This is a genomic window from Arthrobacter sp. UYNi723, assembly GCF_054057635.1.
The window spans coordinates 1-55,381 of record NZ_JBSRZM010000020.1; the positions used below are offsets into that span (position 1 = coordinate 1).

Here is a 55,381-nt window from a genome sequence, read left to right on the forward strand (position 1 = left end):
ACGCCGCCGACGGCACTAAATCAAGACGCCACGGCAAAAACCTGCCTCGTCACCGGCAACGACGCCCCTACCGTCAACCACTGCGACGCCTAACAGGTCTATGACGTCGTGCGGGTCCAGGATCTCGTCTTTGTTGATGTGCCCTGAGAAACGAAGTTCCGGGCCCATCTCCCCAAGCCTGCGGGCGGAGTAGATGAGGATTGCCTTTTTCGACATTCCTAGGGGCCGCTGCTGGTGATATTCGGCGTAGCTGGGGGCTGCGTCCGCGATGTCCAGTTCGCGTTCCACCATGGCAACCATGCCGGCGCATTCGATCCGGGAACCGACTTCGGCGGGCTTATGGTAGCCGGCGTCCTTCACGGTCGCGTCAAAGGGGTGCGCGTCTGAGTCCCACATGTGACATCCGAACGCGCCGCCATCCTGGGAAACGTTGCGCCAGAGTTTGGCGAATTCGCCGTCTGTGTACTGGATCCCTAGCGGGTGTTCCCGGTGCCGGTTGGTCTTCCGGAACGGGCATTCTTGGCAGTTCTGGAGCCGTGCGGGTTCCATGGGGCGCTCTGTCCCGTGCGTTGTGTTGCAAGCGTTTTCGGTCATTGGGCTACCCCTGTTCAGACTTTGCTGGTAATGCGTTTGATGGACCGCTTCAGTGCGTCGATGTCGCGTTGCTGCTGCTGGACTGTCAGCCGGAGGGCGGCGAGTTCGTCGGCGGTGGTCTGGCCCGACGCGGGCTCGGTGCTGCTCATGGGGCGGGAACCGTTGTAGGCGTGACGGCCTCTGGTGTCAGGCTGGCATCGTTGGCGAGGTCTTCGGCCTGCGGCGTGCCCTTCTGCGCGGCGAACACGGCTCCATCGATAGGACGGACGAAGACGGCGGCGTCAGAGGCTAGGCGGGGCTCCGGCTGGCTTGTGGGGGTCATGGGGTTGTCTCCTTACTTGAGGAACAGGACAAGGGCGTTGACACTGGCCGTATTTCCGGTCGCGGCTGCCCATACGCCGGAGCCGGTGCGGATCTTGCACTCGACCGTGATCGACCCGCCGGTTAGGCCGGTCAGAGTTCGGATGGCAAACGCGGAGCCGCTGCCGTAAGCGCCGGCTAGGGTCTGTGCGGGCTGTTCACCGCCGGACGTACCGTTGATCGATGCGGCGATGTAGATAAAGTCTGACGCCGTGCCGCTATTCGTGGCCCCTGCGGAGACGCCGTTCATAACGAGTGCCTGCGTGTAGCCCGCGGGGACCGTAATGGATGCCTGGGCGTAAGTCGCTCCGGCCGTGGTGGTGGCGAAGTTCTGCTGGGTCAGGCCAGCCGATCCTGGGCTCACTGGGGCGGCGAGGGCGGCGTTACCGATGATGCCGGGGGGAAGATCCATAGTCCCGGTAACGGCAAAGCCACCGGGCTTGGCGCTGATCCCTGCCGTTGCCAGCGGGTTGGCTGCCATGACCTGCTGAAGTAGCCGTTCAAGGTCGCGGACCTTGCGCACTAAATAGTCGTCACCTTTGAACATATCGCTTGGGAGTGGCGCCATGTCTTTTACTCGCTTTCGGGGTGGGTTGTGGGGAGCGCTGTCGCGGGGTTTCCGGCGGCGTCGGTGAGGTGGTGAATGGTGCGGCGGGGAGGCTCATATGCGGCCCTGAGGACTGCTATAGAAGATTCGGCGAGTAGTGCCCGGTTCATCCATGCGCGGGTGTCTACGTCTGGTTCGTTCCCTGGCTCGTAGATGGCGAGGCGGCTCTCTGCCTCTAACGCCCGGTTGCGCCATTTCTTGAATAGCTTGTGCTCTTCCAGTGCTTTGGCCTTGAAGATTTCGCAAAGGTTCACGAGGTCTGCTTTGCTGAGGTTCACGCTGCAACCTCAGACGGTTCCGTGTTACCGAGTAACACGTCAGGAGCGGGAACGGTGAGTGTTCCTGTTCCCGTACCCTGTGTCTCAGGAACAGGGGAACACTGTTGGCGGTAGACCCTTAGGGCGGCGGTGGCCCTTGTGTTTCCCCAGCCAAGACGGCTTGCAAGGTCGCGGACTGATACTGGCTGCGGGTCCAACGCTTTGATGTCTGCGAGGTCAGCAGCCGGCACGGCCTCGGGGAGACGTTCTCCGCTGGCTGGCGCCCATAGTGACCATGGCCATTCGTGCCCCTCCGGATTGAGCTTGAACGTCCCTGCAAGCGGCTCTTTATCCCCGGCGGGGGAGGTTGCCCTCAGGCCGCCGTGCCGATCCTTTCGGATGGCCAGGTAGCAGGATCCACCGTTGCCGGGTGCGAAGGCTTCCTTGATGGTCACCCGGACAGATGCCCCGCCCACAGCGCGTGTCTTGGCGCCCGTCCCGGTGGGCCCCTGAGCCTTGGAATCGGGATTCTTGGCTACGTGGTCAATGACGATCACACAAGCACCAGCGCGGGCAAGAGGCTTGATGACGTGGGTATGGGCAATGGTGAAGTCATCCGGACTGTTGGAGTTCAGCCCGTAGAGCGGGAGCAGCTCCCCGATGCTGTCGATGACGATCACGCCCGGTTCCCACTTGGCTAGGTCTTTCACAGCGTCAGACAGTTCCTGCTTGTCTTCGGGCTCGATATACCGGAAGTGGTTCAGGTCAGAGAGTGTTTCCGTCGAGACTCCAAGGCCGATCAGCCGGGTTACTGTCGAAAGCATGCCGTTATGGTCGAGGTCCACAATCGCGGCCCTTCCACCGTTATCCAGGGATTCGGCTACGGCGGCGAGTGCAACCCATGTCTTGCCCGATTCAGGTTCACCGAACAGCATGTTGACCTGGCTTGCGTAGAACACGCTGTTCCCGTCGCTGCGGTGTAGTACGGACGGTGCCGGCGGGTCCGGGAGTTCCCCGGCCAGGAGTGCCGCAACGTCTCCGTAAACCACGTTCCGGGAGCGTTCCTGCGTTCCTGACATAGGGGGTACAGGAACAGGAACGGGCGCAGGAGCGGATTCGTCAAAGGCCGCGGCGGCGAAGTAATCAGGGATGGTCACGCGGCGGCCTCCAATTCCTTTATATACAGCGGGTCGGCAGTGGCGAGATAGCGAATAATCTCCCAGTGTTGATACTCAGCAACGGTGATGAGCCCTGGGGCGAAGGCGGCGATCCGCCGCTTGTCCCATGCATTCATTTGTGCGGCCTACTCGCCTTCAGCTACGCCGGCGGCTTGTGCGGCCTGGATTAGCGCCATACCGAGTTCAAGCGCTTCCTTGGGTGAGAGGTCCCTGCCGTCGACTGTCCAGACGTTGATGCAATGGCCGGTGTCGAACTTCCATCCCGGCGTCATGATCCAGCCGCGATTCATGGTTTCGGCGGCGATCCAGAGGTCACCGGTTCCCGGCGCCAGGGTGTAACCGGCCGGCGGGAGCGGGAGGGGCCCGACTTCCCTTTCGAGCTCGTCCCACATCTCGACAAGGCCGAGGCCCTGATTTTCGGCCATCACGCCGAGCTCCCGCACTGTTGCGGGCCAGTTGGTACCATTAGTCATTGGAATCATCCTTTTTGTAGGTGTTTTCGGTGGCGGCGCTGGTGTTCTTCTTGGCGGGAGAACCGGCGTCGCTTTCTTTTTTGGTGTACGGGTTCTTGCCTCTCACGGCCACGTCATTCAGCGGGCCGGTGTGGGACGTACCGTGCCAGTAGCCGGACTCCCATGCCGCCGCTAAATCGGCCTCGGTGTAGGTGCGGCCGCTCATGCCGTGGCCCGTTCACTGGTGCACTGCATGGTGTTAGCCAACAGCCAGGCGTTCACATCGGACATGCTGTACCGCACGGCCTTGGCTCCGAGTTTGATGAATCTGGGGCCCATGCCCCGGTAACGCATTTGGGCAAGCGCGCCGGTAGTTGTGCCGAGATATTCAGCCAATGCCACCGGGGAGACGAGTTCTTCTGCCATTCCATCCTCCATCCTTCAAAGCTAGACCTCCATGTTTTGTAGGTCTGGAATCATACTAAGCACGTTGTGAGCCTGTGTCAACTAAAGAAGGTGCACCTTCATCTTTTGTATGTCACTATGGGATGCATGGCAGGTAAGAAGATGGACATAGGCCCTAGCGGCGAGACCGTCGCGGACAACATCAAGAGGGTTCGTGAGGCTCAAAGATTGACCTATACGGAACTTTCAAAGCGGCTTTCGGAATGCGGCCGTTCCGTGTCACCGTTGGCCGTCCGGCGCATTGAGGAAAAGGAACGCCGAGTGGATGTTGACGACTTGGTAGCCTTCGCTGTATCCCTCGGTGTAACGCCGAAAACACTGCTCATGCCGTACAGCGAAAGCATGGACGACCTCGTGCAAGTCACGGGAGGAGTTGAAGAACGCGCAGGAAACATCAACGCTTGGATGACTGGTGAAGCGCAACTCCCGCAGCAGTCAGACACTAAGTGGATCGAGTTCATGGCCCTCGCCGCTCCTGCATGGAGATATGCCGAGATAGCCTCTATCGTCCAAGGGGTGCGTGTGGTGAATTCCCTTGATGACCTTCACGCCAGAAAGACCGGAAAGATGCCTGGGCCGCCCGAAGGTGGGAAGTAGCCATGGCAACGATTGAGCCCTACGACACGACGGCGGGCCGGCGTTACCGGGTCCGCTATCGGAAGCCTGACCGTACCCAGACTGACAAGCGCGGGTTCAGGACTAAGCGTGATGCTGAGCTGTTCCTGGCATCGGTGGAGGTGTCTAAGGCCCGTGGCGAATTCGTGGACGCTACCGCCGCCCGTGCGCTGGTTGGGCCGCTGGGAGGGGCGTGGTTGGCTCGGCAGACTCATCTCAAGCCGTCGTCATATCGGCCGGTTGAGTCGGCGTGGAGGAATCATGTGTTGCCGGCATGGGGTCACGTCGCTGTGGCCGACATCCGTAAGACGGCGGTTCAGCAGTGGGTGTCTGAAATGACGCTCGGGGATCCCGACGTCATGCCGCCGCGGAAGCCTAAAGGGGCCACTCTGGTGATCCGTGCCTATGGTGTGCTGGCTGCCGTCTTGGATGACGCCGTGAGCGATCGGCGGATGCTGAGCAATCCAGCGCGGGGGGTGTCCCTTCCGCGAAAGGTCAAGAAAACTCACGTGTACCTCAGTCACGATCAGGTGCATGAGCTGGCGGCCGCGAGCAAGTACCCCACGCTCATTCTCGTGCTGGCCTACTGCGGCCTGCGGTGGGGCGAAGCGACAGGGTTACGGGTAAAGCACCTGGACATGCTGCGGCGGCGCTTCATGATCGAAGAGAACGCCGTCCAGGTCGGTTCCGTGATCGAGGTCGGCACTCCCAAGAACCACAAGAAGCGGACGGTGCCCTTCCCGCGGTTCCTGGGGGAGCAGTTGGCGCGGCAATGTGAAGGCAAGGGCCGCGAGGATCTAGTGTTCCCTGGCGAGAGCGGGCACCACCTCCGGCTTGCGCGGGTGCATGAGGACAACATGAGCTGGTTTGCTGGGGCGGTGAAGCGGGCCGGTATCCCACGGATCACGCCGCATGACCTCCGGCACTCGGCCGCGAGCTTCGCGGTATCTGCCGGCGCTAACGTCAAGGCGGTGCAAAAGATGCTCGGCCATAGCTCGGCGGCCATGACGCTGGACGTCTACGCGGATCTGTTTGACGGGGACCTGGACTCAGTCTCAGACGCTCTGGATAACGCTGTATCTCTGGCGAGTGTGGGCAAAATGTGGGCAAATCCCTGATCCCAGACAAAGCAAAAGGCCCTGGTTCCCTTTGTTTACTAGGGAACCAGGGCCTTTCTCATTCGCGGTGACGGTGGGATTTGAACCCACGTTGGCTTTGACACCAAACAACATTTCGAGTGTTGCACCTTCGGCCGCTCGGACACGTCACCAACCTGAATAGGTTACCGGAGCATGCCGCTCATCCACAAAACGGCAGGCGTTCGGCCCCCGGATGGTGCGAGGGGAGAGTTAAGCCCAGTCCAGCGCGAAGGGACATTTAGGCCCCTTGCAGCGACACTGCTGGAGGCACTGATCGTTGGTTCGCAGAGTTATGCACATAGCCGTTCAGCCTCGCCGTTATTGTCAGACCCTCGCGGGATGATTTGAGTATGGATAGCAGAGCAGCTGTGGCGACGGCGGAGGCACTCGCGGTGTCCTTCGCTGAGCTGGCGGTTGTGATCGGTGAAGCTGGTGAGGCCTCGGGTCCGCGTGCTGATCCGTTGGATCGGCGGGCCGAGATTGCTTTGCGGACGCTGTCTGCCGTGGCCCGTGGGGAGGCGAAGTTGGCGGCCCTGAAGGTTCACGCGGCCGCCGTGTATGCCGACACCGCCAAGGCCCTGGCGGGCCCGGCAGTGTCGCCGCAGGACCATACCGGGCAGGAAATGGCCGTGGTTGCTGAGGTCGCCTGTGTGCTGACGGTCAGCGAACGCGCCGCGGGTGCCCTGCTCGGGGAGGCCCACGCCCTGGCCACGGCGCTGCCGTTGACGTTGTCGGCGTTGCAGGCCGGGCAGATTTCGTGGCAGCACGCCCGGATCATGGTCGACGAAACCGTGAACCTCGACCCTGCCGGCGCGCAGGCGTTGGAGGCGCATTTCCTGGACCCTCACGCGGTGAATCCGGCACGTGGCCCGGCCGGTGGGCTCATCCCCGGGCGGTTCCGGCACAAGGCCCGGACCTGGCGGGAACGCCATCACCCGGTCAGCATCGAAAAACGCCACGCACGCAGCGCCGCCGATCGGCGGTTGGAGTATGCCCCGGACCGGGACGGCATGGCCTGGCTCTCCGCCTACCTCCCCGCCGACCAGGCCGCGGGGATCTGGGACCGCACCACCACTGCAGCCCGCGCCCTCCAAGGACCGGACGAAGGGCGAACCCTCAGCCAACTCCGCGCCGACATCACCGCTACCTGGCTCCTCGGCGGAACCGGTGACGCGGTTAGGGAAATGAGCGGCGGCGCGACCGGAGGCAGCGGCGAAACGGGCATGGCAGTGGGCGGCGGTGTTCCGTCGCCGCGGGCGCAGGTCCTGGTCCCGGTCATGTCCCTGCTGGGCCTCAGCGGCGAGCCCGCCATGTTAGACGGGTACGGCCCGATCCCGCCGTCCATGGCCCGCCACCTGATTGCCGACGGAGCCGAGTCCTTCCATCGGGTCCTGATCGACGCCGGCGACGGAGCTCCGTTGGAGATCGGGCGGACCAGCTACCGCGTGACGAAAGCCCAGCGTCAATGGCTACGGCTGCGGGACGGGAAGTGTCCGTTCCCGGGCTGCAGCAACCAGTCCTTGGACAACGAGGCCGACCACCTCCTCGCCTGGGCCCGCGGCGGCACCACCGGCATCTCAAATCTCGGCCAGCCATGCCCCAAGCACCACAGGCTGAAACACGCCAGCGGCTGGACACCCAAAGCAGCCACCAAGAATGAACCACCCGGCTGGATATCACCGTCCGGGCGCCACTACCAAAGCGAACACCCCGACTGGGAACCACCGACGTGGCCAGAACCCTGGCCACAACAACAGCCGGGCCAAAAGTCAGAGCTGGTGCTCCATGCTGCTCCGCGCGGACTCAGAGATCCAGGTGCACCAGAAGGCGAAATTCCCGCTGGCGCCCTTGAGCACTATCCCGTTCCAGGGCTTCACCATGCCAACCATCCTCTGCCCGCCGAGGGTCTGCCCGGCTTCGTTCCATTCCGGGACTCATCACTAGCGGACACTCCGCTGCCCGAAGACCCGTCCGCCGCTGGGGGCGTCCGAAATCCGAGTTAGGGCTGAGGCAGAGTTGGAGCAGGCAGAGCAGGGCAAGCTTCCACCAGCAGCCCGAACGGATAGCTGCGGCCAAGATTCAGGGACCCCAAGTGTCCTCTGGCGGAGGGCCGTGACTTCTCAACCAGGGCCGCAAGTGTCTGTGAGGATTTTGGTGGCTGGTCTGGGACTGGCTGGCAGAGTGGTATTGGCCGTTCAGCCCCGTGGATGTGACTCGGCAAGTGTTTGGCCCTGCAAGGGGTGTCTTTGAATGGATCTGTCCATCCGCGGGGTGGCGGCCGGTACCACCCGGCCCACCTCGGTAACTTGATCAGAAGGTTGTCCGCCTCTTTGGGGGGCGTGGCTCGTCACAGTGTTGTTCCGAAGTGACCTCTACCCGGACTGGTACCGGCCGTGTACGGCCCTGACCATGTCCGCGAATAGAGGAAGGTGCCAGAACCGCTATGACTATCGTTGCGCATTCCCGCCCTTTTGTCGTCGGCGTCGATACGCACGCCAAGAACCATGTCTACGCCATCATCACCGGCACCACCGGTGAGCTGATCGCCACCCGGGACTTCCCCACCACCGGGGCCGGCATTAACCGCGCGATCGCTTGGGTCGCGCGCCACACCGGCGCTGACCTGGCGACCTTGTGGGTGATCGAGGGCGCTGCTTCCTACGGCGCACTGCTGGCCGGCGCCGCCGGCTACACGGTCGCCGAAGCCGCGCGCATGGATGCCCATCATGGGGTCGGCAAATCCGATCCGCTCGACGCGCACCGGATCGCCGCAGCCGTCCTGCCCCTGGACGAGCAGCAGCTGCGCCAGCCACGGCTGAACGAAGGAGTCCGAGCGGCCCTGCGGATCCTGGTCACCGCACGGGAATCCATGACCACCGAGCGTACCCGGAGCGTGAACGCGTTGACCGCCCTGCTCCGGGTCAACGACCTTGGCCTGGATGCGCGTAAACCCCTGACCGGAACCCAGATCACCGAAGTCTCCCGCTGGCGGTCCCGGGAAGAACCGCTGGCCAAGTCCGTTGCCCGCTCCGAGGCAGTCCGGCTGGCCAAACACATCACCGAACTCGACACGGACATCAAAACCAACAACGACCAAATCACCGGACTGGTCGAAATCAGCGAAGCCGCGCCCCTACTGAAAGAGACCGGGATCGGTCCCGTCACGGCCGCCATCTGCCTGACCGTCTGGTCCCATCGGGGACGCGTCCATTCCGAGGCCGCCTTCGCGTCCCTGGCCGGAGCCAGCCCTATCCAGGCCTCGTCAGGGAACACCGTCCGGCACAGACTCAATCGCGGCGGTGACAGAACCCTGAACAAAGCACTGCACATCATCGCCCTGAGCCGGATGACCTTCGACGCCGCCACTATCGACTACGTCCAGAAACGCCAAGCCGAAGGACGAACAAAAAAGGAGATCCGCCGGTGCGTGAAACGCTATCTCGCCCGACGGATCTACCGAATACTCAACGCCGCCAACCCAGGCCCCTGCCACGCTTGACAACCATAGAAGGATTCGTTCGCGCCGGGTGGCTGTTGCGGAGAGCCCCCGCCGACTAGATTCGTAAGCAAGATGACTAAGTCAGGCAAAGAGGCACAGGCGACCGCGTACTGGACTACGGGCCCGGAACACGGTGAGCTCCGCAACGAGGCACTGCCAGCCCCCGGGCCCGGCGAAGCCTTGGTCCGCACGCTGTATTCAGGCATCAGCAAGGGCACGGAAATCGTGGTGCACAAAGGCTCCGTCCCGCCCCGCGTGGCCGAGGAAATGCGCGCGCCGCACCAGGAAGGCCACTTCCCGTCGCCCGTGAAGTTCGGATATCTCTCCGTGGGCGTCGTGGAGGAGGGGCCCGAAGGATGGGCAGGCCAGAAGGTCTTCTGCCTCAATCCACACCAGGACCGCTACGTCATTTCCACCGACGCCCTCACCAGGATTCCCGACGGCGTCCCGGCCCGCCGCGCCGTCCTCACCGGCACCGTGGAAACCGCTGTGAATGCCCTCTGGGAGGCCGGACCGAGGCTGGGCGACCGGATCGCCGTCGTCGGTGCCGGTCTGGTGGGTGGCATGGTGGCGACCCTGTTGCGGACTTTCCCGCTGGCCCGCCTGCAACTCGTGGACGTGGACCCGGAACGCAAGCAGTTGGCGGACAGGCTCGGCGTGGAGTTCACCCGCCCGGATGATGCCAAAGCCGACTGCGACATCGTGTTCCACTGCTCCGCTTCCCAGGAAGGCCTCGAACGCAGCCTGCAGCTGGCCGGCGATGAGGGGGAGATCATCGAGATGTCCTGGTACGCCAACCGCAAGGTCACGCTGCCGCTGGGTGAGGACTTTCACGCACGCCGGCTCTCCATCCGGGCCAGCCAAGTGGGCGTGGTTGCCCGGGCACGGCGGCACCGCCGGACCACGGCTGAGCGCCTGGAATTGGCTGTTGAGCTCCTCAAGGACCCGGTCTTCGATGCCTTCCTTACCGGCGCCTCTCCGTTCACGGACCTGCCGGCAGTAGTGCAGGACCTCGCCGATGGCACGCTCGAAGCCCTGTGCCATGTGATCGAATACCCCAACGCAGACAGCCCCGCAGAAGCCGACCCCAAAGGCAGGAAGTAGCCAGTGTTCAGCCTGACGGTCCGACGCCACTTTATGATCGCCCACAGCCTCCCGCGGGAGGCATTTGGCCCGGCCCAGGCCCTCCACGGGGCGACGTTCGTGGCGGAGGTGACGTTCCGCCGTCGTGCGCTGAACCCGGACGCGATCGTCCTGGACATCGGGGCCGCCGGCGGCATTATCGAGGACGTGCTGTCCGGCCTCAACTACAAAAACCTGGACGAGCATCCGGACTTCGAAGGCAAGCTCAGCACCACCGAGGCGCTCGCGGAATACATCGCCCAGGCTGTCGCAGCCAAGCTCAGGGATGACGACGACGGCCGCGAGCTCGCGGGGATCGACGTCACCCTGCGCGAAAATCCGGATGCTTGGGCCGCCTACAACCTTGATCTGTCCGCCTGATCCCATGCTGGTCAGGTTCCTGGTCCCCGCCAATATCCGCCACAACTCCGGCGGCAATGTCTACAACGCACTGCTCACCCAAGGCCTGAGATCGTTGGGGGTTACCGTCGAGATACTGGCGGTGGAAGGTTCGTGGCCTGACGCCAGCGCTGGAGAACGACGGCGGCTGGGCGGCCTGCTGGGCGCCTGGGACCCTTGGGCGGACTCACCGCAGGCGGACGTCACCCCAGAAACGATCACCCTCGTGGACGGGCTGATTGCGTGCGGTGCGCCTAGCGAACTGGAGTACGCCGCGGCCGCCGGACAACACACGTGGGTCCTGCAGCATATGCCGTCGCCCAGCCACCCCGACGGCGAAGGGCGGGCATTGCGGGCGGCCGCCGGTGTGATCTGCACGAGTTCGTCCGCTGCGGCCTCGGCGGAAGAAAAGCACGGGCTCCCCGCCAGCCGGATTGCCCTGCCCGGGACGGACCCTGCCCCGGTGGCGTCAGGTTCGGCGCCGCCCCACATCATTGCGGTGGCCGCGCTGTTGCCCAACAAGGACCAGTTGCTGATTGTGGCCGCGCTGGCCAGGCTCCAGGACCTCGCCTGGACAGCGTCCCTGGTAGGAACGGACGACGCCGATCCCGCCTATGCGGCACAGGTCCGGGCAGCCATTGCCTCCTCTGGAATGGAGGACAGGGTGCGCGTGACCGGCCAGCTCGCCGGGACCGCACTGGCGGACGAATGGAACCGGACAGACCTGAGCATTCTTGTGTCCCGGGCCGAAGCCTTTGGGCTTGTGGTGACGGAATCGCTGGCCCACGGCATTCCCGTCATTGTGCGGGAGGGAACCGGTGCCGTGGACGCGTTGGGACTGGCCTCGAGACTTGGCGGCAGGCTCGCGGGAAGACTGGACGGCGAGCGTGGTGGTGAGCGTGATGCCGGGACATGGGCGGTGCCAGGTGCCGCCGTCGGACTCGCCGGACCCGAAGGCGACGCACCTCGTGGCAACGGACCTGAAGACCACCACGCGGACGTGCTCGCTGCCGTGATCCGGCAGTGGCTGGTGGACGGATCCCTCCGAGCCGGCTGGCGTGCCGCTGCCCTGGCGGCACGGGAACAGCTGCCCGGCTGGGACTCCACCGCCCGGAACGTCCTGGAAATCCTCGGCGTGCCTGCCAAAACGCCTGCTGAAGAATCGCCTGCTGAAGAAACCCCAGCCGAGGGAATGCCTACCGCTGCGGGGACGGCCGGTGGACAATAAGCCATGACCACGCTCCCGACCTCCGCCACCGTCGTGATCCCACAAGCCGTGATCGCACAAGCCCTGAGCCAAGATGCCCCGGATCCGCAGGTGCTAACTCCAGAGCTCCTCAGGGCATGGGCCTGGCACAAGCAGGGCCTCGACGGCACACTGCAGGGCGCGGACGCCGCCGACGTGTTTAGCAGGGCGGGCTGGGCCCGTTCCGTCGGCGGCGCCAACCCGTACCTCACGCTCTTTGCCCGCGCCGGCACTAGCCGCGCGCAGGCGGATGCCGACGCCCTGTCGCTGAAAATCCATGAGCTGCCCACCGCCCGCGGCTGCACCTATGTGCTGGGACAGGATGACTTTGCGTGGGGCCTCCAGATCGGCCGGGACGCCGCCGTGGCGCCGTTCCGTGTGCTGGCAAGAATGGGCGTCGAGCGCGGCGAGATCACGCTGCTGGAGGAGGAGATCCTCCACGCCCTGGCCGAGTCCCGCAGCCCGCTGGACCCCAAACAGCTCAAGGACCTGCTGGGTGATTCGGTCCGGAACCTCGGCGAGGAGGGCAAAAAGAAGGGCGCCGCCACCACGTTGCCCACGGCCTTGGGCCTCCTCCAGGCGGACGGCCGGATCCGGCGCGTGCCCGCCAACGGCCGGCTGGATCAGCAGCGCTACGCCTACACACTGTGGGGTTTGCCGCCCACCGCCATGGACGACGACGCCGCCCGCAGCCTCCTGCTGCAGCGCTATCTCGGCTGGACTGGCGGTGCCACGGTCAAGCAGTCGCAATGGTTCACCGGGTTCACCCTGGCCCACACGAAGGCAGCGTTGGCCGCCACTGGGTCAGTGGAGGTTCCCACCGCCAACGGTGAGGTGCTGTGGATGATGCCCGACGACGTCGGGCGGCTTGCGTTGTTCGAGGCGCCGGCGGAGGAACAGATTCAGCTGCTGGCCGGCACGGATTCGTTGGTCCTGCTCCGCAGGAACTCGGGGGAGCTGTTTGCCGAGGAGGACAAGGGAAAGCAGGTCCTGGGGTCCACGTTGGCGTTGCAGGCTGACCTGCCGGACCATCCCATCTTCGACCGCGGCCGGATCGTCGGGCTGTGGCAATACGATCCCGGGAAATCACGGATTGCCTATTGGCTCTTTGCCGGGGCCACACCCGCAGTATCCCGGCGCATCGCCGAGGTAGAGGCCTGGATCCGGGACGAGCTGGGGGACTTCCGCTCGTTCAGCCTGGACTCGCCGGCCTCGCGCCAGGACAGGATCGACGCCCTGGATGCCGCAGGCTGAGAGTCGTGCAGACAGGTGAGAGCGCTACAGCAGGCCCGAGACGAATTGCAGCCCGCCTACGACCCGTTACAGCCGGCTGCGGTGCGCTGCGAAGAAGTCCCTGAGGACCGCACCGCACTCCTCTTCCCTGACCCCGCCATAGACCTCAACCCAGTGGTTGAGCCGGCGCTCGCGGAGGACGTCGAACACCGAGCCCGCCGCTCCGGCTTTCTCATCCCAGGCACCGAAGACCACGCGGGGAATCCTGGCCAGGACCACCGCGCCGGCGCACATGGCGCACGGCTCCAGAGTCACCACGAGCGTGCAGTCGGCCAGCCGCCAGCCGTCCCCGGTGCCGCCGTCGAGTTTGGACAAGGCACGCAACCGGTCCGCCGCCTGGCGGATGGCCACTATCTCCGCGTGGGCAGTGGGGTCTCCCAGCTCTTCCCGCTGGTTCCGTCCGGAACCCAGCACGGCGCCGTCGGGCCCAATCACCACGGCGCCGATCGGCACGTCCTCGGTGGCCAGCGCGCGCCGGGCTTCGTCCAGAGCAAGACTCATCCATTCGCTGTGTTTCTTTTCACCAGGGACCATGGCTCAATGATAGTTTCGAAGGATATCCATCCTTGCTACGCCCCGACGCCAGGAGGAACTTGTGGACACCTTCACCGGACGGTTGAGGACTTGGTTCAAGCCGTACGCGGCGCTGACCATCACCATCCTGATCGGCGGCGTGATCATCGTTGCGCTGGCCCTCCTCGGTGCCGAGGTGTACGACAACGTGGTGGACGAGGCCGGCCTGGCGAACCTGGACAAGCCTGCGCTCCGGTATGCAGAAGACCTGCGGAATCCAGTGCTGGACTCGGTGGTGACCGGGTTTACGAATATCGGCGGAGGCATCGGAATGCCCATCCTCGCCAGCATCCTGACCGCCTGGCTGACGTTTGCCGGACGGACCTGGCGCCCCATCGTTCTGATTGGCGGCGCCGCAGCCTTTTCCGTCACGGCCACCACCCTCGGGAAAACGTTGGTGGGCCGTACCCGGCCGGATCACGCAGACGCCGTGCCGCCGTTTGAGACGTCGCCGTCCTTTCCCAGCGGTCATACCTTGAACACCACTGTGGTGATTGGACTGGTGGTCTATCTGGCCTGCCTGCAGTACCAGAAGACCCTGGTCCGGGTGTTCCTGATCGCAGCCGGCACACTGTTTATCATCGCCATGGGGCTCAGCAGGGTGTTCCTGGGGCACCATTGGCTCACCGACGTCATTGTCGCCTGGCTGCTTGGCCTGGCCTGGCTGGGTATCGTGATCCTGGCGCATCGGCTCTTCCATTTCGTCAGGCGGCGCGACCAAGACGGCCCGGCCCCCACGTTTGACCGGCCGGTGGTGCGGGATGTGGTGCAGAAGAACGGCATCACCGGGCCGGGCAAGGGGGGTACCGGGTGATAGTTTTGACGCATGCGCACTCTCGTTGTGGACCACCCGCTGGTCGCCCATAAGCTCACCGTCCTGCGGGACAAGAACACTCCGTCACCGGTCTTCCGGCAGCTGACGGAAGAGCTGGTGACCCTCCTGGCCTACGAAGCCACCCGTGAGGTCCGCACCCAGCCGGTCACCATCGAGACGCCGGTCAGCACCACAGTGGGCACCGCTTTCACCAAGCCCACGCCTCTGGTGGTCCCCATCCTGCGCGCCGGGCTCGGCATGCTCGAGGGCATGACCAAGCTGGTCCCCACCGCTGAGGTGGGCTTCTTGGGCATGGCCCGCGATGAGGAAACCCTGGACATCATCACCTACGCGGAGCGGCTCCCGGAGGACCTGACGAACCGGCAGATCTTTGTGCTGGATCCGATGCTTGCCACCGGCGGAACCCTGCGCGAAGCCATCAAGTTCCTGTTCAAGCGCGGCGCCTCCGACGTCACGTGCATTTGCCTCCTAGCCGCGCCGGAAGGCCTGGCCAAGCTCGAAGAGGAACTGGCCGAGGCCAACGTGACCATCGTGCTGGCCTCCGTTGACGAACGGCTCGACGAGAAGTCCTACATCGTTCCCGGGCTCGGCGACGCCGGCGACCGCCTGTACGGCATCGCCGGCTAATTCGGGGCTGCTTCGGATTTCAGGTCTTCCGCTTTCCTGCCGCTGCCTTTAGCCTGTGGCGCATGGACTGGAAACTTGAACTCGTCTTGTGCCCGTATCCGACGTGGACCGCGCCAAGGATTTCTACGTCAACAAAGTTGGATTCAACCCGGATTTCGACGAGCGGCCCATGGATGGCATCCGCTTCGTCCAGCTGACCCCGCCGGGATCCGCCTGCTCCATTTGTATTGGCGAGGGCCTCAATGACGCCCCTCCGGGTACGGCCCCAAGCCTGCAGATGGTGGTCAGCGACATCCAGGCTGCCCACGACCACCTCAAGGGCAACGGTGTGGAGGTCAGCGACATAGACATCCAGGACTGGGGGCACTTCGTCTATTTCGCTGATCCCGATGGCAACAAGTGGGCGGTGCAGTACATCCTGGGGCCGTGACGCCTAGGGCAAAATAGGCAGCATGAACATCCCCACACCTGCCGCCACACGAGCACCTGCCGCCACGCGAACACTGACCTGCCGGGCCGTCCTTTTCGATATGGACGGCACACTGGTGGACTCCACGGCAGTAGTGGAGGAGGTCTGGGGAGAATTCGCGGCCCGGTACGGCCTGGACATCGCCGAAATCCTGCGCACTTCGCACGGCGTCCAGGCTGCCGATACCGTACGCCGGTTCGCGCCGGGGGGAGCGGACGTCGCGGCCCTCACTGCGGAACTGGGCGCGATGGAACGGGTGCGGACTGCGGGTATCATCGCGTTGCCGGGGGCTGCCGACCTGCTTCGCAGCCTCCCGGCCCAGGCAGTGGCGCTGGTGACTTCAGCGGACAGGACCCTGGCGGACATCCGCATGGACGCTGCTGGGCTGGCCATGCCGGCCACGGCCGTGACGGCCGACCTGGTCACACGGGGCAAGCCGCACCCGGAGGGCTATCTGATGGCCGCCGGGCTGCTGGGCGTCAATCCGGAGGACGCCGTGGTGTTCGAGGATGCGCCCGCCGGAATCGCGGCAGGCGTTGCCGCCGGTATCCGGACGGTGGCCGTGGGTCCGAATGCGGGCGAATTGCCGGCAGGCATGCTGCATATCGCGGATTACCGTGCCGTAACCGCCTCCGTGGAAACGGACGCCGCGGGACGGCAGCTCATTTCTTTCCGGCTTTGACGCCGGCGGATCGCTATCGTGATCCGCCGGCGCAGCTCAGCGACGCCGGCCGCCGCCGCCGCTCAGTCGGCCTAGTACCAGTTGTGCGACAGGTGGAAGTTCAGCGCGCCGCACGGAGACTGGTAGCGCTCCTGGATGTAGTTCAGGCCCCAGTTGATCTGCGTGCGGTAGTTGGTGACGTAGTCCGCGCCGGCGCTCGCCATCTTCTCAGCGGGCAATGACTGGACGATGCCGTACGCGCCGCTGCTGGCGTTGGTGGCCGTGGTGGTCCATTCGGATTCCTTGGTCCACAGCGTCTGCAGGCACTGCATCTGGTCAGCGGACCAGCCGTACGTCGCCAGCTGGCCAGCAGCGTAGGCCTGCGCTCCTGCGGGGTCGTTGACGGCCACAACAGGCGCGGGTGCAGGTTCCGGAGCCGGGGCAGGAGCGGGCTCCGGGGCCGGGGCAGGTGCCGGTTCGGCGGCCTGGGGCGCGACGTTGATCTCGGCCGGCGCAGCTTCCGGGGAGGCCGGGGGCTGGATCTCGGCTGCCTCGAAGCTCAGCTTCGACTGGGCGCTGGCTTCTTCGGCGGCCTGGTCCGCGCTGGCAGCAAGCGACGCAGACTCGGAAGCGTGTGCTGCGGCGCTGACGCCGACCAGCAGGGCGCACGCCGTCGCGAACACCGCGACGCGCTGGCCTACGGAGGGAATCCGGGCCGCCTTGGACAATGGGGACATAGCTGCACCGAAGCGGGTCTGCTTGCGGTGGCTGTGGGACTTTGTGTCGCCCTGCGGGCGCGTTTGTACCTTGAATTCAGACATGATGGATCGCCTCTCACACCTGCGGAGTTAGCTGTCGGGTTCGGATGAGGGCATCCGGCCACACGGCACAATCACGTGTTGGCTTAACCCCAAAGGGCACTTGGTGCCCGGGACGGTGGGTCCCCCGCCTCTGCCTCTGAAAACGGAATCCGGGAAGCGGCAGAGCTTGGCGTCATCCGGATATGCGGCCCAACGGGAACCACACGTCATCGACGCTACAGGAGCTGGGAGCTTAAGTCACATTTTGGTAACAGGAATCACGACGACGGTGTGTCGCCTTGCTGCGCTCGGGCGTCAGTGGGTCGCGCCAGCGCGCCGGCAGGGAAGAGTAACGCGAACTCGGTCCGTCCGGCCCGCGATGCTACTTCCACGCTCCCGCCGTGGGCCTCCATGATCGACTGGACAATGGACAGGCCCAAGCCACTAGTGCCTTCGGACGCCCCGGCGCCCGAGGCCGGCGCCGTACCCTTGCGCGCCGCGTCTGCGCGGGCAAACCGGGAGAAAACGTGGTCAACGAATTCCGCAGGGATGCCCCCGCCGTCGTCCGTTACCGTCACCGCTGCGCCGCCATTGGCGGACTTCGTGACAGCGGTGACCACGGTGGTCCCCGGCGGCGTGTGCTTGCGCGCATTGGAGAGCAGGTTGACAAGCACCTGACGCAGTTGGGACGCATCACCCGTGACGGCGAGCGGCTCGTCAGGCAGTTCAAGGCGCCAGTGGTGGTCCGGGGCGATGACCTTCTCGTCACTGACGGTCTCGATCACGAGTTGTGTGAGGTCTACTTCGCTGAGCTTCAGGGGCTGGCCCTCATCGAGCCGGGCGAGCAGGAGCAGATCCTCCACCAGGGTGGTCATGCGTTCGGACTGGCTCTGGACCCGGGCCAGGGATTTCCGGCCGTCCGGCGTGAAGTCCTCGGTCATCCGCATCAGCTCCGTGTACCCGCGGATGGCGGTCAGCGGGGTGCGCAGCTCATGGGAAGCGTCGGCAACAAACTGCCGCACCTTGGTCTCGCTCCGCTGCCGCGCCTCGAGTGCGTTGGCGACGTTGTCCAGCATCAGATTGAGGGCGTGCCCTACGCTGCCCACTTCGGTTCCGGGATTGGAGTTCGACGGCGGGACGCGCACCGCGAGTGCCACCTCGCCCGCGTCCAGCGGGAGCCGGGCCACCCGGGTTGCAACCTCGGAAAGCTGCTCCAGCGGCTTCATGGTGCGCCGGATCAGCACGGTTCCTGCCAGTCCGATCAGCGCCAGGCCGCCAAGGGAAACGAACACAAACGTCCACACCAGCGACGCCAGCGTGCTCTCCTTGGCGGCGAGCGGAAGGCCCGTGACAAGGACATCGCCGTAGCCGGTTTCCACGGCCACAATCCGGTAATCCCCGTTGGACAGCGAGCGGTTCACGGGAAGGCCGTTCTGCGTCAGCGCCAGCAGGGTCTGCTTGTCTTCGGCGTCGAGGGCCAGGCGCGTGGTGCCCGAGTCCAGGAAACCGCCACTGGGGATCTGGCCGTCCAGGATCCGCGCATTCAGCGTTCCGACACTTTGCCCGCGGGAGTCAAGCGGGTCCGGCCTGCCGTTGAATCCGCCCAGCGGCGGGCGGCCCGGATCGTTCGAGCGTTTGGCGGCCTGGCTCAGCTGTTCATCCAGCTGCCCGGTGAGAAAGGAATCCATGGAGGCGTAACTGAACAGCCCCACGGCGCCGCAGATGGCCACCAGTAGGGCCATGGCCAACAGGATCAGGCGCGTGCGCAGATGCCAGGTGTCCGGTTTCAGCCAGCTCCGGGCTGGTGCTGGGGTTGCTCGCGGCGAGGACATCGAGCTGCTACTCATCCGGCTTGATGACGTAGCCGGCGCCCCGCACGGTATGGATCATGGGCGGGTGCACTGTGTCCACTTTCTTGCGCAGGTAGGAGATGTAGAGCTCCACAATGTTGGCCTGGCCGCCGAAGTCATAGTTCCAGACGCGGTCCAGGATCTGGGCTTTGCTGATGACGCGTTTGGGGTTCTCCATGAGGTACCGGAGCAGCTCGAACTGGGTGGCGGTGAGCTGGAGGGCGTCGCCCGCACGGGTCACTTCGCGGGTGTCGATGTTGAGGACAAGATCGCCCACCACAAGTTCGGCAGTGTCCATCGCGGCAACGCCGGAGCGCTGGACCAGGCGGTGCAGCCGCAGCAGGACCTCTTCCATGCTGAACGGCTTGGTCACGTAGTCGTCCCCGCCGGCCGCCAGGCCCACGATCCTGTCCTGGACAGCGTCCTTGGCAGTCAGGAAAAGCGCAGGTACCTCGGGCGCGAAGGCGCGGATCCTGCCCAGCAGCTCAACGCCGTCGAACCCTGGCAGCATCACGTCCAGCACCAGGACATCCGGGCGGAACTCCTTGGCAAGCTTGACGGCCTCCGGGCCATCCGAAGCCACGGCAACGGACCAGCCGGCCATGCGCAGCCCCATGCTCATGAGTTCGGAAAGGCTGGGTTCGTCGTCAACCACCAGGGCGCGGATGGGGGAGCCGTCCGGGTGGGTCAGTTGCGGAAGGTTGTTGGTCATGGAGTGCGAAGTGGCCATGGGACAACTCTCCGATCATTCGGTTAGCCCGCGCTATGGGGTTCCTGTGCGCACGCTGTGAAGCCCAGCCTAGCGAGCTGGATGGGCGATCTGGGTGGCCGGGCGGGACGCCGACAATCCGCAGGCGGCCGCCTTCTCCGCTGGACAGGCGGCAAAAGGCGGCAGGGAATCTCGGCAAGTCATTGGCCGGTGAATTTCAATGTCTTGGTATGGCGAAAGGGCGAACATTGTTCGCCGGATAGGGCCATAAGTGCCCCCTTTGCGGGTAACAAGTCCTATTTTGGTGCCAAATCAGAATGGTGATCTGTAACACAAATCCGCATTCTGTCTCACTATGCGGAACAGTGCACCCATTGTTACTTGCAAGTTCTCATTGTTACGTTGCACACTTTCAATTGTGAACAAGAACTCAACAGCACCTGCAGCCGCAGAATATTGGCCCAGCACACCCGCTGCTGCCGACATGCGCTGTTGTCGAATGCACGCCTGACCTTCAGACCCCAGGAAGTTCTTAGGCATTCGCCCCCAGCCCAGCGTCGGGCGCCATCCCCAGATTTCATTGCGGGGACCACCAGCATTCGAGCCGCGATGACGGCCATTCACATTGAGGTAAGCATTCATGTCAGTTGCATCCGGATACGTCCACATCTCCGTCCGTAACGCAGGCAAGGCCGGCCAGGCTTCCGGCCTCCGCCAGGGGTTCGGTGCCCGACCGGCGTTCGCCCCGGCTGCCCCCGGAGCCAGCTTTCCTGCCCCCGGCTACGCACCCCAGGGCTACAACCCCAGTTCCTACGGCCAGCTCCGCGCCGTCCAGCCTGCCGAAGCCGCGCCGCTGACCGCGCCCACTCCGGTGATCGCGGGACCCAACACTGTCCGCCCGGTCGCAAATGACACCGTGGCCCGCGGATTTGTCCTCTACATGGGCATCGACGAGGAGACCGCAGCGGCTGCTGGAACCTCCATTGCCAAACTTGCCCAGGAAATCCGCGCTTACGCACAGTCCCTCGTGACTGGTGCTGAAAGCTACGCGGCCGTGGCCGTGGCCCCGGCCGGCACCCCCGGTTCCGCGCTCGACGTCGTCCGTTCCACCTTTGGTGACCCCACCGTGAACGCGCAGAAGCGCACCGAGACTGCCCGGCTGCAGCAGCCCCAGGACCCGCGCCCGTCCGGCGTCCTGATCGATCTTGCCCGCCGCGAAGTCCACCTTGACGGCGAATCCCTGAACCTGACCTTCAAGGAATTCGAACTCCTCAACTACCTGGTGGAAAACGGCACCCGCACGGTTGGCCGCGATGAACTGCTTGAGGGCCTGTGGCGCAACGCCGAGGAAGTCCCCAACGAACGCACCATCGACGTCCACATCCGCCGTCTCCGCTCCAAGCTGGGCCGCCTCGCCAACACCGTCCGTACCGTCCGCGGCCAGGGCTACCGCTTCTACGAGCACCCCGAAGTCATTGTCTGGGCCGCTCCGGAATACTCGATCTAGTCCTTCAGCGACGCACCAAAGCGGCCGTACCCACTGGGGCGGCCGCTTTCGCTTTCGGGGCACGATCCCTCTGCGCCTGCACTCGTGCCTCGCGCAACAACGGCGCTCTCGGGATGTGCCGCTTCGCTGCAGCGACCTCTCTACGCGAAATGCCGCTTTTGTGCGTCCGGGCTCGCGAGTCATTGGCCTCCGCGACTAGTTCGACGGCGGAGCAGCCCAGGTTTGTCACACTGAGCATGCTTTTGGCTTCCCTTGCGGGGGTCGGGCCCGGTATTCCGCGGGCCGGGACTCTCTGGCCCGCCAAAAGCGTGCTGGGCGTGACGGGCGGCGCCGCGGGTCTTGCGGGTCTAGGCTTGGGGGATGAGCGACCACCACATCAAACGCCTGGTGATCATGCGGCACGCCAAGTCCGACTGGCCCGGCGGTGTGGCGGATCATGAGCGGCCGCTGGAGGAACGGGGACACCGGGAGGCGCCCCTGGCCGGCAAGTGGCTGGTCAAACACGGCATCCTCCCGGACTTCATCCTGTGTTCCAGTGCTCTCCGCACCCGCCAGACCTGCACCTGGGTGTGCTCAGAACTGGGGGACAAGGCCCCGACGCCGAAACTTGAGGACGGCCTCTACGCCGCCTCTGCGCTGCGGATGCTCGCCGTGGTCAACCACGTGCCTGACACCGTCACCACACTGATGCTCATCTCGCACATGCCTGGCGTCCAGGACCTTGCCATGCACCTGGCCTCACGGGACTCAAACCACGACGCCTACATGGACGCCGCCACCCGCTACCCAACCAGCGCCCTCACGGTGCTGGAAACGGAAAAATCCTGGGCCGAGCTGGATGGGCAGGACGCCCGGCTGACCAAGTTCAAAGTCCCGCGAACCCACTAACGCCACGGGATCCACTGACCCCATGGGGCTCACTGACCCCACGGGACCCGGCGACCCCACGGGACCCGGCGACCTCCCGCAGCAGTCCGGCGACGTGCTGGATGCCCGGGCTGGCCGCCATGGTGCGGCGGTACACGATGCCCACCTGCCTGACCTGCGTGGGGTTGACCAGGGGCAGGCCGACGACGTCCGCAGGCAGCGCGGGCCGGCCGAGGCGGGGGACCAGCGCCACCACGGCTCCCTGCTCCACCAGTGCGATGTGGGTTGCGAAGTCTGGATCGTAGACCCTGATGTCCGGCACCCGGCCAAGGTCGGCGAAGATCCTCAGCAGCGCTTCGTTGCAGATGGCTCCGTGCGGCGTGCTGATCCAGCGTTCGTCCACCAGGTCCGCCGGTTCCACCTGGCCGCGTCCTGCCAGGGGATGGTCGCGGTGCACCAGGACGTCCGCAACGTCCTCGCACAGCCACTCAAGCGTCATATGCTCCGGTATCACCAGCGGGACGGAGTTCCAATTGTGGACCACACCCAGATCCGCTTCTCCGTTGGCCACCCGCGCCACCGCTTCCCGAGGGTCCTCGGCCAGCACGCTGAGATCCAGGTCCGCTCCGGACGAAGCCAGCCGACCCAGCAGCGGCCCCACGAGGCCCCGGCAGGCAGTGGAAAAGGAAACAACCCTGAGGTGTCCGGTAGGTTTGGCCGGATCCGCCAAGAGGGTGGATTCCAGTTCCTCGAGCTCCGACAGGATACGCCGGCCGTAGGCTGCCAGCGTGAGCCCCCGCTCGGTCAGCAGCACCCCGCGGCCGCGGCGCTCCAGGACGGGGAACCCGGTCTGCTTCTCCAGCTTCTTGATCTGCTGGGAGACAGCGGACGGACTGAAACCCATCACCTCGGACGCCGCTATGACCGAACCGTGCTGTTCAATCGCCGCCAGGGCCCGGAGTGAACCGATCTCAATCATGAAGCAAACGTACATGATTTGACGCGGAATTCAACGCTGGTGCTTCATCTGCAGTTCTGCAAGAGTGGGACCGTGAACCTCCGACACTCCCTCCTCGCAGCCCTGGTCGCCGTTCTCTGGGGCCTGAACTTCGTCGCCATCGACTTCGGCCTGCATGCGAACGGCCGTGAGGTTCCCCCGCTGCTTTTTGTGGCTATGCGCTTCCTCCTGGTGGTCTTCCCCTGTATTTTCTTCATCAGGAAACCGGACGTCAGCTGGAAGGCGATCATCGGCGTCGGCGTCTTTATGAGCGCGGGCCAGTTCGGCCTCCTCTACCTCGCCATGGCGCTGGGCATGCCGGCAGGCCTCGCCTCCCTGGTCCTCCAGGCGCAGGTGCTGCTCACCGTCCTTCTGGCCGCCGGGTTCCTGCGCGAGCGGCCCAGCCGGAGCCAACTGGCCGGCGTCGTTCTTGGCGTTGCGGGGCTGGCCGTGGTGGCCGTCGGCCGCAGTGCCGTGGCCCCGGTGCTCCCGCTCATCATCGTGCTGGGAGCCGCGCTGTCCTGGGCGGCCGGGAACGTCATTGCGCGTCAGGCCAAGGCCGCCTCCGGGCTGGGGCTGGTGGTCTGGTCCGGCGCAGTGGTTCCGCTGCCCCTAGCCGGGCTGTCGTTGCTGGTGGACGGGCCGGGCGCGGTGTTCGGCACACTGGCAGACCTCCAGCCGGCCACGATCCTGAGTGCGCTGTACACAGCCATTTTCGCGTCGCTGGTGGGGTATGGGATCTGGAACCGGCTCCTGGCCAGCTATCCGTCGTCGGCCGTGGTGCCCTTTACCCTGCTGGTTCCCGTGGTGGGCATGAGCGCGGCCTGGTTGACATTGGGGGAGGTGCCGACGCCGGCGGAACTGGCTGGCGGGCTGCTCCTCCTGGGCGGGGTGGCGACTGCCGTGCTCGCCGGCCGCGGCCGTCAGGTTCTGCGGCTGGGTCAGCGGCGGGGCGCCGGTTTGGCGCCCGTCTTGGTGCCCGGTTTGGGTGCCGGTTTGCGGACCGGGGAGGCGGACGACGACGGCCGCTTGGCTGCTGAGGCTGGCATCCGGGCGGGCGCACGGGAGCCTGACGCGCGCTGACCGGTGGCGGCACCCCGGGGTGCCGCGCCCCGGGCCGCGGTGGCTCCGGTTGCCGGGCGCCGCGCAGCAGTGCGGCCAGTGCCGGAAGCGCGCCGCCGCTTGGCTGGCGAGGGCCCCCGTTTGGCAGTCCCCAACCGCCTGCCCGCCGGCCAGACTGCGCCAAGGAACAGGACCGCTAGCGTGGCCACCGCTGAGGCCCCACCCCAGTAGAAGTAGTTGTCCGGATCCCCGGTGGGGAGCGGTGTGCCGAAGATCGACGACTGCTCGGCGAAGGCCAGCTCCCAGGTGCTGACGAAGGCAAGGGAGAAGGCAATGGTGAGGCTGGATCCCACAGCCGTGGCAACCAATACAAAGTGGCGCCCCCGGGCCAGGACCTCCGCCACGGCCGCAACATAGGCCAGCGCAACCAGGCCCAGGAACGTGACCATCACGGCCTCTTCCAGGGTGATGGCGGTGAGCACCAGCATGCCCAAGGCGGCGACGGCCGCGATCACGGCGAACTTCCCGCTGTTACCCATGTGGCGCATGTGTCCAATCATCCCTGCTACTTCACGACATAGCCGCGCATGATTGCCATGATTGCTGCAACGCTTTGGTCACGGGTGCGTTCCGGGTTGTAGGTCTGCCGGTCAAGCCCCACCACAAAGCAGGCGCCAAAGATCGCCGTTTCGAGGCTGCCCCGCGAGACCGTTTGGTCCACCGGATAGACGGCAGCCACGTTCTCTATGGCCGCGCCGATGACCGCCAGGAGTTCAGACCGGAGCACCGCGAACGTGTCCCGCCATTCGCTGGGAGTCCGCCAGTTTTCGCTCACCCACAAACGGGCGAAGGACGGGTAATCGTCCATAAAATCCATTGCCTGGCCGATCATTGCCTCCATGGCCACCAGTGGATCGGCCCCGGGATGCCGGGCCTCGCTAAGCAGGCGTGCCTTCAGGATGTCCACGCCGTGCCGCAGCAACTGCGCGATCAGGTCCGACTTGCTGCCGAAGTTGTAGTAGACAGTGCCCTTGGAGACGCCCGCCGCCGCGGCAATCTCGTCCACAGTGACACCCGCTGCGCCACGCTGGCCGATCAGCTCCATGGACGCGTCGAAGAGCTTCTGCCGGGTGGCATTGGTCCGGGCCGGGCGGAGTTTCTTCTCGGCGGGACCGTGCATGGCGGGATCGTGCCCAACGGGATCAGGCACGCCAGGATCATGCACGCCAGGCTCAGGCACCCCAGATCCCGGCGCGGGCGGGCTCATACCGCGATCTCCGGTTTGAGCGTTTTGAGTGTCCAGTACTTGTGCTTCCGGACAGCAAACGTGGACATCGCCGCGCCCAGCAACGTGTAGCCGAGCAGCCCCAGGACAGTGGGCACGATCCCGGACAGGTCCGCGCCGTAGATGAGGTGCCGCATGCCCGTGACCACGTAGCCCATGGGCAGGATTTCGTGGACAACATGGAGAGGCTGCGGGGTGGTCTGCCAGGGGAACGTGCCGCCCGAGGACACCAGCTGTAGCACCAGCAGGATCAGCACCACCAGCTTGCCGGGTGACCCCAGCAGCGCCACGATGCCTTGGATGATGGCGCTGAAGGCCATGGCCGCGGCCAGCATAAACAGCCACATCAGCACCGGATGCGCGGGGTTGAGGCCCAACGCCAGGTTCACCACGAGGGTCAGCAGGCTCGCCTGCACCACCGAAACGGCCAGGAACGGAAGCCAGCCGCCGACGGCGATTTTCCAGGCCGGGGCGTTCGACGCCAGGGCCCGCTGGGTGATGGGCCGCATCGCCTGGACCAGCATGAAGATGCCGATCCACAAGGCGAGCGTCAGGAAGAACGGTGCCAGCCCCGCGCCGTAGGAGTCCGCCTTTGCCTGGGAGACATTGCTGACCGCAACGGGATCAGCAATCACCTCTGAGAGGCTGCTCTTCTGCGAATCGTCCGGGTTGGGCACCTGCCCGGCTCCCTTGGAAATTTCGTCGGTCAGCGTCCGTGAGCCGTCAGCGGCAGTGCCGGCCCCGGCTTCCAGCTGCCCCGCACCGGCGTCGAGCGTTTGCGCCCCTTCCGCGAGGCGTCCGGCGCCGTCGAGCGCAGTCTGCTCGCCGGTGGCCAGCGTGGCCGCCCCGGTGTGGAGCTGGTCAGCGCCACCGGAAGCCTGAACAATGGCGTCCTTCAGCGCAGGGGTGGCCGTGGCCAGCTGGGCTGCGCCGACGCTCACGGCTTCGGAGCCGTCCGCGAGCTGCTGGATCTGGGTGGCGTCGGTCTGGATCCGGGTTTTCGCTGCGGCCACGGGACTGGAGGCTGCCACGGTATCGAAGTCGGCCAGGATTTTGTCTGCCTGCACCTGGGTGATCACTTCGGACGCCACCAGGCGGGCATTCGATTCGATCACGCGCGTCCGGAGTCCTTGGTCCGCGGCATCAAGCTGCGTGACGACGTCCTGGACCTTGGTGTTCAGCTGCGCGTTCCCAGCGGCCACCTGGGCCGCGCCGTTGGCCAGCGTCTGCGTGTCGGTGGGTAGCATGGCGGTCTTGTCCTTCAGGACGGAGAGCCCGCTGCTGAGCTGCCCGGCGCCGTCGGTCAGCTGATTGGCCCCGTCCCGCAATTTCAGCTGCCCGTTGTACAGCTCGCCGGCTCCTGCGCTGAGCTCGCTGGTGCCCGTATGCAGGGTGACGGTCCCGTCGCGGAGAGTTGCCACGCCGTCCGCCAACTGCCCGGCTCCGTCAGCGGCCTTGAGCATCTGGGCGTGGATAGTGCCGAAACCGGTGAGCAGCTGGTTCGCCGTCTCTTCGCCCACTTCCTTGGCCACAGTTGTGTGCACCGCGGTGGTCAGTTTGTCCACGATGGTGCTCAGCAGGTAGTTGTTGGCATCGTTGGTGGTGACGTTCAGCATCGCCTGGCTGGCCGAATCGAAGCTGCCGGGTGAGACCAGGTTTGTGGAGAATTCTGCCGGGATTTTCAGTGCAAACGCGTACTTGCCGCTGCTGACCCCTGCGTCGGCCTCGGCCGCCGAGGGGACCGCCTGCCAGTTGAAGACGTTCCCCTCCACCAGGCCGTCCGCCACCTTCTTGCCCGCCTGGAGCTCGGTGCCGTCGCTGGACGTGGCGCCGGTGTCTTCCACCACCAGGGCGGCCTCGATCTGGTTCAGGTTCCCGTAGGGATTCCAGTTGGCGTACAGGTACACGGCCCCGTACAGGAGCGGCACCATGATCAGGGCCAGGATGGTCAGCTTCGGCAGCAACCCGCCGGTCATCCGCTTGAGTTCGGAACGGGCCAGCCGCAGCACGGTCACTTGGCATCCTCGGTTTCGAGTAAGAGGGATTCGGTTTCTTCGTCTGTGAGAGTCGGCGCATCGGGCGCTTCGTCGACGCCAGGGACGGCGTTACCGATCACAGTGGCCGGTCCCGTCCACCCTGCCGGGAGGGCAGTAACGGTGACGACGACGGCGAGCGGCCGGCCGGCGTCGTACGCCAGCTCCTCAAGCCGCGGGAGCCAGTCCGCAGCGTGGGCACCGTGCCTGTCGGGGGAGTCCACCACCAAAAGGTCCGTGTGCGGGTTGGCGAGGGCCAGGGCCGTCAGCAGTTCAATGCGCCGGTCCGGCGCCAGCTGCTCCGTCCACAGGTCCGCGATGTCCTCGAAACTGTTGACTTTGAGCCAGGGCTTGCTCAGCAGCGCGCCCCGGTAGCGGCGGGGGATCAGGGCGAGGTCCTCGGTGACAAGGTCCCGGACACTGAGGTGCTGCTCGGGCTCATTCACGTTGGGGGAGTCCACCAGGGCGCTCGCGAGGCGGAGGGATTTCGTGCGTTCGTTGGCGTCCCACGAGATCCGGCCGCCAGTGGGTTTCATGCGCCCGCTGATGGTCAGGGCAAGGGCTGTCCGCTGGTCCTGGCGTTCGGCGGTGACGAGGAGGAGCTCACCCCGGCCGACCCGCAGAGAGGTGGGCGGAAGCAAATCGTCGCGCCGGCCCTTCACATGGAGTTGCTGTACGGAGAGCAAAGATGGCCTTTCGACGGTGTATGTCCGCCTCCAGCCTAACTGAACTGACTGGTCAGTTCAAATAGTGCGAGTGGTGTAGGCGCCGGTGAAGCAGGCCAGCGCGAACGGACACGTGGGGCCCCGACTACAAGCCGTACTTCTCCAGGAGCCGCAGCCACACCTCGCTGACGGTGGGAAACGATGGCACCGCGTGCCACAGGCGCTCCAGCGGGACCTCGCCCACCACGGCGATGGTGGCGGCGTGCAGCAGTTCGCCCACGTCCGGGCCCGCGAAAGTGGCGCCGAGCAGGACCCGCCGGTCCTCGTCCACCACCAGTTGCGCCCAGCCTTCGTAGTGTTCCGAATGAAGCGACGATCCCGATACCTCGATGGGCAGCTCCACGGACGACGCGTTGTAGCCGTCCTGCTTCGCCTGCTCCACCGAGCGCCCCACGGCAGCCAGTTCGGGATCCGTGAACACAACATTCGGGACGGCGTGCTGGTTGGCGGTCTGCGCGTACCGGCTCCAGGCCGCCGGCGTGCCGCTGAGTTCGCCCTTGGCGCGGGCCGCGATGGCGTCGCCGGTGGCGCGGGCCTCGTACTTGCCCTGATGTGTGAAGAAGTTGCTGCCGGCGGCGTCGCCAACAGCGTAGAGCCAGGGATCCTCGCCGTTCTCGCCTTGGTTCGGACCACTAGGAGCGTCCTGGACTAGACCGGTGGAGTCGGTGGTGAGTGTCAGTGGCTGCCCGTCCTGGGCCTCGAAGCCCAGGCTTTCCAGGCCGAGGCCCTCGAGGGCCGGATGCCGGCCGGTCGAAACGAGGACTTTGTCAGCGGTTACGGTGCTTCGGCCGGCCGGCGACTGGTCCTGAAGCGTCAGGGTGAACGTGCCGTCATCGTTTTCACGGACACTTTCGGTGGACGTGTGGAGGCGGACCGCCACGCCGTCCGCGCGCAGCCCCGCGACCACAAGTTTGCTAGCCTCTGCGGGGAACGTGCCCAGCAGTCCGCTCCTGGCCACCAGCGTCACGTCCGAGCCCAGGCGTGCGAATGCCTGCGCCAGCTCGGTGCCCGCTACGCCCCCGCCGATCACAGCCAGGCGCTCCGGCACCTCCTTGGCCGAGGTGGCTTCGCGTGTGCCCCAGACCTGGACGTCCGCCAGCCCGTCGATGGGAGGGGTGGTGGGTGTGGAGCCGGTGGCCAGTACGACGGCGTGACGCGCCTTGAGTTCGTAAGTGTTGCCGTCCAGCCCGGCTACTTCAACGGTGCGCGGCGCGGTGATCCAGCCGTGGCCGCGGATCAGCTCAATCCCGGCATCGTCCAGCCACTTCACCTGGCTGTCGTCCTGCCAGTTTGCGGTGAAATAGTCCCGGCGCTTAAGGACTGCCGCTGCATCCAGTGTCAGGGTGACGGCTTCCACTGCGCCGGGTACTGACTGTGCACCGTGCAGGGCTGTGCCTGGGCGGAGCAGGGCCTTGGACGGGATGCAGGCCCAATACGAGCATTCGCCACCCACCAGCTCGGCTTCAATGAGAACGGCCGTCAAGCCGCCCTGGACCACCCGGTCGGCGACGTTTTCCCCCACGGCACCAGCGCCGATCACAATGACATCGAATTCACGTTGCAGCGTTTCAGGCGTCATTCGTCCAGCCTACGCCCGCCTCGCGGGAGGCGGGGAGCGCCGTCGTCGTCAATCAGGGTGACTGCAGAACTGCGTAACTTAACGGCAAAGGGCCCGTATCGGCGAACCGATACGGGCCCTTCTCTGTGCGCCCAGAGGGATTCGAACCCCCGGCCTTCTGTTCCGTAGACAGACGCTCTATCCAGCTGAGCTATGGGCGCATTTTGTGTTTCGCGGAGTTTCTTGCTCCCCGAACCTCGAATTACTTTACGCGAGGGTGGCCCGGAGTACCAAATCGAGAGGCATGTAATCTAGCCGACTAGACCGGTCTAGGTGACCTTCGTCACTTAAATACAGCCGTTTGTGCGCGGTTTTCCTTGAATTTGCGCGGTTTTCGGCTCCAACGATCACGAACGTGCACCGCTGGCCTCCCATGACGCCCTTGGGGGCCAATAGCATTTAGTCCACACCGATGAACCCGAGGAAGGGAACCGCAATGGGCGATCTGGCGCAACAGCCGCTGCTTGAGAAAGCACCCACCACACATGCCGCTCTGCTGGCATGGGTCGAAGAGGTTGCTGAGCTCACGCAGCCCGACCGGATCCACTGGGTTGACGGGTCCGAACAGGAAAACACGCGTCTGACCGACGAGCTCGTGGCAGCAGGCACCTTGACCCGGCTGAACCAGGAGATCTTCCCCAACTCCTTCGCCGCGTTCTCCGATCCCGCGGACGTAGCCCGGGTGGAAGAGCAGACCTTCATCTGCTCCGAGAAGGAGCACGACGCCGGCTTCACCAATAACTGGATGGCCCCGGACGAGATGAAGCAGAAGCTGCGCGGACTGTTCGCCGGCTCCATGCGCGGCCGCACCATGTACGTCATCCCGTTCGTGATGGGACACCTCGACGCTGAGGATCCCAAGTTCGGCGTGGAGATCACCGACAGCGCCTACGTTGTTGCCTCGATGCGCATCATGGCCCGCATCGGCACCGACGTGCTGAACCGCATCACCGAGACCAACGCATTCTTCGTGCCGGCCCTGCACTCCCTGGGTGCGCCGCTCGAAGCAGGCCAGGCGGACGTGCCGTGGCCGTGCAACACGGACAAGTGGATCGTGCACTTCCCCGAGGAGCGCTCCATCTGGTCCTTCGGCTCCGGCTACGGCGGCAACGCCCTTCTGGGCAAGAAGTGCTACGCCCTCCGTATCGCCTCCGTCATGGCCCGCGACGAAGGCTGGCTGGCCGAGCACATGCTCATCCTGAAGCTGACCTCGCCCGAGCAGAAGACATACTACGTCTCGGCTGCCTTCCCCTCCGCCTGCGGCAAGACCAACCTCGCGCTGCTCGATCCCACCATCGAAGGCTGGAAGGTGGAGACGCTCGGTGACGACATCACCTGGATGCGTTTCGGCAAGGAAGGCGAGCTCCGCGCCGTCAACCCCGAGGCAGGCCTCTTCGGCGTGGCTCCGGGCACCGGCTGGGGCACCAACCCCAACGCGATGCGCGCCATCGCCAAGGGCAACAGCATCTTCACCAACGTCGCACTGACCGACGACGGCGGCGTGTGGTGGGAGGGCATGACTGAGGACGTGCCCGCTCACCTGACCGATTGGCAGGGTAACTCCTGGACCTCGGACTCGGACAAGCCCGCAGCCCACCCGAACTCGCGCTTCTGCACGCCGATCGACCAGATCGACATGCTGGCTGAGGAGTACAACAACCCGGACGGTGTGGAGCTTTCCGCGATCCTGTTCGGCGGCCGCCGCAAGACCACCATCCCGCTGGTAACCGAGGCCCGCAGCTGGTCAAACGGCATCTTCATGGGTTCCACGCTCTCCTCCGAGACCACTGCCGCGGCAGCCGGGGCGGTGGGCGTGGTTCGCCGCGATCCTATGGCCATGCTGCCGTTCATGGGCTACGACGCCGGCGACTACCTCAACCACTGGGTGAACCTGTCCGCCAAGGGCAACCCGGAGCGTCTGCCCAAGATCTTCCTGGTCAACTGGTTCCGCCGCACGGCCGAGGGTGGCTTCGCCTGGCCTGGCTTCGGCGACAACGCCCGTGTCCTCAAGTGGGCCATCGAGCGCCTGGAAGGCAAGGCAGGCGCCGTCGAGACGCCGATCGGCTTTGTTCCCACCGGCGAATCCATCGACCTCAAGGGCCTGGACATGACGCCTGCCCAGGTCGAGGAAGCTGTCCGCGTTGACCCGGCCGAGTGGGCCACCGAGCTCGCCTCCATCGAGGAGTGGTACGCCAACTTCGGCGATTCCCTCCCCGAGGCGCTGCAGTCCGAGCTTGCCGGCCTGAAGTCCCGCCTGGGCTGACGTTCCAGAAAGTACGACGGCGGCCCCGCACCTTTGCAAGAAAGGTGCGGGGCCGCCGTCGTGCTCGGCGCGAACGGACACTTCTGGCCCCTCGGGATGCGCGAAAGGACACTTAAGCACCGGGGCTTAAGTGTCCTTTCGCGATTCTGTCGCTAGGAAGCATCCGCCGTCAGGAAGCGAGCCAGATGTCCGGGCCGAAGACCTCGTAATGGATGCGCGTCGCCGGGATGCCGGCGTTGATGGCCTCGTTGCGGATGTGCTTCATAAACGGCAGCGGGCCGCACAGGTACAGCGACGCGTTGGCCGGCAGGTCCACTTCGCGCAGGGACATAAACCCCTCGTTGGCCCCGGCGCGGGGCTCTTCAAGCCACAGCTGGAGGTCGGCACCCGCCAGGCGTTCGACGTCGTCCGTCATCTGACCGCGCAGCGCCCAGCTGTCCAGGGTGCTTTCCGCGTGCAGCACCAGCACCTGCCGCTCGGAACCTGACTCGGCAAGGGACCGCAGGATCGACGCCGTCGGTGTGCAGCCGATGCCGGCAGACGCGAGGACCACCGGACCGTCGCCGTCCTTGAGGGTGATCTCGCCGTAGGGGTTGGAGATCTCCAGGATGTCGCCAATCTCGACGGCGTTGTGCAGCACGGGGGAGACCTCGCCGCCGTCATCGAGCTTGGTGGTGAAGCTGCGGCTGGTGCCTGCATCGCCCGAAAGTGAGTACTGCCGGACCTGGCGCAGGCCGTCCGGCAGTTGGACCTTGACGCTGACGTACTGCCCGGCGAGGGCAGGCGTGACGGGGGTATCGTCAGCCGGTTCGAGGGTGAAGGTCATGGAGCCGATGCCTGCAGGGATCTTGGCGGCGACCTTCCACGGGGTCCACATCTTGCCGTTGGCCTGTGCTGCGTAGAGGCCCTTTTCGAGCTTGATCAGGGCGTCGGCCATCAGCCAGTACACCTCGGTCCAGGCCTCGGCGATCTCCGGGGTGATGACCTCGGCCAGGTCCTCCGCGATGGCCGCGAAGAGGTACTCGTAAACCACCTGGTACTGGGGCTCAGTGATGCCGAGCGACGCGTGCCGGTGGGCGATCCGGGACAGGACCTGTTCGGGGAGGGTGCCCGGGTTGTTGACCAGGTGCGTGGCGAAAGCGGCGATGCTTCCGGCCAGCGCCTGCTGCTGGTCGCCCGAGCGCTGGTTGGAGCGGCTGAACAGGCCATCCAACAGTTCCGGGTGGGCCGCGAACAGCCGTGCATAGAACTTGGGAGTGATGGCGCCGATCCGCGAACCGACGAGGGCCAGCGTGGCCTCAATGACGGGGCGGGATTTGTCCGAGAGCATGTGTACTCCTGCGATAGGGGACCGGGCTTTCGTCCGGTCAGTGTGAATACTTACATTTGAAATGCGTATATTCGTACCTCAACTTCTACACCCCGTAGAAGTTTAGATCAAATCCGTGGAGGAATGCGGGCGCGGCCGCCGGGCTACAGGCCGGGGCGCAGGCCGATCAGCTGGAAGACGGGTGCCATCTGCCGCGAGCCGGGAAGTTCGGCCACAACCACTCCATCAAGTTCCCGGTAAAACGCCTCACGGGCGCGGGCCAGCGCGGCGCGGAGCCTGCATTCATGGATCAGCGGGCATTCGCCGCCCGGCGCGACGCAATCGGCGGCGTCCGTCCGGGTGTCCAGGTCCCGCAGGACCTGGCCCACCGTTGCCCGGCGGCCAACGGAGCTGAGCCGGGATCCGCCCGACCTGCCGCGCTCTACCTCGATCAGGCCCAGGCTGCGCAGCCTGGCCATCGCCTTGCTGACGTGGTTGTACGGCGTGCCCACGGCATCGGCGATGTTCTGCGTGGTCAGGAGGGTGGCCCCGGGCGCTGCGGCCAGAATCATCAGCGCCCGAAGGCTGACGTCTGCAAAGGAATTGATTTTCATGGCAACCGGGGTGCGGTCTAGTCCACCCAGACGGTGGGTTCGCTGGTGTCAGCGGCGAGCTGGCCAAACTCCCATTCGTGCGTCCCGGTGTTGGCGGCGTAGGGGAGGACCGCGGCGAAAACGGATCCGTCGCGGTGTTCAGCAGCTACATGGATGGCATCTGTTTCTTCCTCGACCAAGAGGATGTCGCAGACAATTGCGGCCGCCCGGAAATCAGCACGGTTCTGCCGGAGCAGTTCCGTGAGGTCGCTGATCATCGTGTCCGCGTCGAAGTCACCGTCAGAGCCGTCCTGGGCATCAGCCGGCGTGACAGCCACCAGCCGGACCTCGCCGTCGTTCTCCACCACCAGTGCGAACGGCAGGAAGCCGCCGTTTCGCTCGAGCTGTTCCTGGGCTGCGCCGACGCCTGTGCCCAGCAGGTTTTCCAGGTCCGTGGCCGAGGCCTCCGGAACGGAATCCCGCCACGAAGCCACCGCAGCCGGGCCGTCCGTGGCTTCGTGGGCCACTTCCGGCTTAGCGCCGGACATTGGACAGCACGCGGTCGCGGATGCTTTCCATCAGGGCCCGGTTCGTTGCTTCCACGTTCAGGCGGAGGAAGGGCTCCGTGTTGGACGGGCGCAGGTTGAACCAGAAGCTGCCGTCATTTGCCGTGAACGTGCTGCCGTCCATGGTGTCCACGGTGATGTCCTCGGCGGCAAAGTCGGTGCGGACGCGCTCAACGGCTCCGGCCTTGTCCTCGATTTCCGAGTTGATCTCACCGGAAGAGACATAGGGCTCGTACTCGCGGCCGAGCTCGGACAGCGGACCGTCCTGCTCGCCGAGGGCTGCAAGCACGTGCATCGCCGCCAGCATCCCGGTGTCTGCATTCCAGAAGTCGCGGAAGTAGAAGTGGGCGGAGTGCTCGCCGCCGAATACAGCACCTTCCTCAGCCATGACTGCCTTGATGAAGGAGTGGCCCACGCGCGTGCGGACGGCGCGGCCGCCGTCGTGCTCTACCAGTTCCGGCACAGCACGGGAGGTGAGCAGATTGTGGATGACGGTGGGCGTTGCCTCACCCTGCGCCTGGGCGCGGGCGATCTCGCGGCGTGCCACCATACCGGTGATGGCCGACGGCGACACGGGCTCGCCCTTTTCGTCGATGACGAAGCAGCGGTCGGCGTCGCCGTCGAATGCCACGCCGATATCGGCGCCGTGCTGAACGACGGCGGCCTGCAGGTCGCGGAGGTTCTCCGGCTCGAGGGGGTTGGCCGGGTGGTTCGGGAAGGAACCGTCCAGCTCGAAGTAGAGGGGAATGATCTCGAACGGGAGCTTGGGCAGCAGGGCGTCGCCCAGCACCGCCGGGGTGGTGAGGCCGGCCATGCCGTTGCCTGCGTCCACAACCACCTTGAGCGGCCGGGAACCGGAGAGGTCCACCAGCTGGCGGAGGTACTCGGAGTAGTCCTTCAGGACGTCGTGGACGCCGATCAGGCCGCGCTTGGGGGCTGCCGGGATGGAGCCTTCGTTGAGGTACTTCTCGGCCAGGGCCTGGATCTCTTTGAGGCCAGATTCGGAGGAGATGGGCTGCGCGCCGGCCTTCGACATTTTGATGCCGTTGTATTCGGCAGGGTTGTGGCTGGCGGTGAACGTGGCGCCGGCAGCGTTGAGGGAGCCGCAGGCGAAGTAGAGCTCATCGGTGGAGATCAGGTCAAGGAGCTTGACGTTGGCGCCGCGCGTGGCTGCGCCGTCGGCGAAAGCCTTGCTGAACTCGGGGGAGGAGGGGCGCATGTCGCCGCCTACCAGGACCGTCTGGCCTTCCAGTTCCAGGACGTCAACGAACGCGGCACCCACGGCTTCGACGATTTCAGCGGTGATGGATTCGCCCACGATGCCCCGGACGTCGTAGGCCTTGAAGGATGCCGAGAGGTCAAAAGTCTTTGTCTGTTCGCTAGTCACGGGTTTTATCTTACGTGGAGCCGCGGACGTTACGGTTGTCCACATACGGCGGTCCCGGCTTTATGGGTGTCGGTGGGGGCTGGGATACTGAATCAATGGTCGATACCCAGAACGCCGCCCTTCTTTCCGTTTCCCCTGACTCACCGTCCGACACAAAAAGCCAGGCACTGGAGGTTCTCCGCGAACTCGTGGGGCATCCGGCGGCGGATTTCCACGACGGACAGTTTGAGGCGATTGAAGCACTGGTCGACGGCGGCCGGCGGGCTTTGGTGGTCCAGCGCACCGGTTGGGGAAAATCGGCCGTGTACTTTGTGGCGTCCCTGCTGCTCCGGCGCCGCGGCGCCGGCCCCACCCTGATCGTTTCGCCGCTGCTCGCCCTGATGCGGGACCAGGTGGCTGCCGCCGCCCGCGCCGGAGTGCGTGCCGTGGCCATCAACTCGGCGAACCAGCTGGACTGGGACACCGTCAGGGAACAGCTCGCCGCCGATGAAGTCGACGTGCTGCTGGTTTCGCCGGAACGGCTCACCAACCCGTCCTTCCGTGAGAACCAGCTGCCGGAGCTCATCCGGCGGACAGGCCTGCTGGTTATTGACGAGGCACACTGTATTTCGGACTGGGGCCACGACTTCCGGCCGGACTACCGCCGGATCGCTGACCTGATCACGCAGCTGCCGGAGTCCGTGCCTGTCCTGGCCACCACTGCCACGGCCAACTCGCGCGTGGTCCACGATATCGAGGAACAGCTGGGCGCGGGCGTCCTCACCATCCGCGGAACCCTTGGCCGGGATTCCCTGCGGCTGGGTGTTCTGGCCCTCCCGAATTCCCGCGAACGGCTTGGTTGGCTCCTGACGCACCTTGCCGATCTGCCCGGCAGCGGCATCATCTACACGCTGACAGTCTCCGCCGCGGAGGACACCGCCCGCCTTCTCGCCGAAGCCGGGCACACAGTGCAGGCCTACACCGGCAGGACCGATCCCGCGGACCGGGAGCGCGCAGAGCAGATGCTCAAGGACAACCAGGTCAAGGCACTGGTGGCCACATCGGCGCTCGGCATGGGCTTCGACAAGCCGGATCTTGGCTTCGTGGTCCACCTCGGGGCGCCGTCCTCCCCGGTGGCGTACTACCAACAAGTGGGCCGTGCGGGCCGCGGTGCGGCGAACGCGGATGTGCTGTTGCTGCCGGGTTCTGAAGACCGGGATATCTGGCAGTACTTCGCCACCGCTTCCATGCCATCCGAGGAGAAAGCCACAGCGGTGCTGACGGCATTGGCTGAGGCCGGCACTGCCGTGTCAACGGTTGCGTTGGAGGCCCGGGTTGACCTCCGCCGCACCCCGCTGGAGCTGCTGCTTAAGGTCCTGGCCGTGGATGGCGCCGTGGAACGTGTGGGCGGCGGATGGCGTTCCACCGGCCAGCCCTGGATCTACGACGCCGAGCGCTACCGCCGGATCGCCGAGGCCAGGGTGGACGAGCAGGACTCCATGGTGATTTACCAGGACACCGCGGGTTGCCGGATGGAGTACATCACCTCGGTCCTCGACGACGAGACAGCGCACCCCTGCGGGCGGTGCGATAACTGCGCCGGCCGCTGGTTCCGGGCGGACATCGCCGCGGATGCAACGGCCGCGGCGGGCCAGACTCTCACCCGCGCCGGCGGTGTCCTGGAAGCACGGCTGCAGTGGCCCAGCGGCATGGACCGCCTGGGCGTTCCGGTCAAGGGCAAAATCAAGCCCGACGACGGACTGGCGGACGGCCGCGTGCTGGCAAGGCTTACTGATCTCGGCTGGGGCGGGGCGCTGCGGGAACTCTTCGCGGCCGGGGCCGCAGACCGTCCGGTGGATCCTGCCATGCTGCAGGCCTGTGTCCAGGTCCTGCGGGAATGGGCTACCGGTGACGGCAGGAACCCGGGCTGGAGCGGGGCAGGCCGGCCGGCCGCGATCGTCAGCATGCCCTCCCGCAGCAAGCCCGAACTGGTCCGTTCCCTTGCCCAGGGAATTTCGGAAATCGGCAGGATCCCCTACCTTGGCGAGCTGGCCCTGGGACACGGCGGACCCACTGGAAGCCGCGGCGGCAACAGCGCGTACCGGCTGGCGGGCGTTTGGGACCGCGTCATGGTGGGCCCGGAGTTGGAGGCCGCCATGGCAACATTTCGTGGCCAGGGCGTGATGCTGATCGACGACCTCGTGGACAGCCGGTGGACCGTTACCGTGGCTGGACGCGCCCTGCGCCAGGCGGGGGCGGGGGCTGTCCTTCCGCTCGTGCTTGCCCAGGCCGGCTGACTTTTCGATCGCCGGATTGATTGACTACCGGACCGCCAGGCCGGCTGACCTCTGCGCCGGCCTGCCGGTGGAGTGACAGGCTGTCTGCCGTACTGAAGAGCATCAGGACGGCCATGGTGAGGAAGGCTCCGCGGAAGGGGCCCGCGTGATCCGCGGGGAAGGCCGCCACGCCGTCGAAAATCCGGATCAGCAGAGCGCCGATGGCGATGCCGGCGCCTGCGGCGAGCTGCACCAGGGTCGCTGACACGGAATTGGCCGATGTCAGCTGCGCGGGTGCAATGTCCGCGTACTGCACCGACGCGTAGGCGGAGAAACCGATGGAGCGAAAAGCCCCGCTGCACACCAGCAGGGCGAAGATCAGTGCCTGCGGCGTGTCCGGCGTGAGCAGGGCGCACAGGGCGAAGGTCACAGCTGAGGCCAGGGAGCCGAAGACCAGCATGGCCCGGAAACCGAAGCGCCGGATCAGCGGGGTGGTGGCCGGTTTGATGCCGATGTTGCCGATGAACACGGCCGCCACCATGATTCCGGCGTGCAGCGGTGACCAGCCGAAACCGGTCTGGAACATTAGGGGCAGGAGGAACGGCACCGAACTGATGGTCAGGCGGTAGACGAACCCGCCGGTGGCCATGGCCCGGAATGTCCGGGTGGAAAAAACTGAGAGGTCAAACAGCGGGTTTTTGGCCCGCCTCATCCACAAGACTGCGGCCGCGAGGGCGCACACCCCTGCAGCGGCGCTCAAAGCAGCCCATGGACCGTCGGGGTGTGCGGTGGCCAGTTCCAGGCCAACCACCAGGGCACCCACGCCGGTGGTGGTCAGGAGCAGGCCCAGCCAGTCCAGCCGGCGTGCGCTGTCTCCTGCGCCGGCTGGAACCAGCCTGAGTGCGGCGATGAACGCGGCCGCGCCCAGCGGGAGATTGATGAGGAAGATCCAGTGCCACGACAGGTAGGTGGTCAAGGCGCCGCCCACCAGCGGCGCCAGTACGGGCGCCAGCAACGCGGGCCACACCAGGAAGGCCGTGGCGCGCAGGAGCCCCGATTTGGGTGTGCCGCGCAATACCAGGAGGGTGCCGACAGGGACCATCATGGCCCCGCCCGCGCCCTGCAGGATCCGGCTCAGCGTCAGCACAGTCAGGTCAGGGCTGACGGCGCAGGCCAATGAAGCGAGCGTGAACAGCGCAATTGCGAAGCAGAATACTTTGCGGGCCCCCACGCGTTCTGCAAGCCAGCCGCTGAGCGGGATTCCCATTGCTACGGTCATGAGGTAGGCCGTCATGGTGATGTTTACGTCGGCGGCGGGAACGCCAAAGTCGCTGGCGATGTTGGGGATCGCGGTGGTGAGGATGGTGCCGTCCAGGAACTCCATAAATAATGTGGCAGCCACCAGTAGCGCCAGGCGTGGATTCCACGCCTGGCTTGTGCTGGTTTCCGCGCCCGGGGAATTGCTTACTGCCATTCCACCATCCTGCCACCGCCTGCACGGGTGGAGCCTCGTGCGTCCGCACGCCGGACCGCCAGCCCGTCCAGCCCACACACCCCCCAGCTCCCGCACGCGCACCATGCCCGCACCACACCCGGGCTCCCACCCATGTAGGTAGCAGTAACTGTCGTTATGAGCGCTCATAACGACAGTTACTGCTACCTAGTTTGGGTTTGGTGGCATAAAAAGCACTTCCCCTGGGAACGCAAAAGGCCCCGGTCCAGGACCGGGGCCAAACGCGGAGACGGGGGGATTTGAACCCCCGGTGGAGTTGTGCCCCACACTTCATTAGCAGTGAAGCCCATTCGGCCGCTCTGGCACGTCTCCAATGGCTATTACTAGCCCACCAAGGATACGCAGAACGGGGCACGCAGTGCAAAACGGCCACCGAACGCCTGTCTCAGCCCCAGCACACAACCTCCGGGGCGCCGTTCGCCCGGCGAAAATACCTGCGCAGAATACCCAAACCATGAGCGGATCAACCGGAGCGGATCATCCTGATTTCGCGAACGTCTTCCCACCCGGCCACACTGTCCTCGGCCCCGTCAGGAGCGAATCCCAGCCGTTCGTAGAATCCGATTGCCTTGGTATTGCCCGCGGCCACCCAGAGACTGGCGGGTTCTGCACCGAGTGCAGCCGCAATCAGGCGACGTCCAAGCCCCAGGCCCTGATGTGACTGAAGCAGATAGAGCCCCCACAGCTCCAGACGCCCTGAAGCGGGCAATTCCTTGTCAGGGTCCCCTTGCGGCAATGCGCGGGTTGCGGAGAACCCCACCACTGAGCCGTCCGCGCACGCCACCCACGCGGCCGGCATTGGGGCAAGCAGCAACTGACGCCACATCCCCAGCCGGTGTGCCGGTTTCAGGGCGGCCAGGAAGGCGTCGGACATCAAATCACGGTAGGTCTGCTGCCAGCACTGGGTGTGGACTTCGGCCAGTGTGACGGCGTCGGCCGCTGTGGCCCGCCGGACGTCCACAGCAGCCGCTACGCTCATCCGCCTGCCAGCGTCCGCCACAGGAAGTGCTGGCTGCGGGCCTGCAGCGCGGCGGCCTTCCGGTTGTCCGAAGCTCCGGCGTGGCCGCCTTCGAGCGCCTCGTGGAACCAGACATTCGGGATGCCCATCGCCTGCATCCGGGCGGCCATCTTGCGGGCCTGGACTGGTCCCACCCTGTCATCCGACGTGGCCGTCCAGATGAACGTTTCGGGATACTCCACACCGTCCTTGAGCAGGTGGTACGGCGAGAAGGTCTTGATGTACTCCCACTCCGCCGCCACGTCCGGGTCGCCGTATTCTGCGATCCAGGAGTGCCCGGCGGAGAGCTTCGTGTAGCGCCTCATGTCCAGCAGCGGAACGCCGCACGAGACGGCCCCGAATAGCTCCGGGTAGCGCGTGAGCATGTTGCCCACCAGCAGCCCGCCGTTGGACCCGCCCACGCAGCCCAGCCGCTCCCGGGACGTGACGCCACGGGAGACGAGGTGCTGCGCCACGGCGGCAAAGTCCTCGAAGGCGCGGTGGCGGTTTTCCTTCAGCGCGGCCCGGTGCCAGGACGGCCCGTATTCGCCGCCGCCGCGGATGTTGGCCACCACATAGACACCGCCGCGGGAGTGCGCTGCCTCGCCGGGCGCGCCGGAGGTGGCGGTCCTGCGCTCCAGCCAAGCCCTGCCGACAGTTCCGCTGTACGCAGGGGTCCGGGAGACTTCAAAGCCGCCGTAGCCGGAGAGTTGCGTGGGGTTCTGCCCGTCCAGGACCAGATCCCGCGAGGCCACCTGGAAGTAGGGGACCCGGGTGCCGTCCGCGGATACGGCGAAGTGCTGCTGCACCTCGTACTTGTCGTCATTAAAGAACGACGGCGACGCCTTGACTGCCGCATGGCTGCTCACCACGCCAGCCGTCCCGGCAACGCCCCCGCCGGAGTCAGCGGTCCCGGCAGAATCCCGCGTGATGCTTCCGCGCATCAGGGTACTGGGGGTGGTGAATCCGGTGGCGACCAGCCAGAAGTCGTCGCCCGCACCGCCGTCGGCCGGTCCTTCATCTTCGTCGTCCACCGCGTAGGCGTTGACGTCGTGCAGCGGCGGGCATGCATCCAGCAGCGACGAAGCCCAGGCACCCCCGTCGGCCGCAACGCCGGGAACAGAGGGATCCAGCACCCGGATCTCGGACGAGACGTCCCGCAGCAGGTTCAGAAGCAGGAAATTCCGCGTCCAGCTCCACGACTGCAACGAAGTGTGCGCATCCGGCGTAAACAGCACAAAGAGATCCCGCGCCCCCGCAAGGTAGTTCTCGAACTTCGCGGCCAACAAGGACCCGGCGGGGTATGTAGTGCCCTCAACTGACCAGTCCTGCTGCGGCCGGAACAGGAGCCACTCGCGGTGCGCACTGAGGTTAACATCTGTCGGCGCATCGATCTCGAGCCACGCGTCGTCCCAGCGGATGAACGTGCTGCGGTTGTAGAAGTCGATGTAGTCCACGGCGAACGTGCGCTCAAAACCGGGAGTGGAATCGTGCGCCACCACGGCCATCATGTGGTCCTCCGGCACGTCAAATAGCCGAGCAGCCGCGGTTAGGGCCTCGCCGCGTCGCAGGGTGACGGCCGTCCGGGCGTAGGAGGAGGCGGTCCGCGGCAAATCCCCGGCCGTGGAGGCAACCAGCAGCGTGTCCGCGTCCAGCCACGAGACGTTCCCCTTCGCCGTCGGCAGGTCAAAGCCGCCGGCGGCCGGGTCAACAAAGGTGCGGGTCCCGACGTCGAACTCGCGGTAGCGGTTGGCGTCGCCGCCGTCGGGGGAGAGCGCCAGCAGCGCCAGGCGGTATGGATCGCCGGCGGCGGGACGAAGGAACGTGGCACCGTGGAAGACCCACTCCTCACCTTCGGCGGCGGCGAGGGCATCCACATCCAGCAGCACGTCCCAGGCGGGGGAGTCCGTCAGGTAGCTTTGCCAGCTGGTGCGGCGCCACAGCCCCTTCGGGTTCGCCTGGTCCTTCCAGAAGTTGTAGTACCACTCGCCGCGCTTGCCCACCATGGCGATCCGGTCCGTGGAGTCCAACACCTCCAGGATGCTTCCTTCCAGGCCTACGTAATCGGCGTCCTCCAAAAGGTCCTCGGTGCGGGCGTTCTGCTCCCGGACCCAGGCAAGCGGTGCCTCGCCGTAGATCTCCTCCAGCCAGACGTTCTCGTCAGTGGGTTCGGGGGCGGGCGATGAACCGGGCGCTTGATCAGCTGCAGTGGTGGTCATGCGCCCCATCCAAACAACATTTTCGCGCCGCAAGCAAGTCAAGTGCCTGCGGCGCATGCCGATACTCTGGATGCCGTGGGTAAATCGAAGAGCATCCGGACAGCCATCATCGGCGCCGGCCCGCGGGGAACCAGTGTGCTGGAGCGCCTGCTCGCACACGCCGCCGCCCACGCTGCTGCCCACTCCGGCCCCTCATCCCTCCATATTGACGTCATCGACCCTTATCCGGCGGGTCCGGGGCACGTGTGGCAGCCCCGCCAGTCCCGGCTGTACCTCATGAACACCCAGTCTTTCTATCCCACGGTCATCCCTGAGGACACCCGGCTGGCGCCGCCCGTCGCGGGCACCACGTTCGACCGCTGGCGTGCCCGGCAGCAGCGTGAGCCGATGCCGGCCCTGACGCTGGACGAGCGGTCCGAACTGGCTGCCTTGGGATCGCGGGACTTCCCCAGCCGGGCGCTGTACGGCCGCTACCTGCGCTGCACGCTGGACGAGCTGACGGCAAAACTGCCCGACGGCGTCACCGTCAGTTTCCACGAAACCACCGCCGTGTCGGTGCGCCCGTCGCGCGACGGAACACCGGGGACGCCAGGGGACGGCGCCCCGTGGGACGGCTCTCAAGGGGACGGCACCCCAGGCGGGACAACCCCAAGTACCGGAACGTTCGACGTCGGACTCGCCGGCGGCGGTTCGCTCACGGTCGATTCCGTGGTCCTGGCCCTGGGGCACCTTGCGTCCCGGCTGAACCCTGAGCAGCGGGAACTCCAGGCATCGGCCGCTCAGCTGGGCCTGAGCTACTTCCCGCCGGCGGTCCCGGCGGACGTCGACTGGGCTGCGATTCCGGCCGGCGAACCGGTCCTGGTCCGGGGCATGGGGCTGAACTTCTTCGACGCGATGGGCCAGCTCACGGAGGGCCGCGGCGGAAAATTCATCGACGCCGGACCCCGGCTTGAGTATCAGCCGTCCGGCCAGGAGCCGCTCATCATTGCCGCCTCCCGCCGCGGCACCCCGTACCGGGCCAAGGCCGCGCTGGCCGGCTACTACCCGGGGTCGGTCACCCTGCGGTACCTGACCGAGGCCGCGCTGGAGCGGTTCGCGGCCACCGGCATCCGCCCGGGTTTCGACCACGATCTCTGGCCCTTGCTGCACCGCGACACCCTCTGGGCCTACTACTCCGCCCTGGTGCGCTCGCAGCCGGCGGCCGTCCCCGACGCATCCGCCTTCCTGGCCGCGCTGGAGGAGTCGCTGCGGCCGCATGCCCACAGTGCAGCCAATTGGGAGGTGGCGGTGGAGAGCGTCCTTGCCGTGCACGTCGGGCCGAGGCACCGGCTGGATCTGCCGGGCCTCGCGTCTCCCCTGGCGGGCAGGTCCTTCGCGTCGCGTGCTGAGCTGGATGCCGCCGTCGTCGAGTACTTGCTGGATGACGCCCGCCGCTCAGCACTGGGCGAGCAGGATCCGGTGAAGATGGCCATCGGCGCGCTGCACCATGGGCGCGCGGTGCTGAAAACGGCAGTGGCCGACGGCGGCATCACCGATGAGTCCTGGGTCGCCGGCCTTCGTGGCTGGTTTGAGTCGTTTGTGGAGGGCCTGGCCAGCGGGCCGCCCGCGCTGCGCGCTGAACAGCTGGCTGCCCTGGCGCGCGCCGGCGTGGTCAGTTTTGTAGGGCCCGATCCCCGGTTCAGCGTGGACCGGCGGACAGGCCGCTTTACCGCCGTCTCTCCGTGGGTGAAAGGCCCGCCGGTGGCGGCGAAGACCATGGTGGAGGCCCTCGCGCCGGCGAACCGAGTGTCGGCGAACGCTTCACCGCTGCTGGAACAGCTCCTCGCTGACGGGATGGTGCGGCCCCGGCTGATGATGACGGCGGAAGGTGCGCCGGTGCAGGCCAGCGGGCTGGATGTTGCGCCGCACCCGTACCGGCCGGTGGCGGCCAACGGCTCGGTCACCGACGGTCTCTATGTGCTGGGCCTCCAGCTCTCGGCCACCCAGTGGGGGACGGCCATCGCCGCGGAAGCGCTCCAGCCGGGCGGCCCCACGTACGCCAGCGGGCAAAGGACACTCCGCGATGCCGACGAAATCGCGCAGGCGATCCTCGGACACTGAGGATCCCCGCCGCAACGAAATATTCGTCCTCACGTCCCCTGAGTTTTTGTCCAGATAACGGCCCCTGAGCGTTCGGAAATGCCGATTAGCTGGACAAAAACCCGGGGAATGTTGAGCGGTCGGGTCCTGGCATTGCGGTTGATGACTTCCCGCAGCCTTGGACCCGGGCGCATTGTTGCGCCCTGTTGTGGTGGATGACGCGGCGTTGCCTCCTGCGTCGGCGTTGCTCCGTGCTACGCCCTGTGGACCGCCGTGACCTGCGGTTTCCTCATGTGAATGCAGCCCTTTTGCCTCTCCTTCTTCTCTGTTCTAGTGGTTGCCACAAGCCAGCCGGCCCGGATCCGCATCACCGGTTCCCACCTCCAGTGCAGAAAGATTCAGGCATGAAATTCCGAAAGCCATCCGCACGAACCGCCCCCGCTGCAGGCAGGGCTACAGGAAAGGCAGCAGGCACTACGGCCGCCGTCGCCGCAGCCATGGCGCTCTCGCTGGTGCTGACGGGTTGTGGCGGCGCAGCGGTACGAGCGGGCAGCGGAATTCCTGGATGTGGCCAAGAAGCTCTGGGACAGCTGGGAAGATGACGCCGTGGTGGCGGACAAGGGCGCCGGCGTGTGGGCGGACAGTTCGCGCGTGCATCCGGTGAACCACCAGGGCCGTCATTTCCAGGTGGAGGGCGGCCTGGACGTACCCAGATCCGTCCAGGGGCACCCGGTGATTGTCCAGGCCGGCTCCTCGGAGAACGGCAAGGACTTCGCGGCGCGGTACGCGGAGGCCGTCTTCACGGCGCACCAGACGCTGTCGGCTGCCCAGGACTTTTAAGCCGACCTGAAAAGACGGACGACGGGCTCGGCTACGAGCTCATATCCCTTCATCTCGCGCGGCTGCCACACGCCGATTGCCGCGCCGGCGGCGTCGCCGAAGATGGCCATGTTGCCCTGTTCCGGAACATCCATGGGCGGCATGTAGACCTGGCCGCCGTTGGCCGCGACGGCGGACGCGGTGGCCTCGGCGTCGTCCGAGCGCAGGTACGTGGACCAGACGTCAGGCATGCCTGCCTGGTCCTCGTCCTTCTGCATGAGTCCGGCCACGGTCTTGCCGTTCTTCCGTGCGGTGGTGTAACCGCCGTACTTCTCCTCGTCTCCGGTCTCGTACTCCCAGCCGAAGAGTTCGCCATAGAACTGGCGTGCCTTGTCGATGTCTGACGTCATGAGGTCGATCCAGCAGGGTGCGCCGGGGGTGATCTCGGGTGAAGGCATGGTGGGGCTCTTTCTGTCGATGGGTGGCAACAGGAACGACCCTATGTCCGGGCTCCGACAGTTTCAATGGTTCCGCTCCGGCGGACCCTAGGCCGGTTAAACGAAGAAGCCCCGGTCCGCCATCATGTGGCGTACCGGGGTTTCATTCGCGGAAGGTAAGAGATTCGAACTCTTGGTACGGGGTTACCGCACACTAGTTTTCAAGACTAGCTCCTTCGGCCGCTCGGACAACCTTCCCTAACGAGTAGTGTTTCATAGGCAGTTGGCTGCAACAAAACAGAGTCTGCCGTGCGTCCGGTGCACACTGGTTCTGGGGCACGAATCAGCTAGAAAACGGGAGTTCTCCATGAAAGCCGTCTACATTGCAGAATCCGGTGGTCCGGAGGTTCTGGAAGTCCGCGACGTGGACGCCCCAGTGCCCGGGTACGGCGAGGTGTTGATCGACGTCGTCGCCGCCGGCCTGAACCGGGCAGACGTGCAGCAGCGCAGGGGCTTCTACCCGCCGCCGCCCGGCGCGTCCGAGATTCCCGGGCTGGAAGTCTCCGGGCGGATCGCCGGCTTCGGTCCGGGCGTGACTAAAGCGTTCTCCGTGGGTGACAAAGTGGTGGCGCTGCTGGCCGGCGGGGGCTACGCGGAGCAGGTTGCGGTGCCGGCGGAGCAGGTCCTGAGGATTCCCGACGGCGTTGATGTGGTCACTGCGGCGTCACTGCCGGAAGTCGCGGCCACGGTCTACTCAAACCTGATCATGACGGCGCAGCTGCAGGCGGGAGAGACCGTCCTGATCCACGGCGCCACCGGCGGGATCGGCACCATGGCCATCCAGATGGCCAAGGCATTCGGCGCGAGGGTGGCCACCACCGCGGGAACGGCCGAAAAGGTGGGGACCGCGAAGGCTTTCCTGGGCGCAGACATCGCCATCAACTACAACGAAGAGGACTTTCCGGAAAGCCTCCGGCGGCAGAACGGCGGCAAGGGTGCCGACGTGATCCTCGACGTCGTGGGTGCCAAGTACCTGGCGCAGAACGTTGATGCGCTCGCGGACTACGGCCGGCTCGTTGTCATCGGCCTGCAGGGCGGGGCCAAAGGGGAGCTGGATCTTGGCCAGCTCCTGCGGAAGCGCGCGGCAGTGGTTGCCACGGCACTGAGGCCACGCCCGGTGGCGGAAAAGGGCGCCATTATGAACGCCGTGCGCGAATCCGTGTGGCCCCTCATCACGGACGGCCGGATCCGCCCGCTGGTGGCCAAGACCTTCCCGCTGGACCAGGCCGCGGCCGCCCACCGGTACTTCGACAGCGGCGACCATGTGGGCAAGATCCTTCTGGTCATGTAGGCCGGGTAGATACTGAGTATTGCTTTGCGCCGCGGACTGGGTTAGCCTCACTCTATACGCGGTATGCACGGGTCTTGGGGGTCCGTGCATACCGACGCTGACGCCACCGCTAGGAGCATCATGTCCATCCGCCACAGCCTCCTCGCCCTGCTGCAGGACCAGCCGCGTTACGGCTACCAGCTCAGGGTTGAGTTCGAAAACCGCACCGGGTCCACCTGGCCCCTGAACATCGGGCAGGTGTACACCACGCTGGACAGGCTGGAACGCGACGGCCTGGTCAGCAATGACGGCAGCGACGGCGAAGGCCACGTGGTCTACAGCATCACCGCCGCCGGCGCGGCGGAAGTGCAGAACTGGTTTGCCGCCCCCGTGGAGCGGAACAACCCGCCGCGGAACGAGCTGGCCATCAAACTGGCGCTCGCGGTCACGCTGCCCGGCGTGGATGTGCAGACCATCATCCAGGCCCAGCGGGTGGCGTCCATCCGGGCGCTGCAGGATTACACCAAGGCCCGCCGCGATACGGCCGCCAACCAGCGGGCGGCGGATACCGCCTGGCTGCTGGTGCTGGACTCGCTGATCTTCCAGACGGAAGCGGAGGTCCGCTGGCTGGACCTTTGCGAGGCGCGGATGCTGCAGCAGGCGCAGACCGCGGGCCAGGCAACACCACGCAAATCGTCCAACGGGGTCACTGTGGAAGAGGCTGCCCCGCTCATCGCGGACATCCGCCGATGAGCGTCCAGGGGCCGCAGCAGGTCCTGGAACTCGCCAAGGTCAGCAGGACGTTTGGTGAAGGCGCGACGGCGGTCGCCGCGTTGCGCGAAGTAGACCTCAGTATCGGAGCCGGAGAGTTCGTCGCAGTGATGGGTCCGTCAGGTTCCGGGAAATCCTCCCTCCTGGCCCTGGCCGGGGGACTTGACCGGCCGACGTCGGGCGGTGTCTTTGTGGAATCAACCCCACTGGGCGGGCTGGGACTTAACGAACTCGCCCGGTTGCGCCGCCGCGCCGTCGGCTACGTCTTCCAGGACTTCAACCTTGTCCCCACCCTGACGGCTGCCGAGAATGTGGCGCTGCCGCTGGAGCTGGACGGGACGGCCAGCAGGAAGGCGCAACGCCAGGCCCTCGATGCGCTGCGGCAGGTGGGCATCCCGGAACTCGCGGACCGCTTTATGGACCAGATGTCCGGCGGACAGCAGCAGCGGGTGGCCATCGCGCGGGCCATCGTGGGCGACCGCCGGCTGATCCTGGCCGACGAACCTACGGGAGCCTTGGATTCCACCACCGGCCATGGCGTCATGGAGGTGCTTCGCGGACGTGCCGATGCCGGTGCGGCCGTCATGCTGGTGACCCATGAGGCCCGGCACGCCGCGTGGGCTGACCGGGTGGTGTTCCTCCGGGATGGCCGGATCGTGGACCAGGCAGCGGCCATGCACGATCCCGCCATGCTCCTCACGCAGGGCGGCCACTGACGTGGCACTCACCCTCGCACCGGCGCCCGGCGGGCGCCGGCAGGCTTTCCGCGTCGCCGTGCGGATGGCGCGGCGCGATATCCGCCGCCACAAAGGGCGTTCCCTCCTGATCATCCTGCTGATCATGCTCCCCGTGGCCGCAATGACGGGGGCAGTCACCCTGGTCCAGAGCACCCAGGAGACCGCCGCCGAGCGCGTGCAGTATGAGCTCGGCACCACCCAGGCGCGGTTCCGGCCCATGCCCATAACCAACGGCGTCATGGTCCAGCACCCGGTCGAAGAGCTGCAGATAACCACGAACGACTGGGACAGCAACCCTGACTTCACGCCGACTGATCCGCAGGACGCGATTCCGGCCGGCTACGACGTGCTCACGGAATCCACCCTCGACCTCACCGCCGAGTCGGGTGCGGCGGACGTGCGTGTGGTGGGCCGGGCAGTGGACGCCATGGCCCCGGCATTTGCCGGAAAATACACCCTGCTGGACGGCAGGGCCCCCGGGACTGATCCCGAGATGCTCGTGTCGCCGGGGCTGCTGGACCGGTTCGGGCTGGGACTGGGGGAGGAACTGGCGACGTCGGCCGGGACGTTTGTCGCGGTCGGAACGCTCCGCGATGCGGGCTATTCGGACAGCAACTCCATCGTTTACCTCAAGCCCGGTCAGGGCAGCGTTGGCGCCCCGGCGCCGCCAGCCTCCACTGCTCCGGTGCCAACCGCGTCGGCCATCAAGGCCACCATGTATTACCTGGTGGGTTCCGAGCCGGTGACCTGGAGCCAGGTTCTGGCGGCCAACGCCGTGGGGGTCACGGTGCTGTCCAGGTCCGTGGTGCTGAATCCGCCGCCTCAAGACGAGCAGGGGCCGGAAGGCGCAGGAACCTCGTCCAGCGCGTCGTTGCCGTTCGCCGCCTACGCGGCCGGGGCGCTGCTGGGCGCGTTGGCACTCCTGGAGGTGGGGCTGCTGGCGGGAGCCGCGTTTGCCGTGGGCGCCAAGGGGCAGGTCCGGGAGCTGGCCTTGCTCGCCGCGACGGGGGCCGAAAGCCCCACCATCCGCTCGGTGGTCATGGCGGCCGGCCTGTGGCTCGGCGGCATTGGCATAGCGGCCGGCGCTGCGGTGGGGCTGGCCGCGGCCGCCATGGTGGTCAGTGTGGCGCGCCTGAACGGGTCAGTCCGTTTCCCGGGCTTCCATCCGGACGCGCTGCTGACGGTCCTGGTGATGGTCATGGGCTACGTTGCGTGTCTGCTGGCCGCCTTGGCCCCGGCGCGGCAGGTGGCGCGCCAAGCCGTTCTGGGCGCGCTCAAATCGGGGCGGGCACCGGCGCCGGCCGGCAAGGCGTCCACCGTGGTGGGCGCTGTCCTGCTGGGCGTGGCCGCCGCTGCACTCGCGGCCGGCACGTGGCTTGCCGTCAGCAGCGAAGACCCCGACGTGTTCAGCTCAAGGACGCCGGTCATTGCCTGGTTCCTGCTGGGAGGCGCGGTACTTGGCGTGACATCCCTGGTCCTGCTGACCGGCAAGGTAGTGGCTCTCCTTGCCAAGCGCGCCGGGCGGCTTCCGCTTGCCGCGCGAATGGCCGCCCGGGACTCCTCGCGGAACCGCAGCCGGACGGTTCCGGCGGTTGCCGCCGTCCTTGCTGCTGCCACCCTGGCCAGTGCCGGCATGGTGCTGGCCGCCAGCCAGCAGGCGAACGAGCAGCAAAACCACTACTGGTCCGCGTTGCAGAACCAGGCGGTCCTGCCGTTGTCCGTGTGGCAAACCCCACTGGCTGACGGAACCATGCCGGACCCGGTGCGGGTTGACCCCGCAGCGGTGGTGTCCGCCCTGAATGGAGCAGTGGACACCGTCGAATGGACCGGGGTGCTGCACACAGCCGCCATCCGGAACTGCGAAATGCGGCCGGGACTGGCTGACGCATCGCCGGCACAGACGCCGACGTCGAGCTGCCTGCAATATTCGCTGGCCACGCCGGAAGGTAACGCATGCCCTGTGACCGCCGGCCAACGTGTCCTGGATCCGGAGGATTGGCGCTGCCAGGGAGCGATGCGTCCGTACGAGACGCAGGGACGCGGCGACTCGATGGTTGTCGGAACGGCGGAGGACGTGGAAAGGCTGTTCGGAACGGCGCCGACGGCGGAAGCACGGGACGTGCTCGCGGCCGGTGGAATGGTGGTGACCAACGCCGTGTTTGTCCGCGACGGGCACGTGGCTTTGGTGGCACAGGACGTGCGCAAGCCCGCGCCCGGCGATCCCGCTACGGGTGCCTTCCAGGGGTACCAGGGGACGGGGCGGACGGAAGTGGCCGCGGCCGTGCTGGCACCGGAGGTCAATGTGCCGTACTACGGCGTAGTGTCCCCGGGTGCTGCCGCAACGGCCGGAATGCGCGTGGATGACAGCGCCCTGCTGGTCCAATTCAGCGCCTATCCTGACGCCGTCCAGATGGATAAAATGTCCGTCGCGCTCGCTGGCATTTATAAGGACCGCTACGGGACCCCGTATGTGGAGCGCGGTGCGCAGCGGGACGCCTCGCTGATCCTCTGGTCCATCGTGGGCCTGGGAGCGCTGATCACACTCAGCGCGGCCGGGATCACCACGGGACTGTCCATGGCGGACTCGCGGAAAGACCACGTGACCCTTGCCGGCGTTGGTGCGGCCCCGCGCTTGCGGAAGGCGCTTGCAGGGTCGCAGGCACTGATGACGGCGGGGCTCGGAACCGTATTGGGAAGTGTTGCCGGGATAGTGCCCGCCGTGCTGCTGGTGACGGCTACCGGGATGGCGAGGACCGCCGTCGTTCCTTGGCTCCAGCTCGTGGCGCTGCTGATCGCGGTGCCGCTCACCGGTGCGGCCCTGGCTTGGCTGTTTACCCGGGCCAGGCTTCCGGTGTCCCGCCGGGAGGTGGGGACCTGAGCGGTCTGCCGAGGCAGCTGAGCGGGGGAGCACCGGAATTAGGTCACACAGTTGGGTCTTTTTGATTGGGCCCAACAGGCCTACGGTGGGACCCAGGACGCTGTCCGTCCCGGACGGCCGAAGTACGGAGGGACCTCTTATGACAACACATGTTGCCGATTGCAGTGTTACCCGTTGCTCGTTTAATGACCACGAAGGCTGTACGGCCCACGCCATCACGGTTGGCGGAAGCAAAGACCACGCCAGCTGCGCCACATTCATCGACACCGGCACACACGGCGGGCTGCCCAAGGTCCTGGCGGATGTCGGAGCATGCCAGCGCTCCGAGTGCATCCACAACGACCACCTGATGTGCAACGCCTCCGAAGTCCATGTGGGCCCCGGCGCTGACAACGCGGACTGCCTCACTTACGCACACGCGTAGCCACGGCTCCCGCCCGGGATTAGTCGCGAAGGCCTCCGTCCAGGAAACCCTGAACGGGGGCTTTTGTGCGCTCGGCGCCTCCCGCCCGCCGTTCACCGCAATGACACACGGCACGGGCAGAATGCCGCCTCCTCGTTGGCGCGGCGTTGGTATGGTGCCTTTGAGCAACTCACTGAAGCACCGAATCTCAAGGAGGAGACATGGCCAGCAGGCCTGACGAACCGGTAAGTGCAGCGAAAGGGAGCGGCCCATTGACGGCCGATCCGAAGCTTCCGCCAACGGCCGTGGATGCGGCCGTCAGCGAGGCCGAAGACAAGAAATGGACCCCGGCCAAGATCGCCCTGTGGGCAGCCATCGCACTGCTCGGCGGCGTCGCCTGGTTCATGCTGGCCATCGTCCGGGGCGAGACGGTCAACGCGATCTGGTTCGTTTTTGCCTCGGTTTGTACCTACCTGATCGGTTACCGTTTCTACTCCAAGGTGATCGAACGCCTCATCACCAAGCCGGATGACCGCCGCGCCACGCCGGCGGAATACAAGGCTGACGGCAAGGACTACGTCCGCACAGACCGCAACGTGCTGTTCGGCCACCACTTCGCCGCCATCGCCGGCGCCGGCCCGCTGGTCGGGCCCATCATCGCGGCCCAGATGGGCTACCTCCCCGGCACTATCTGGATCATCATCGGCGTTGTGCTCGCAGGCGCCGTTCAGGACTACCTGGTGATGTTCTTCTCCATGCGCCGTGGCGGCCGTTCCCTCGGCCAGATGGCCCGCGAAGAACTGGGTGTCATCGGCGGCACGGCAGCACTGATCGCCACGCTGCTCATTATGGTGATCATCGTGGCGATCCTCGCGCTCGTCGTCGTCAACGCCCTGGGCGAAAGCCCGTGGGGCGTGTTCTCGGTGGGTATGACCATCCCGATTGCGCTGTTTATGGGCGTTTACCTGCGCTACATCCGGCCGGGCAAGATCATGGAAGTCTCCTTGATCGGCTTTGTGCTCCTGATGGCCGCCATCATCGGCGGTGGCCTGGTGGCGGAGACCGAATGGGGTTCCGCGTTCTTCACCCTGGACAAGGTGACCATTGCCTGGGGTCTCATTGTCTATGGCTTCATCGCCGCCATCCTTCCGGTCTGGCTGCTTTTGGCCCCCCGCGACTACCTCTCCACGTTTATGAAGATCGGCGTGATCGTGATGCTCGCGCTGGCCATCATCGTGGTCCGCCCGGAGATCACCGTTCCCGCCTTCAGCGAGTTCGCCAGCCGGGACAACGGACCGGTCTTCCCCGGCGCATTGTTCCCGTTCCTGTTTGTCACCATTGCCTGCGGTGCCCTATCCGGCTTCCACGCCCTGATCTCCTCGGGCACTACCCCGAAGCTGATCGAGAAGGAACGCCAGACCCGCTTCATCGGCTACGGCGGTATGCTGATGGAGTCGTTTGTGGCCATCATGGCGCTGGTCGCGGCCATCTCCATTGACCGCGGGCTGTACTTCGCCATGAACGCCCCGGCCGCCCTGACCGGCGGCACGGTGGAAACCGCGGCGGCCTGGGTTAATGGCCTTGGCCTGTCCGGCGTCAACGTCAGCCCCGCCATGCTCGCGGAAACGGCAGCCAACGTCGGCGAGCAAAGCATTGTGTCCCGGACCGGTGGTGCGCCCACGCTCGCCGTCGGCCTCGCCCACATCATGCAGCAGTTCATCGGCGGCACGGCCCTGATGGCGTTCTGGTATCACTTCGCCATCATGTTCGAGGCGCTGTTTATCCTCACCGCGGTCGACGCCGGTACACGCGTTGCGCGCTTCATGCTGCAGGACTCCATCGGCAACTTCATCCCGAAGTTCAAGGAGCACTCGTGGCGGCCGGGAGCCTGGCTGTGCACCGCCGTTATGGTGGCCGCCTGGGGTGCAGTGCTGCTCATGGGCGTGACCGATCCGCTGGGTGGCATCAACACGCTGTTCCCGCTGTTCGGAATCGCCAACCAGCTGCTGGCCGCGATCGCGCTGTCCGTGTGCCTGGCGATCGTCGCCAAGCGGGGGACATTCAAGTACCTTTGGATCGTTGCAGTGCCGCTGGCCTTCGCGGCGGTGGTGACCATCACCGCGAGTTACCAGAAGATCTTCTCCTCAACGCCCGCCGTCGGCTACTTCGCCAACAATGCAGCCTTCAGCAAGGCACTCGCGGACGGCAAGACCGAGTTCGGCTCAGCCAAGAGCGTCGCCGCCATGGAAGCCGTGGTGCGCAACACCGCGATCCAGGGCTGGCTGTCCGTCATCTTTGTGGTGCTCAGCATCATCGTCATCGCCATGGCTCTGGTGGCCACCATCAAGGCCTTCCGCAACCATTCCGCGGGGATCCCGAACATCGACAACGAGGATGAGGCCCGGCCGTCAAAGGTCTTCGCGCCCGCCGGCCTGATCCCCACACCCGCGGAACGTGAGCTGCTGGCCGAGTGGAACAAGCTGCCGGCCGAGCTGCGGTTCGAAAGGGCAGGTCACCACAAATGAGCCCCGGTCTGGCCGCGGTCGCAACAGGGTTCCGGGGTTTCGCCCGGTACCTCGGCGGCGTGCTCGGTGCTGATGCGTACGCCAACTACCTGGAGCACCACCACGCGGCCGGACACGGGGAGCCACCGCTGACGGAACGCGAGTTCTGGCGGGACCGGACGGACCGCCAGGACTCCAACCCGCAGGGCCGGTGCTGCTGACGCTGACGGCCGGCCAGCCTTCATCGGCTAGCCGGCTCATCAACTGGGCTGCTTCATCAACTTGGCTGCTTCATCAACTGGACTGCCCGTCCTCGGCTCGTGAGAGTATGAACGCATGAGCGATCCGACAGACACTCAGCCTGATGATGTCCCCGTTGAGGGCAGGACCCTCGACAACGGCGAACCGGCCATGCCGGCTTCGGGCAGCCCGGCTGGAGCCGGCGCCGGTCCCGGCGCAGCTGGTCCGGTCACAACC

At 65.9% G+C, this 55,381-nt stretch carries 53 protein-coding genes, 4 tRNA genes, 2 pseudogenes and 1 riboswitch (1 of these 60 cut by a window edge); of the genes and pseudogenes, 27 read left to right on the plus strand and 32 right to left on the minus strand.

Features of this window, described 5'->3' with window-relative positions; genetic code table 11:
• Positions 1-15: 15 nt before the first annotated feature.
• Genes ACVWY0_RS15165 through ACVWY0_RS15210 form a run of 10 tightly spaced genes read right to left on the minus strand, consistent with a single transcriptional unit; the run spans position 16 to position 3,874 of the window.
• On the minus strand, positions 16-594 hold the full coding sequence (locus tag ACVWY0_RS15165; protein ID WP_485837410.1) for a hypothetical protein: 579 nt from the start codon (positions 592-594) through the stop codon (positions 16-18).
• A gap of 14 nt (positions 595-608) precedes the next feature.
• Positions 609-743, minus strand: a complete 135-nt coding sequence (locus ACVWY0_RS15170) for a hypothetical protein (protein ID WP_485837411.1) — start codon at positions 741-743, stop codon at positions 609-611.
• Entirely contained in the window at positions 740-916 is a 177-nt protein-coding gene (locus ACVWY0_RS15175; protein ID WP_485837412.1) for a hypothetical protein, read from the minus strand. Before ACVWY0_RS15175 ends, ACVWY0_RS15170 begins: the two co-directional genes overlap by 4 nt.
• A gap of 12 nt (positions 917-928) precedes the next feature.
• On the minus strand, positions 929-1,522 hold the full coding sequence (locus ACVWY0_RS15180) for a hypothetical protein (RefSeq protein ID WP_485837413.1): 594 nt from the start codon (positions 1,520-1,522) through the stop codon (positions 929-931).
• A 5-nt stretch (positions 1,523-1,527) separates the two neighbouring features.
• Positions 1,528-1,839, minus strand: coding sequence for a hypothetical protein (locus ACVWY0_RS15185; protein WP_485837414.1), 312 nt, complete (start codon positions 1,837-1,839; stop codon positions 1,528-1,530).
• A complete protein-coding gene (locus tag ACVWY0_RS15190; protein WP_485837415.1) occupies positions 1,836-2,975 on the minus strand; it encodes an AAA family ATPase in 1,140 nt (379 codons plus the stop codon). The genes ACVWY0_RS15185 and ACVWY0_RS15190 overlap by 4 nt, the downstream gene beginning before the upstream one ends.
• Positions 2,972-3,112: a hypothetical protein gene (locus ACVWY0_RS15195; protein ID WP_485837416.1), complete on the minus strand. Its 141-nt coding sequence runs from the start codon at positions 3,110-3,112 to the stop codon at positions 2,972-2,974. Before ACVWY0_RS15195 ends, ACVWY0_RS15190 begins: the two co-directional genes overlap by 4 nt.
• 9 nt (positions 3,113-3,121) lie before the next feature.
• A complete protein-coding gene (locus ACVWY0_RS15200) occupies positions 3,122-3,469 on the minus strand; it encodes a hypothetical protein (protein WP_485837417.1) in 348 nt (115 codons plus the stop codon).
• A complete protein-coding gene (locus ACVWY0_RS15205; protein WP_485837418.1) occupies positions 3,462-3,674 on the minus strand; it encodes a hypothetical protein in 213 nt (70 codons plus the stop codon). Before ACVWY0_RS15205 ends, ACVWY0_RS15200 begins: the two co-directional genes overlap by 8 nt.
• Positions 3,671-3,874, minus strand: a complete 204-nt coding sequence (locus ACVWY0_RS15210) for a helix-turn-helix transcriptional regulator (protein WP_485837419.1) — start codon at positions 3,872-3,874, stop codon at positions 3,671-3,673. The genes ACVWY0_RS15205 and ACVWY0_RS15210 overlap by 4 nt, the downstream gene beginning before the upstream one ends.
• Positions 3,875-4,000: 126 nt before the next feature.
• Between ACVWY0_RS15210 and ACVWY0_RS15215 the strand changes: the two genes are divergently transcribed.
• A complete protein-coding gene (locus ACVWY0_RS15215) occupies positions 4,001-4,510 on the plus strand; it encodes a helix-turn-helix domain-containing protein (RefSeq protein ID WP_485837420.1) in 510 nt (169 codons plus the stop codon).
• 2 nt (positions 4,511-4,512) lie between these two features.
• On the plus strand, positions 4,513-5,646 hold the full coding sequence (locus tag ACVWY0_RS15220; RefSeq protein ID WP_485837421.1) for a tyrosine-type recombinase/integrase: 1,134 nt from the start codon (positions 4,513-4,515) through the stop codon (positions 5,644-5,646).
• Positions 5,647-5,711: 65 nt separating this feature from the next.
• Here ACVWY0_RS15220 and ACVWY0_RS15225 read toward each other — a convergent pair.
• Positions 5,712-5,798, minus strand: a tRNA-Ser gene (locus ACVWY0_RS15225).
• Positions 5,799-6,017: 219 nt separating this feature from the next.
• On the opposite strand from ACVWY0_RS15225, the gene ACVWY0_RS15230 reads away from it, so the two are divergent.
• The 6 genes from ACVWY0_RS15230 to ACVWY0_RS15255 all read left to right on the plus strand — a co-directional run bounded on the left by ACVWY0_RS15230 (position 6,018) and on the right by ACVWY0_RS15255 (position 13,187).
• Positions 6,018-7,670, plus strand: a complete 1,653-nt coding sequence (locus tag ACVWY0_RS15230) for an HNH endonuclease signature motif containing protein (protein ID WP_485837422.1) — start codon at positions 6,018-6,020, stop codon at positions 7,668-7,670.
• 440 nt (positions 7,671-8,110) lie between these two features.
• Positions 8,111-9,166, plus strand: coding sequence for an IS110 family RNA-guided transposase (locus ACVWY0_RS15235; RefSeq protein ID WP_485837423.1), 1,056 nt, complete (start codon positions 8,111-8,113; stop codon positions 9,164-9,166).
• A gap of 72 nt (positions 9,167-9,238) precedes the next feature.
• Positions 9,239-10,270, plus strand: coding sequence for a zinc-dependent alcohol dehydrogenase (locus ACVWY0_RS15240; RefSeq protein ID WP_485837424.1), 1,032 nt, complete (start codon positions 9,239-9,241; stop codon positions 10,268-10,270).
• Between the two features lie 3 nt (positions 10,271-10,273).
• Entirely contained in the window at positions 10,274-10,669 is a 396-nt protein-coding gene (locus ACVWY0_RS15245) for a 6-pyruvoyl trahydropterin synthase family protein (protein WP_485837425.1), read from the plus strand.
• 4 nt (positions 10,670-10,673) lie between these two features.
• Positions 10,674-11,915, plus strand: a complete 1,242-nt coding sequence (locus ACVWY0_RS15250) for a glycosyltransferase family 4 protein (RefSeq protein WP_485837426.1) — start codon at positions 10,674-10,676, stop codon at positions 11,913-11,915.
• 3 nt (positions 11,916-11,918) lie between these two features.
• A complete protein-coding gene (locus tag ACVWY0_RS15255; RefSeq protein ID WP_485837427.1) occupies positions 11,919-13,187 on the plus strand; it encodes a DNA glycosylase AlkZ-like family protein in 1,269 nt (422 codons plus the stop codon).
• Positions 13,188-13,253: 66 nt separating this feature from the next.
• Here ACVWY0_RS15255 and tadA read toward each other — a convergent pair whose 3' ends face one another.
• The gene (gene tadA, locus ACVWY0_RS15260; RefSeq protein WP_485837428.1) at positions 13,254-13,760 is read right to left on the minus strand and encodes a tRNA adenosine(34) deaminase TadA; all 507 of its coding nucleotides are present in this window, start codon (positions 13,758-13,760) and stop codon (positions 13,254-13,256) included.
• A gap of 61 nt (positions 13,761-13,821) precedes the next feature.
• Here tadA and ACVWY0_RS15265 point away from each other — a divergent pair, with 61 nt between their 5' ends.
• The 4 genes and pseudogenes from ACVWY0_RS15265 (at position 13,822) to ACVWY0_RS15280 (ending at position 16,412) form a co-directional block, all read left to right on the plus strand.
• Positions 13,822-14,613: a phosphatase PAP2 family protein gene (locus ACVWY0_RS15265; protein WP_485837429.1), complete on the plus strand. Its 792-nt coding sequence runs from the start codon at positions 13,822-13,824 to the stop codon at positions 14,611-14,613.
• A 12-nt stretch (positions 14,614-14,625) separates the two neighbouring features.
• Entirely contained in the window at positions 14,626-15,261 is a 636-nt protein-coding gene (gene upp, locus ACVWY0_RS15270; protein WP_485837430.1) for a uracil phosphoribosyltransferase, read from the plus strand.
• 62 nt (positions 15,262-15,323) lie between these two features.
• Positions 15,324-15,691 (plus strand): annotated as a pseudogene (locus ACVWY0_RS15275) (VOC family protein).
• 22 nt (positions 15,692-15,713) lie between these two features.
• The gene (locus tag ACVWY0_RS15280) at positions 15,714-16,412 is read left to right on the plus strand and encodes an HAD-IA family hydrolase (protein ID WP_485837431.1); all 699 of its coding nucleotides are present in this window, start codon (positions 15,714-15,716) and stop codon (positions 16,410-16,412) included.
• A 71-nt stretch (positions 16,413-16,483) separates the two neighbouring features.
• Here the strand turns inward: ACVWY0_RS15280 and ACVWY0_RS15285 are convergent, their stop codons facing one another.
• The 4 genes from ACVWY0_RS15285 to ACVWY0_RS15300 all read right to left on the minus strand — a co-directional run bounded on the left by ACVWY0_RS15285 (position 16,484) and on the right by ACVWY0_RS15300 (position 20,392).
• Positions 16,484-17,212: an aggregation-promoting factor C-terminal-like domain-containing protein gene (locus ACVWY0_RS15285; RefSeq protein ID WP_485837432.1), complete on the minus strand. Its 729-nt coding sequence runs from the start codon at positions 17,210-17,212 to the stop codon at positions 16,484-16,486.
• A 5-nt stretch (positions 17,213-17,217) separates the two neighbouring features.
• Positions 17,218-17,370: riboswitch (cyclic di-AMP (ydaO/yuaA leader) on the minus strand.
• A 99-nt stretch (positions 17,371-17,469) separates the two neighbouring features.
• Positions 17,470-19,038, minus strand: a complete 1,569-nt coding sequence (locus ACVWY0_RS15290; RefSeq protein WP_485837433.1) for a HAMP domain-containing sensor histidine kinase — start codon at positions 19,036-19,038, stop codon at positions 17,470-17,472.
• The gene (locus ACVWY0_RS15295) at positions 19,031-19,771 is read right to left on the minus strand and encodes a response regulator transcription factor (protein ID WP_485837434.1); all 741 of its coding nucleotides are present in this window, start codon (positions 19,769-19,771) and stop codon (positions 19,031-19,033) included. Before ACVWY0_RS15295 ends, ACVWY0_RS15290 begins: the two co-directional genes overlap by 8 nt.
• 291 nt (positions 19,772-20,062) lie before the next feature.
• The gene (locus ACVWY0_RS15300) at positions 20,063-20,392 is read right to left on the minus strand and encodes a hypothetical protein (RefSeq protein ID WP_485837435.1); all 330 of its coding nucleotides are present in this window, start codon (positions 20,390-20,392) and stop codon (positions 20,063-20,065) included.
• On the opposite strand from ACVWY0_RS15300, the gene ACVWY0_RS15305 reads away from it, so the two are divergent.
• On the plus strand, positions 20,391-21,257 hold the full coding sequence (locus ACVWY0_RS15305; RefSeq protein ID WP_485837436.1) for a winged helix-turn-helix domain-containing protein: 867 nt from the start codon (positions 20,391-20,393) through the stop codon (positions 21,255-21,257). The genes ACVWY0_RS15300 and ACVWY0_RS15305 overlap by 2 nt on opposite strands.
• Before the next feature lie 360 nt (positions 21,258-21,617).
• Complete coding sequence (locus tag ACVWY0_RS15310) at positions 21,618-22,145, plus strand: SixA phosphatase family protein (RefSeq protein WP_485837437.1); 528 nt, start codon at positions 21,618-21,620, stop codon at positions 22,143-22,145.
• Here ACVWY0_RS15310 and ACVWY0_RS15315 read toward each other — a convergent pair.
• On the minus strand, positions 22,123-23,103 hold the full coding sequence (locus tag ACVWY0_RS15315; RefSeq protein ID WP_485837438.1) for a LysR family transcriptional regulator: 981 nt from the start codon (positions 23,101-23,103) through the stop codon (positions 22,123-22,125). The two genes, ACVWY0_RS15310 and ACVWY0_RS15315, sit on opposite strands and share 23 nt — an antisense overlap.
• Before the next feature lie 72 nt (positions 23,104-23,175).
• Between ACVWY0_RS15315 and ACVWY0_RS15320 the strand changes: the two genes are divergently transcribed.
• The gene (locus ACVWY0_RS15320; RefSeq protein WP_485837439.1) at positions 23,176-24,204 is read left to right on the plus strand and encodes an EamA family transporter; all 1,029 of its coding nucleotides are present in this window, start codon (positions 23,176-23,178) and stop codon (positions 24,202-24,204) included.
• A 544-nt stretch (positions 24,205-24,748) separates the two neighbouring features.
• Here the strand turns inward: ACVWY0_RS15320 and ACVWY0_RS15325 are convergent.
• From ACVWY0_RS15325 to ACVWY0_RS15345, 5 genes are all read right to left on the minus strand, one after another.
• Complete coding sequence (locus tag ACVWY0_RS15325; RefSeq protein WP_485837482.1) at positions 24,749-25,363, minus strand: TetR/AcrR family transcriptional regulator; 615 nt, start codon at positions 25,361-25,363, stop codon at positions 24,749-24,751.
• A gap of 83 nt (positions 25,364-25,446) precedes the next feature.
• Positions 25,447-27,483, minus strand: coding sequence for a YhgE/Pip family protein (locus ACVWY0_RS15330; protein ID WP_485837440.1), 2,037 nt, complete (start codon positions 27,481-27,483; stop codon positions 25,447-25,449).
• Positions 27,480-28,187, minus strand: coding sequence for an ABC transporter ATP-binding protein (locus tag ACVWY0_RS15335; protein ID WP_485837441.1), 708 nt, complete (start codon positions 28,185-28,187; stop codon positions 27,480-27,482). Before ACVWY0_RS15335 ends, ACVWY0_RS15330 begins: the two co-directional genes overlap by 4 nt.
• Positions 28,188-28,311: 124 nt before the next feature.
• Entirely contained in the window at positions 28,312-29,805 is a 1,494-nt protein-coding gene (locus ACVWY0_RS15340) for a dihydrolipoyl dehydrogenase family protein (protein ID WP_485837442.1), read from the minus strand.
• A 126-nt stretch (positions 29,806-29,931) separates the two neighbouring features.
• Positions 29,932-30,005: transfer RNA gene (locus tag ACVWY0_RS15345), tRNA-Arg, on the minus strand.
• Positions 30,006-30,280: 275 nt separating this feature from the next.
• Between ACVWY0_RS15345 and ACVWY0_RS15350 the strand changes: the two genes are divergently transcribed.
• Complete coding sequence (locus tag ACVWY0_RS15350; RefSeq protein WP_485837443.1) at positions 30,281-32,107, plus strand: phosphoenolpyruvate carboxykinase (GTP); 1,827 nt, start codon at positions 30,281-30,283, stop codon at positions 32,105-32,107.
• Positions 32,108-32,276: 169 nt separating this feature from the next.
• Here the strand turns inward: ACVWY0_RS15350 and ACVWY0_RS15355 are convergent, their stop codons facing one another.
• The 4 genes from ACVWY0_RS15355 to ACVWY0_RS15370 all read right to left on the minus strand — a co-directional run bounded on the left by ACVWY0_RS15355 (position 32,277) and on the right by ACVWY0_RS15370 (position 35,962).
• Positions 32,277-33,437 carry a globin domain-containing protein gene (locus ACVWY0_RS15355; RefSeq protein WP_485837444.1) on the minus strand — a complete coding sequence of 387 codons (1,161 nt, stop codon included), beginning with the start codon at positions 33,435-33,437 and terminating at the stop codon, positions 32,277-32,279.
• 143 nt (positions 33,438-33,580) lie between these two features.
• Complete coding sequence (locus ACVWY0_RS15360) at positions 33,581-34,030, minus strand: RrF2 family transcriptional regulator (RefSeq protein ID WP_485837445.1); 450 nt, start codon at positions 34,028-34,030, stop codon at positions 33,581-33,583.
• Between the two features lie 17 nt (positions 34,031-34,047).
• Positions 34,048-34,557, minus strand: a complete 510-nt coding sequence (locus ACVWY0_RS15365; RefSeq protein ID WP_248762428.1) for a hypothetical protein — start codon at positions 34,555-34,557, stop codon at positions 34,048-34,050.
• Entirely contained in the window at positions 34,544-35,962 is a 1,419-nt protein-coding gene (locus ACVWY0_RS15370; RefSeq protein WP_485837446.1) for a phosphomannomutase/phosphoglucomutase, read from the minus strand. The genes ACVWY0_RS15365 and ACVWY0_RS15370 overlap by 14 nt, the downstream gene beginning before the upstream one ends.
• 95 nt (positions 35,963-36,057) lie before the next feature.
• Here ACVWY0_RS15370 and ACVWY0_RS15375 point away from each other — a divergent pair, with 95 nt between their 5' ends.
• Complete coding sequence (locus ACVWY0_RS15375; protein WP_485837447.1) at positions 36,058-38,238, plus strand: RecQ family ATP-dependent DNA helicase; 2,181 nt, start codon at positions 36,058-36,060, stop codon at positions 38,236-38,238.
• On the opposite strand, the gene ACVWY0_RS15380 is transcribed toward ACVWY0_RS15375, so the two are convergent.
• From ACVWY0_RS15380 to ACVWY0_RS15395, 4 genes are all read right to left on the minus strand, one after another.
• Positions 38,162-39,691 carry an MFS transporter gene (locus ACVWY0_RS15380; RefSeq protein WP_485837448.1) on the minus strand — a complete coding sequence of 510 codons (1,530 nt, stop codon included), beginning with the start codon at positions 39,689-39,691 and terminating at the stop codon, positions 38,162-38,164. The genes ACVWY0_RS15375 and ACVWY0_RS15380 overlap by 77 nt on opposite strands.
• 263 nt (positions 39,692-39,954) lie before the next feature.
• A tRNA-Ser gene (locus tag ACVWY0_RS15385) sits at positions 39,955-40,042 on the minus strand.
• A gap of 151 nt (positions 40,043-40,193) precedes the next feature.
• Positions 40,194-40,709, minus strand: coding sequence for a GNAT family N-acetyltransferase (locus ACVWY0_RS15390; RefSeq protein WP_485837449.1), 516 nt, complete (start codon positions 40,707-40,709; stop codon positions 40,194-40,196).
• Positions 40,706-42,946: a prolyl oligopeptidase family serine peptidase gene (locus tag ACVWY0_RS15395; protein WP_485837450.1), complete on the minus strand. Its 2,241-nt coding sequence runs from the start codon at positions 42,944-42,946 to the stop codon at positions 40,706-40,708. Before ACVWY0_RS15395 ends, ACVWY0_RS15390 begins: the two co-directional genes overlap by 4 nt.
• A gap of 75 nt (positions 42,947-43,021) precedes the next feature.
• On the opposite strand from ACVWY0_RS15395, the gene ACVWY0_RS15400 reads away from it, so the two are divergent.
• Both ACVWY0_RS15400 and ACVWY0_RS15405 read left to right on the plus strand, forming a co-directional pair.
• The gene (locus ACVWY0_RS15400) at positions 43,022-45,046 is read left to right on the plus strand and encodes an FAD/NAD(P)-binding protein (RefSeq protein WP_485837451.1); all 2,025 of its coding nucleotides are present in this window, start codon (positions 43,022-43,024) and stop codon (positions 45,044-45,046) included.
• 510 nt (positions 45,047-45,556) lie between these two features.
• Positions 45,557-45,862 (plus strand): annotated as a pseudogene (locus ACVWY0_RS15405) (LLM class flavin-dependent oxidoreductase); the annotation flags it as partial.
• Here the strand turns inward: ACVWY0_RS15405 and ACVWY0_RS15410 are convergent.
• Positions 45,862-46,302, minus strand: a complete 441-nt coding sequence (locus tag ACVWY0_RS15410; RefSeq protein WP_485837452.1) for a VOC family protein — start codon at positions 46,300-46,302, stop codon at positions 45,862-45,864. The pseudogene ACVWY0_RS15405 and the gene ACVWY0_RS15410 overlap by 1 nt on opposite strands.
• 149 nt (positions 46,303-46,451) lie before the next feature.
• A tRNA-Ser gene (locus ACVWY0_RS15415) sits at positions 46,452-46,539 on the minus strand.
• 109 nt (positions 46,540-46,648) lie between these two features.
• On the opposite strand from ACVWY0_RS15415, the gene ACVWY0_RS15420 reads away from it, so the two are divergent.
• The 8 genes from ACVWY0_RS15420 to ACVWY0_RS15455 form a co-directional block, all read left to right on the plus strand.
• On the plus strand, positions 46,649-47,632 hold the full coding sequence (locus ACVWY0_RS15420) for an NAD(P)H-quinone oxidoreductase (RefSeq protein ID WP_485837453.1): 984 nt from the start codon (positions 46,649-46,651) through the stop codon (positions 47,630-47,632).
• Between the two features lie 120 nt (positions 47,633-47,752).
• Positions 47,753-48,364, plus strand: coding sequence for a PadR family transcriptional regulator (locus ACVWY0_RS15425; RefSeq protein WP_485837454.1), 612 nt, complete (start codon positions 47,753-47,755; stop codon positions 48,362-48,364).
• Positions 48,361-49,098 carry an ABC transporter ATP-binding protein gene (locus ACVWY0_RS15430; RefSeq protein WP_485837455.1) on the plus strand — a complete coding sequence of 246 codons (738 nt, stop codon included), beginning with the start codon at positions 48,361-48,363 and terminating at the stop codon, positions 49,096-49,098. The genes ACVWY0_RS15425 and ACVWY0_RS15430 overlap by 4 nt, the downstream gene beginning before the upstream one ends.
• Before the next feature lies 1 nt (position 49,099).
• On the plus strand, positions 49,100-51,997 hold the full coding sequence (locus tag ACVWY0_RS15435) for an FtsX-like permease family protein (protein ID WP_485837456.1): 2,898 nt from the start codon (positions 49,100-49,102) through the stop codon (positions 51,995-51,997).
• A gap of 139 nt (positions 51,998-52,136) precedes the next feature.
• On the plus strand, positions 52,137-52,421 hold the full coding sequence (locus ACVWY0_RS15440) for a DUF1540 domain-containing protein (RefSeq protein ID WP_248762384.1): 285 nt from the start codon (positions 52,137-52,139) through the stop codon (positions 52,419-52,421).
• 200 nt (positions 52,422-52,621) lie between these two features.
• Positions 52,622-54,925: a carbon starvation CstA family protein gene (locus tag ACVWY0_RS15445; RefSeq protein WP_485837457.1), complete on the plus strand. Its 2,304-nt coding sequence runs from the start codon at positions 52,622-52,624 to the stop codon at positions 54,923-54,925.
• Positions 54,922-55,125: a YbdD/YjiX family protein gene (locus ACVWY0_RS15450; RefSeq protein WP_485837458.1), complete on the plus strand. Its 204-nt coding sequence runs from the start codon at positions 54,922-54,924 to the stop codon at positions 55,123-55,125. The genes ACVWY0_RS15445 and ACVWY0_RS15450 overlap by 4 nt, the downstream gene beginning before the upstream one ends.
• Positions 55,126-55,240: 115 nt before the next feature.
• A protein-coding gene (locus ACVWY0_RS15455) for a bacterial proteasome activator family protein (RefSeq protein ID WP_485837459.1) crosses the window boundary here: on the plus strand, positions 55,241-55,381 show its beginning. 552 nt of this gene lie beyond the right edge of the window; only the first 141 of its 693 coding nucleotides appear in the window; the start codon lies at positions 55,241-55,243; its stop codon lies off the right edge, out of view.

Coding starts and splice junctions, on each gene's coding strand:
- ACVWY0_RS15295 (WP_485837434.1), bottom strand. CDS start 19,771: ATGGCCACTTCGCACTCCATGACCAACAACCTTCCGCAACTGACCCAC.
- ACVWY0_RS15325 (WP_485837482.1), bottom strand. CDS start 25,363: ATGCACGGTCCCGCCGAGAAGAAACTCCGCCCGGCCCGGACCAATGCC.
- ACVWY0_RS15315 (WP_485837438.1), bottom strand. CDS start 23,103: ATGATTGAGATCGGTTCACTCCGGGCCCTGGCGGCGATTGAACAGCAC.
- ACVWY0_RS15425 (WP_485837454.1), top strand. CDS start 47,753: ATGTCCATCCGCCACAGCCTCCTCGCCCTGCTGCAGGACCAGCCGCGT.
- ACVWY0_RS15240 (WP_485837424.1), top strand. CDS start 9,239: ATGACTAAGTCAGGCAAAGAGGCACAGGCGACCGCGTACTGGACTACG.
- ACVWY0_RS15215 (WP_485837420.1), top strand. CDS start 4,001: ATGGCAGGTAAGAAGATGGACATAGGCCCTAGCGGCGAGACCGTCGCG.
- ACVWY0_RS15180 (WP_485837413.1), bottom strand. CDS start 1,522: ATGGCGCCACTCCCAAGCGATATGTTCAAAGGTGACGACTATTTAGTG.
- ACVWY0_RS15390 (WP_485837449.1), bottom strand. CDS start 40,709: ATGAGCGTAGCGGCTGCTGTGGACGTCCGGCGGGCCACAGCGGCCGAC.
- ACVWY0_RS15220 (WP_485837421.1), top strand. CDS start 4,513: ATGGCAACGATTGAGCCCTACGACACGACGGCGGGCCGGCGTTACCGG.
- ACVWY0_RS15175 (WP_485837412.1), bottom strand. CDS start 916: ATGACCCCCACAAGCCAGCCGGAGCCCCGCCTAGCCTCTGACGCCGCC.
- ACVWY0_RS15450 (WP_485837458.1), top strand. CDS start 54,922: ATGAGCCCCGGTCTGGCCGCGGTCGCAACAGGGTTCCGGGGTTTCGCC.
- ACVWY0_RS15235 (WP_485837423.1), top strand. CDS start 8,111: ATGACTATCGTTGCGCATTCCCGCCCTTTTGTCGTCGGCGTCGATACG.
- ACVWY0_RS15210 (WP_485837419.1), bottom strand. CDS start 3,874: ATGGCAGAAGAACTCGTCTCCCCGGTGGCATTGGCTGAATATCTCGGC.
- ACVWY0_RS15355 (WP_485837444.1), bottom strand. CDS start 33,437: ATGCTCTCGGACAAATCCCGCCCCGTCATTGAGGCCACGCTGGCCCTC.
- upp (WP_485837430.1), top strand. CDS start 14,626: ATGCGCACTCTCGTTGTGGACCACCCGCTGGTCGCCCATAAGCTCACC.
- ACVWY0_RS15300 (WP_485837435.1), bottom strand. CDS start 20,392: ATGAATGCTTACCTCAATGTGAATGGCCGTCATCGCGGCTCGAATGCT.
- ACVWY0_RS15410 (WP_485837452.1), bottom strand. CDS start 46,302: ATGCCTTCACCCGAGATCACCCCCGGCGCACCCTGCTGGATCGACCTC.
- ACVWY0_RS15205 (WP_485837418.1), bottom strand. CDS start 3,674: ATGAGCGGCCGCACCTACACCGAGGCCGATTTAGCGGCGGCATGGGAG.
- ACVWY0_RS15230 (WP_485837422.1), top strand. CDS start 6,018: ATGGATAGCAGAGCAGCTGTGGCGACGGCGGAGGCACTCGCGGTGTCC.
- ACVWY0_RS15280 (WP_485837431.1), top strand. CDS start 15,714: ATGAACATCCCCACACCTGCCGCCACACGAGCACCTGCCGCCACGCGA.
- tadA (WP_485837428.1), bottom strand. CDS start 13,760: ATGGTCCCTGGTGAAAAGAAACACAGCGAATGGATGAGTCTTGCTCTG.
- ACVWY0_RS15255 (WP_485837427.1), top strand. CDS start 11,919: ATGACCACGCTCCCGACCTCCGCCACCGTCGTGATCCCACAAGCCGTG.
- ACVWY0_RS15420 (WP_485837453.1), top strand. CDS start 46,649: ATGAAAGCCGTCTACATTGCAGAATCCGGTGGTCCGGAGGTTCTGGAA.
- ACVWY0_RS15170 (WP_485837411.1), bottom strand. CDS start 743: ATGAGCAGCACCGAGCCCGCGTCGGGCCAGACCACCGCCGACGAACTC.
- ACVWY0_RS15250 (WP_485837426.1), top strand. CDS start 10,674: ATGCTGGTCAGGTTCCTGGTCCCCGCCAATATCCGCCACAACTCCGGC.
- ACVWY0_RS15365 (WP_248762428.1), bottom strand. CDS start 34,557: ATGTCCGGCGCTAAGCCGGAAGTGGCCCACGAAGCCACGGACGGCCCG.
- ACVWY0_RS15445 (WP_485837457.1), top strand. CDS start 52,622: ATGGCCAGCAGGCCTGACGAACCGGTAAGTGCAGCGAAAGGGAGCGGC.
- ACVWY0_RS15340 (WP_485837442.1), bottom strand. CDS start 29,805: ATGACGCCTGAAACGCTGCAACGTGAATTCGATGTCATTGTGATCGGC.
- ACVWY0_RS15195 (WP_485837416.1), bottom strand. CDS start 3,112: ATGAATGCATGGGACAAGCGGCGGATCGCCGCCTTCGCCCCAGGGCTC.
- ACVWY0_RS15305 (WP_485837436.1), top strand. CDS start 20,391: ATGTCAGTTGCATCCGGATACGTCCACATCTCCGTCCGTAACGCAGGC.
- ACVWY0_RS15350 (WP_485837443.1), top strand. CDS start 30,281: ATGGGCGATCTGGCGCAACAGCCGCTGCTTGAGAAAGCACCCACCACA.
- ACVWY0_RS15375 (WP_485837447.1), top strand. CDS start 36,058: ATGGTCGATACCCAGAACGCCGCCCTTCTTTCCGTTTCCCCTGACTCA.
- ACVWY0_RS15395 (WP_485837450.1), bottom strand. CDS start 42,946: ATGACCACCACTGCAGCTGATCAAGCGCCCGGTTCATCGCCCGCCCCC.
- ACVWY0_RS15290 (WP_485837433.1), bottom strand. CDS start 19,038: ATGAGTAGCAGCTCGATGTCCTCGCCGCGAGCAACCCCAGCACCAGCC.
- ACVWY0_RS15200 (WP_485837417.1), bottom strand. CDS start 3,469: ATGACTAATGGTACCAACTGGCCCGCAACAGTGCGGGAGCTCGGCGTG.
- ACVWY0_RS15310 (WP_485837437.1), top strand. CDS start 21,618: ATGAGCGACCACCACATCAAACGCCTGGTGATCATGCGGCACGCCAAG.
- ACVWY0_RS15430 (WP_485837455.1), top strand. CDS start 48,361: ATGAGCGTCCAGGGGCCGCAGCAGGTCCTGGAACTCGCCAAGGTCAGC.
- ACVWY0_RS15165 (WP_485837410.1), bottom strand. CDS start 594: ATGACCGAAAACGCTTGCAACACAACGCACGGGACAGAGCGCCCCATG.
- ACVWY0_RS15360 (WP_485837445.1), bottom strand. CDS start 34,030: ATGAAAATCAATTCCTTTGCAGACGTCAGCCTTCGGGCGCTGATGATT.
- ACVWY0_RS15285 (WP_485837432.1), bottom strand. CDS start 17,212: ATGTCTGAATTCAAGGTACAAACGCGCCCGCAGGGCGACACAAAGTCC.
- ACVWY0_RS15440 (WP_248762384.1), top strand. CDS start 52,137: ATGACAACACATGTTGCCGATTGCAGTGTTACCCGTTGCTCGTTTAAT.
- ACVWY0_RS15380 (WP_485837448.1), bottom strand. CDS start 39,691: ATGGCAGTAAGCAATTCCCCGGGCGCGGAAACCAGCACAAGCCAGGCG.